Raw genomic sequence first — 57,671 nt, 5'->3', positions numbered from 1 at the left:
GAGTTTGATATCAGCGATGCGGTACACAGCGGGCAAAACCTGTTGTGCGTGCGGGTTATGCAGTGGGCAGATTCCACCTACATTGAGGATCAGGACATGTGGTGGACGGCGGGGATATTCCGCGACGTCTACCTGCTGGGAAAATCACTCACGCATGTCCGCGATTTCACGGTTAAAACCACCTTCGACGAGGCATACCGGGATGCCACCCTCTTCTGTCAGCTTGAGCTGGAAAACCTTGCAGCACGCCCTGGCTGTGTTCAACTGGATTATACCCTGTACGACGGCGAGACAGTGCTGCACAAGGGAACAACCGACAACCTGACCGTCAGCGAGCGTGCGGAAACCGCCTTCAGCATTGAGGTGAGGCAACCCCGCCAGTGGTCCGCTGAATCGCCGGATCTTTATCATCTGGTCATGACTTTAAAAGATAACCATGGCCAGACGCTGGAAATCATCCCGCAGCGCATCGGGTTTCGGGATATCAAGGTGAAAGACGGCCTGTTCTACGTTAACAACCGTTATCTGAAGCTGCACGGCGTCAATCGTCATGACAACGATCATCTGAGGGGCCGCGCGGTGGGGATGGATCGCGTGGAGCGCGACCTGATCCTGATGAAGCAGCACAATATCAACTCGGTACGTACCGCCCACTACCCGAACGACCCGCGCTTTTACGAGCTTTGCGACCTGTACGGCCTGTTTGTAATGGCTGAAACGGATGTGGAGTCTCACGGCTTCGCCAACGTCGGCGACCTGAGCCGCATTACGGACGATCCGGTGTGGGAGCCGGTCTACGTTGAGCGCATCGAACGCCATATTCACGCGCAGAAAAATCATCCGTCGATCATCATCTGGTCGCTCGGAAACGAGTCCGGCTACGGCTGTAACATCCGCGCGATGGCCCGTGCGGCAAAAGCGCTGGATGATACTCGCCTGCTTCACTACGAAGAAGATCGCGACGCCGAGGTGGTGGACATTATCTCCACCATGTATACCCGCGTACCGCTGATGAATCTGTTTGGCGAATACCCGCACGCCAAACCGCGCATTATCTGCGAATACGCCCATGCGATGGGCAACGGTCCCGGCGGGTTGACCGAGTATCAGAACGTGTTCGATCGGCACGACTGCATTCAGGGGCATTATGTCTGGGAGTGGTGCGACCACGGTATTCAGAAAACAGACGCCAGCGGCAATATCTGGTACGCCTATGGCGGCGACTTCGGTGATTACCCCAATAATTACAACTTCTGCCTCGACGGGCTGATCTACTCCGATCAAACGCCCGGGCAAGGTTTGCGTGAGTACAAGCAGGTGATCGCCCCGGTCAAACTGCGCTGGCAAAACGGTGAGCTGCACGTTGATAACCGCTTATGGTTCACCAGCCTGGATGATTACACCCTGCTCACGGAGGTGCGTGCGGAAGGTGAAACGCTGCACAGCGAGCCACTGAACATCACCGGGTTGGCCCCCAACAGCTCCCGCAGCGTCAGTCTGCACGTGCCGGAACTGGACGAGCGCGAAGCGTTCCTGACTGTACGTATCATCAAAAACAGTCCCACGCGCTACAGCGAGGCCGGGCACGAGATCGCGGTGTATCAGTTCCCGTTAAAAGACCGCACGGCACGCCCGACATCGTTTATCAACACCAGTGCCACTCCGCTGCGTCTGGAGGAAGATCGCCTGAGCTGCACCGTGACCGGGCATAACTTCCGCGCGAGCTTCTCTAAAGTATCGGGAAAACTCAGCGCCTGGCAGGTGAACGGTGAGGAATACCTTACCCGTGAGCCGAAGATTAACTTCTTCAAGCCCATGATTGATAACCATAAGCAGGAGTATGAAGGGCTGTGGCAGCCGTATCATTTCCAGATCATGCAGGAGCATCTGCGCGGTTTCGAGGTTGAGCCGCATAACGATGCGGTCATCGTCACCACCCGTACCCTGATTGCCCCGCCAGTGTTTGATTTTGGCATGCGCTGTACCTATCGCTGGCGCATCGCCGCCGACGGGCAAATCAACGTTGAGCTAAGCGGTGAGCGCTACGGCGAGTACCCGCACATCATTCCGTGCATCGGCTTTACGCTTGGCATCAACGGCGGTTTCGATCAGGTGAGCTACTACGGGCGAGGGCCGGGTGAAAACTATCCGGACAGCCAGCAGGCCAGCACCATCGACCTGTGGCACACCACGGTTGATAAGATGTTTGAAAATTATCCGTTCCCGCAAAACAACGGCAACCGTCAGCAGGTGCGCTGGGCCTCCCTCGCGGATCGTCATGGCAGCGGCGTGCTGGTCGTACCGCAACAGCCTCTCCACTTCAGCGCCTGGCACTACACGGCTGAGAATATTCACGCCGCACAGCACTGCAACGAACTGCGCCGCTGCGATGACATCACGCTTAATCTTGACCACCAGGTGCTTGGCTTAGGCTCCAATTCCTGGGGAAGTGAGGTACTGGAGAGCTGGCGCGTCTGGTTCAGTCCGTTCCGCTACGGCTTCACATTGCTCCCGCTCAATGGCGGCCGCATCGCCTCGATGGCGCTGGCACGCCAGCAATTCGGCACCGGTTTCTTCTCCATGGATTTGCACAGCGAGGCAGACAAATGATCGTTCTTGAGAGCCTGGAACAGTTTCAACAGCATTACCGCACGGGTCGCAAATGGCAGCGCTGCTCAGAAGCCATTAACAATATCGATAATATCTCGCCCGGCGTAGCCCATTCGATTGGCGATTCGCTGGCCTACCGTGTGACCAATGATGCCAGCACCGACGCGCTGTTTGTCGGGCATCGCCGCTATTTCGAGGTGCATTACTACCTTCAGGGCGCGCAGAAAATTGAATATGCCGCCAAAGATGCGCTTCAGACAGTGGAGTGTTACCGCGATGAGACCGATCGAGAATACCTGAAAGGCGTGGGTACCACCGAACAGGTGCGCGAGGGGCAGATCGTAATTTGTGAGAACCATGAGGCGTATCGCTTTATCAGCGAGGAGCCGGTCAAAAAAGTCATTCTCAATGTGACCATCGAAGACGGTTATTTCCATAACAAATAAAAAAACGAGCGGTGCCAATGAAGCACCGCTAGCCTCTTACCCGGAGAAACGTTATGTCTGAAACCACCAAACGCAATACCATCGGCAAATTCGGCCTGCTGTCGCTGACCTTTGCCGCCGTGTTTAGTTTTAACAACGTGATCAATAATAATATCGAACTCGGACTTGCCTCCGCGCCGATGTTCTTTTTAGCAACCCTGTTCTATTTTATCCCGTTCTGCTTAATTATCGCTGAGTTTGTTTCGTTGAATAAAAACTCAGAAGCTGGAGTTTATGCCTGGGTAAAAAGTTCATTCGGCGGGCGCTGGGCATTTATTACCGCTTATACATACTGGTTCGTGAATTTATTCTTCTTCACCTCGTTATTACCGCGCGTCATTGCCTATGCCTCTTATGCCTTTCTTGGCTATGAGTACATTCTCACACCATTTGCCACAACGGTGCTAAGTATGGTGCTGTTCGCCTTCTCAACGTGGGTCTCCACCAACGGGGCGAAGATGCTGGGGCCAATTACGTCTGTAACCTCCACGCTGATGCTGCTGCTGACGCTCTCTTACATTCTGCTGGCGGGCGCGGCGCTAATGGGTGGGGTGCAGCCCGCTGATCCGATTACCGTCGACGCGATGATCCCGCATTTTAACTGGGCATTCCTCGGCATTACCACCTGGATATTTATGGCTGCCGGGGGCGCGGAATCCGTCGCGGTGTACGTAAACGATGTGAAAGGCGGTTCGAAATCTTTCGTTAAAGTGATCATCCTGGCGGGGATCTTTACCGGCGTGCTGTACTCCATCTCCTCGGTACTGATCAACGTCTTTATCAGCAGCAAAGCGTTGAAGTTTACCGGGGGTTCGGTGCAGGTGTTCCACGGTCTGGCGGTGTGGTTTGGCCTGCCGGAAGTGTTGATGAACCGTTTCGTCGGTCTGGTTTCCTTTACCGCCATGTTCGGTTCCCTGCTGATGTGGACGGCGACGCCGGTCAAAATCTTTTTCTCGGAGATCCCGACCGGCATTTTTGGTCCGAAAACCGTGGCGCTGAACGAAAACGGCGTACCGGCGCGCGCGGCCTGGATCCAGTATTTGATTGTGATCCCACTGATGATTATCCCGACCATGGGCTCCAGTACCGCGCAGGAGCTGATGAACACCGTCATCAATATGACCGCCGCAGCCTCAATGTTACCGCCGCTGTTTATTATGCTGGCCTACCTCAACCTACGTCGTAAGCTCGATCACCTGCCGCGCGATTTCAGGATGGGTTCACGAACCACGGGTATAACCATAGTGTCGATGCTGATTGTTATTTTCGCCATTGGTTTTGTGGCATCCACTTTCCCTACCGGTGCCAATATTCTGACGATTATTTTCTATAACGTCGGTGGCATTGTTTTATTCCTCGGATTTGCCTGGTGGAAATACAGCAAATACGTAAACGGATTATCAAAAGAACAACAAAAAATTGAAGCATCACCTGCCTCGAATATTAACTGAAATAAAAGGCATGGATTTTATCTCATTGGGATGAGTTTATGAAAATTAAACAAAAAACATTTTGGGCACTCGCTGCCCTCTCTTTCTGCTGCCCTGCTATTGCCGCAGAAGATGCCCGGCCCGCTGAACATGACGATACCAAAACACCGGCAATAACCTCCCCGTCATTTCGTTTTTATGGCGAGATGGGCGTCGGTGGGTATATGGATTTAGAAGGTCAGGATAAACATAAATACAGCGACGGCACTTATATTGAGGGCGGTCTGGAGATAAAACAGGGGAACTGGTTCGGCCTGATTTACGGCGAAGGCTGGACCGTACAGGCGGATCATCAGGGCAACGCCTGGGTGCCCGATCACAGCTGGGGCGGGTTTGAAGGTGGGATTAACCGCTTCTACGGCGGTTACAAAACCGATAACAGCACCGAGATCATGCTCAGCCTGCGCCAGGACTCGTCTCTCGATGACCTGCAATGGTGGGGCGATTTTACGCCGGATCTGGGTTATGTGATCCCCAACACCCGCGACATCTTGTACGCACTAAAGGTGCAAAACCTCTCCGGCAACCTGCGCTATAGCGTCACCGCCACGCCAGCGGGTCACCATGACGAAAGCAAGGCCTGGCTGCACTTCGGCAAATACGATCGTTATGACGACAAATATACCTATCCGGCAATGGCGAATGGCTATATTCAGTACGACATCATGAAAGATGTCACCTGGATGAACGGTCTTGAAATTACCGACGGTACAGGCCAGCTCTTTTTAACAGGCGTTTTGACACCCAACCTGGCGGCACGCGCGTGGCATCATACCGGACGGGCAGATGGACAGAACGTCTCCGGCACGGAGAGCGGATTTATGGTCAGCGCCATGGTGGAAGCCCTGAAAGGCGTTTATCTCTCCACTGCTTACAGCTACGCGAAACATCGTCCGGACGATGCGGCTGAAAAAACTACCTCGTTTATGCAGTTCGGGATCTGGTACGAGTACGGCGGCGGGCGTTTTGCCACCGCTGCCGACAGCCGCTTCTATATGAAAAATGCCTCCGGCGACCCGAGCGATCAGGTCTTCCTGATGCAATACTTCTACTGGTAAAAAGGATCTACCACCATGAAATACGTCCTCACGCCGCTGGCCTGCGCGCTGGCGCTCAGTTTTTCGGCTCACGCCGCCACCGCAACTGACTTCAAAAACGTCATCAACCGTACCGGCGCGCCGCTCTTCATGCAGGATTTCGACTACGACGACCACCAGCGGTTTAATCCCTTTTTTGATATGGGTGCCTGGCATGGGCATTTGCTGCCGGACGGGCCGCAGACCCAGGGCGGATTTCCCGGCGTAGCGCTGCTCACCGAAGAGTACATCAACTTTATGGCGACGAATTTTGATCGCCTGTCCGTTTACCAGAACGGTAAAAAAGTGGATTTCACCCTTGAAGCCTACAGCCTCCCTGGCGCGTTGGTGCAGAAACTGAGCGCCAGGGATGTTCAGATCGTGATGACGCTGCGCTTTGCTTCTGCGCGTACTTCGCTGCTTGAAACCCGTATTACCAGCAAAACGCCGCTGGAGCTGGTGTGGGACGGCGAGCTGCTGGAAAAACTGGAGGCCAAAGAGGGCAAGCCGCGTTCGGATAAAACCATCGACAGCGCATATCCTGATTATCAGCGTAAAATTGTAGCCACGCGCGACGGCCTGAAGGTGACCTTCGGCAAGGTACGCTCCACCTGGGATCTGCTCACCTCCGGCAGTTCCGAATATCAGTTACACCGCTCTCTTCCTGCCGAGACCACCGTTGACGGACATCGCTTTACCAGCCGGGCACAGATTTCCGGCAGCACCACGCTGTACACTACCTACTCCCATCTGCTGAACGCCGATGACGTCGCGCGTGAACAGCCGCAGATCCGCGACATTCTGGCGCGTCCGGCCTACTTTATGGCCGCCTCGCAAGCGCGCTGGGAGAGGTATTTACAAAAAGGGTTAACCAACCCGCACGCGACACCAGAACAAACGCGCGTGGCGGTGAAAGCCATCGAGACGTTGAACGGTAACTGGCGTTCGCCAGGCGGCGCGGTGCGTTTTAACACGGTGACGCCCTCCGTAACCGGACGCTGGTTCTCCGGCAACCAGACCTGGCCGTGGGACACCTGGAAACAGGCATTTGCCATGGCGCATTTCAACCCGGAGATCGCCAAAGATAACATCCGCGCGGTCTTCTCCTGGCAGATCAAACCCGACGATCCGGTGCGCCCGCAGGATACCGGATTTGTGCCGGATTTAATCGCCTGGAACCTGAGCCCGGAACGAGGCGGCGACGGCGGTAACTGGAACGAGCGTAACACCAAGCCGAGCCTGGCGGCATGGTCGGTGATGGAGGTGTATAACACCACGCAGGATAAAGCCTGGCTTGCCGAGATGTATCCAAAACTGGTTGCCTATCACGACTGGTGGCTGCGTAACCGCGATCATAACGGCAACGGCGTGCCGGAGTACGGTGCGACGCGTGATAAGGCCCATAACACCGCTACCGGCGAGATGCTGTTCACGGTGAAAAAAGGTGATAAAGAAGAGTCGCTTTCCGGCCTGAATAACTACGCACGGATAATCGATAACGGCCAGTACGACGGCCTGGAGATCCCCGCGCAGGTGGCCGCCTCGTGGGAGTCCGGGCGCGATGATGCCGCCGTATTCGGATTTATCGATAAAGCGCAGCTGGATAAGTACGTTGAAAACGGCGGGAAACGCAGCGACTGGACGGTTAAATTTGCCGAAAACAGGAGTAAAAAAGGCGATCTGTTAGGGTATTCCTTATTACAGGAGTCCGTTGACCAGGCAAGCTATATGTACAGCGACAATCACTATCTGGCGCAGATGGCGAGCCTGCTGGGTAAAGAGCAGGAGGCCAGCCACTATCGCCAGTTGGCAGATAAGCTCGCAACCTATATCAATACCTGCATGTTCGATGCGAAAAGCGGGTTTTACTATGACATTCGTATCGAGGATAAGTCGCTGGCGAACGGCTGTGCGGGCAAACCTATCGTCGAGCGCGGTAAAGGGCCGGAAGGCTGGTCTCCGCTGTTTAACGGTGCCGCGACGCAGGAACATGCGGATGCCGTGGTCAAGGTGATGCTGGATCCGAAGGAGTTCAATACCTGGGTACCGCTCGGCACCGCCGCGCTGACAAACCCGGCGTTCGGCGCAGACATATACTGGCGCGGCCGGGTCTGGGTCGATCAGTTCTGGTTTGGACTAAAAGGCATGGAACGTTACGGCTATCGTGAGCAGGCGCAAACCCTCGCCGAAACCTTCTTTAAGCATGCGAAAGGGTTAACCTCGGACGGCCCGATTCAGGAGAACTATAACCCCCTGACCGGAGCACAGCAGGGCGCACCTAACTTCTCCTGGAGCGCGGCGCATTTGTATATGCTGTATAACGACTTTTTCCGTAAGAGCGATCGGTGATGCCCTCGTGCCCGGTGGCGGCTACGCCTTACCGGGCCTACGGTTCTAAAAAGTAGGCCGGGTAAGCGACAGCGCCACCCGGCAAAACCCTACCTTGTGATCCACAGCGTGGGCCAGGCATCTGGCCCATTCCAGTTATCACAGCTTGGCTCTTCCGCGTAGCGTACCAGGCGGAAGCGCTGGCCGTTAAAACGCCAGCGGGTCTGGATCCCACAGTCGCCAATCCCGCGTCCCAGCGCCAGCGTGGTCAGCTCGCGCGTTTTTTCGTCGAAGCTGGCATTCATCAGCTCCATGTCGCTACTCTGGCTGGAAGGGGTAAACGGCAGACGCAATCTCACGCTCCTGGCCGAAAATGGTTTTTTACGCGGCACCAGCCACGCCAGGTCGACGGTGTTGTACGCCCCCGCCTCACAGCTGATGATCATCAGCGCTTTGTCATCGGTCAGCGCGGTCACGCGCACTTCACGCCGGTTCGGATCGAGAGAGCACTGGCTGTGGTTCATGCGCCAGGTACCGTAATCCAGCAGATCGTTGAGTTCGTTATGCGTCAGCGGCGTTGGCGTGGGGTTCACCACCGCCACCTTTTTTAATGCCGGCGCAGGCGGCACGCTCAGCGGTGGACTATCCCCTTTTTTAATCCACGCCGTTTCACTTCCGACGCGTTTTTGCTGGGCATCGATAAACAGCAGCGCCGCTTTCAGACCGGCCAGAGAAATTGTCTGCTTCCCCCCGCGCAGGGTCAGCGCCTGCCCTTCCTGAATGGTTTTCAGAAACGTGGTGATGGTGGCCGTATCGTCTGTTTTAAGATGCCAGGGGGCTAACTGCCAGTGTTGCGACGTGAGTTTAAGCGGCACATTGTCGAGCAGCAGGCGCGGGGCGATGTCAGGCTCTTTCACCGGTGGCGCCGAAAGCCCGCCGAGATCGATGCGCAGGCTGGCGTCCGTTTTTGCCCCCGCACTGCGGCTCAGCGTCATGACCAGACCGCGATGCTCGCCGGTATTGCGCGCTACGCAGAAGTTCTGGTTATTGCAGGTCACCTGCCAGTCTGAAAAAGACTGCTGCGCAGGCGCAGCCCACACCAAAGGCGCGGGAAGCACGCAAATGAAGAAGAGAAGATAAACGCAGTAGCGCATGAACGGCACAGCCCCGGAAACGAATAGGTCAATCTGGGGCGTATCTTCGTGCCCTGGGCGGGCTGGCTCAATCGGATTTATCGGATAGATTTATCTGAAATACAACTTATCGCGCTTCCGCCGCCGCATTCATCAGCCCGCTGGTTTGCAGATACTGCAACAGGATCACCGCTTTACCGTCGCGGATCTCACCGCGTTTCACCATGTCGACAGCCTGAGCGAAAGGCATTTCCAGCACTTCAATGTCTTCATCGTCCACGCCGCCGCCCCGGTGCGTGCGCTGAGCATCGGTATATTCCGCAATGAAGAAGTGAACCAGCTCGGTAACCCCGCCAGGGGACATAAACAGCTCAAAGACTTTCTGCACCGCACCCACTTCAAAACCCGTCTCCTCAATGGCTTCTTTGCGGATACACACTTCCGGCTCATCGTCATCAAGCAGACCTGCACAGGTTTCAATCAGACGTCCGTCCGCGTTGCCATTGACCCATGTCGCGATGCGAAACTGGCGGATCAGCACCACGCTTTGCTTTTCACGGTTATACAGCAGGATGGTTGCACCATTGCCCCGGTCGTAGACTTCGCGTTTATGGCGAATGACGTCCCCGTTCTTACGGGTGAGATCGTAAGTGATGTTACGCAGGACAAAGTAATTTTCAGAAAGGATTTTGTCTTTAATAACGGTAATGTTCAGGGACATACGGGCTCCACGGCAAAATGAGTCTGTTTATACTACGCCGTGATGCCCGCTTTGTCGCCCGTCTGCATTAATGCAAGTTGCGCGGCGGCACGCCAAGCCAGTCCATGATCCCCTGCGCGGCATGGCGCCCTTCCGCCATCGCGGTGACCACCAGATCCGCACCGCGTACCGCATCACCGCCAGCAAAAATCTGCGGATTCGAGGTCTGGTAGCGATAACGGCTCTCCACGGAGGCCCTGATGCGCCCCCAGTCGTCGGTGTCGACGCCCTGCGCCTGAAGCCACGGCATGGCGTGCGGATTAAAACCAAACGCCATGATCACCGCATCCGCTGGCATGACAAACTCACTGCCCGCCACCGGGACAGGACGCCGCCGCCCCTGCGCATCCGGCTCGCCCAGCCTGGTGCGCAGCATCCGGATACCGTTAACCTTCCCGTCGGTATCCAGCGTGAGCTCAACCGGCTGGACATTAAATTCAAACGCTGCGCCCTCTTCTTTCGCGTTTTTAACCTCTTTCTTTGAGCCCGGCATGTTGGCCTCGTCCCGCCGATAGGCGCAGGTTACTTTCGCCGCGCCATGCCGCAGCGCGGTGCGCACGCAGTCCATCGCCGTATCGCCCCCGCCGAGCACCACCACGTTTAAACCCTGTGTGTCGATAAACGGTTCGTCTGCGGCAGGATCAAGGCCCATCACGTTCCGCGTGTTTGCCACTAAAAACGGCAGCGCGTCGTACACGCCCGGCGCGTCTTCGTGAGGGATACCCGCTTTCATGGAACGATAGGTCCCTACGCCGATGAACAGGGCATCGTAGTCGTTTTGCAGTTGGGCCATCGACACGTCTTTTCCCACCTCGCAGTTCAGCTCGAAGCGGATGCCCATCGCGCTGAATATCTCTCTGCGCCGCGCTAACAGGGATTTATCCAGCTTGAAGGCCGGAATACCAAAGGTCAGCAATCCGCCGATTTCCGGATGGCGGTCGTAGACCGTCACGCCGACGCCGCTGCGCACCAGCACGTCGGCGCAGGCCAGCCCTGCCGGACCGGCGCCGATGATGGCGACGCGCTTACCGACCGGCTTAACGTGGCTGACGTCCGGCGTCCAGCCCATCGCCAGCGCCCGATCCGAGATATACCGTTCGATATTACCGATGGTTACTGCCCCTGACGCATCCCGCAGGGTGCAGGCGCCTTCACATAATCGATCCTGTGGGCAGACGCGGCCGGTAATTTCCGGTAAACAGTTAGTCTGGTGAGAAAGCTCAGCCGCACCGACGATATCCCCCGCCCCGATCCGCTCAATCCACTGGGGAATGTGGTTATGCAGCGGGCAGGTCCACTCGCAAATGCTATGCTCGCCACATTTCAGGCACCGGGATGCCTCACGCTGCGCCTGTTCCGGGCGAAACGGCAGGTAGATCTCGTTAAAATGGTATGCGCGTGCTTCGGGGCTGAGCTTATCCGGCTCACCGCGCGCCGGGGTGTTTTGCATCTGTTGCCGTTTGGTTTGCGGAGGGGCTGACTGAACCGCCTCGCTGTGCCACGGCAGCGCGTCCAGCCTTGCGCTGCGCTGTCGGCGCTGCTTAACCAGCTTATCCAGTACGGCTGGGGTGGCGAGCGTAAGCACCTCCGCCGGGCAGTTTTCCACGCAGGCCGGGCCTTGCGGCCTTTCCAGGCAGAGGTCGCATTTGTGCGCCGAGGCCTTTACGCTGTCGTTTTGCAGCGGGGTGATCAGCATGTCCATCGTGCCAAACGGACAGGCCACCACGCAGGCTTTACAGCCAATGCATTTTTGTTGATTGACCTGTACGCTGTCGCTGTGTTGCGTGATGGCTCCGTTCGGGCAGCTTTGCGCGCAGGGCGCGTTTTCACAGTGGTGGCAGGTCACGGGGCTTTTTCGCAAGCCTGAGGTAAGGACCGTAATGCGGGGATGAAAATGGCGCTCGCTCAGCGCGTGCTGCTCCCCGTTGTGCGCCATCACACAGGCAACTTCGCAGGCGCGACAACCGATACACTGTTGAGCGTTGGCCATAATAAAACGATTCATAACAACACCTGTTTTTGGTTCAATAACCTTATTCTTTCTATTGTTATCGTATTTACCCACAGCGGCATGGCGACGCAATGTTCAAATGCCCAGGAAGCCGAACTATTTCCAGTGAACCTGTGGCAGATCAATTTAATTCAGGAAGCTGATGAGTGACCGTTAAACGCCCCGTATCGGGAAGCCTGGCTCGGGCTTTCTTTTCGATGATTGTCTTGTCCGTTCTGATCAGCGCCATTGCGCTGGTCACACTCGCCAGCAGCCAGCGCGACGCCGAGGCGATTAACATCGCCGGCTCGCTGCGTATGCAGAGCTACCGCCTGGGCTACGAAATGCAGCGCGCCGGCCCATCGCTGGCAGAGCACCGCGCGGTCTGGCAAAAAACGCTGAGAGCGCCTGCGTTGCAGAAGCTAAACCGCTGGTATGTGCCAGAGGACGTCAAACAGCGTTACCAGCAGTTGCACCTTGGCTGGCAGGAGATGGACACGCGCATCGCCAGCGGCGATACCGGGTGGTATCAGAACCACATTGAGGATTTCGTGGGCCGGATAGATTCCTTTGTGCTGGCGCTACAGCACTACACCGAACATAAAATTCAGCTGGTGATTTTCATGTCGCTGACGGGTGGCCTGGGCATCCTGCTGCTGGCGGTGGTGACCCTGCGGCGCATCCGCCGTCAGGTTGTGCTGCCGCTGAATAATCTGGTGGCGGCGAGCGAGCGTATCGAACAGGGGCAATTCGACACTCCCGCGCCGGATACTACGCTTCCCAACGAGCTGGGCCAGCTTTCCCGCGCCTTCAACCATATGTCGGCGGAATTACACACCCTGTACCGTTCACTTGAGCGCTCCGTTGCTGAAAAAACCCGCCACCTGAATGAAGCGCATCAGCAGCTCGAAATGCTGTTCAAATGCTCACAGGCGTTGAATACCGGGCAGATAGACAGCCACTGCTTCCGGCATATTTTGCAGATTGTGCATGACTATACGCAGATGAATTACCTGCAATTGCGCACCAGTGACGACTGGCAGCTTTACGAAGGACAGGAGTCCCCGGGCGAGAAAATGCACAATTTACCGGTGTTAATGCAGGACACCCTGTACGGCGAACTGCGCTGGCAAAGCGCGACCGGGGATGTTCCGCTGCCGCTCATGGAAAGCGTGGCGACGATGCTGGGCCGGGGGCTCTATTTCAATCAGGCGCAGAAACATTATCAGCAGCTGCTGCTGATGGAGGAGCGCGCCACCATCGCGCGCGAGCTGCATGATTCGCTGGCGCAGGTGCTCTCCTATTTGCGTATTCAGCTTACGCTGCTGAAGCATGCCGTGCCGGGCGACAATGCCCCGGCGCAGGCTATCATCACGGACTTCTCCCGCGAGCTGAATAACGCCTGGCATCAGCTACGCGAGCTGCTCACCACCTTCCGCCTGACGCTCAATCACGCCAATCTTCCTGCCGCGCTACAGGAGTCTCTCGACGGGTTGCAAAGCCAGACCCGCGCGAAGCTGGTGCTCGACTGCCGTCTCTCATCGCTGGCGCTGGACGCACAAAAACAGGTGCACCTCTTACAGATTGTGCGTGAGGCAGTGCTGAATGCGATTAAACATGCCGACGCGAGCGAGATTGTGGTCAGCTGCGTCACCACCGCGGACGGCACTCACACGGTCACGATCCGCGACAACGGCATTGGTATCGGCGACGCCAGCGAACCGCCGGGGCATTACGGGCTGAATATCATGCGCGAACGCGCGGGACGGCTCGGCGGGACATTACACTTTTCTCAGCCGCCACAGGGCGGGACACAGGTCAGCGTAACGTTCCAGACGCCTGCGGCCCAGGCTGAAAAATAGCGAGAAAGAAGGCGCGCTGAAAAAAGCGCATGATAATTTACATTATCTCCTTTATTTCTCCACGTTTGACCTGGGCCTTACCGCTAAAGTTAGGCGGGCAATAAACAATAATGACGTGCAGCAAAACGAGGTCACACTTTAATGGCGAATTTTTTCATCGATCGCCCCATTTTTGCCTGGGTGCTTGCAATCCTGTTGTGTCTGACGGGTGTCCTGGCGATTACGTCCCTTCCTGTTGAGCAATACCCTGACCTCGCGCCCCCCAACGTGCGTATCACGGCGAACTACCCTGGCGCCTCGGCACAGACGCTGGAAAATACCGTCACCCAGGTTATCGAGCAGAACATGACGGGTCTCGATAACCTGATGTACATGTCCTCACAGAGCAGCGCCACGGGCCAGGCGACGGTAACCCTGAGCTTTACGGCGGGCACGGATCCGGATGAAGCGGTGCAGCAGGTGCAAAACCAGCTGCAATCGGCCCTGCGTAAACTGCCTCAGGCGGTGCAGAACCAGGGGGTGACCGTGCGTAAAACCGGTGACACCAATATTTTGACCATCGCGTTTGTTTCAACCGATGGCTCAATGGATAAGCAGGACATAGCGGACTACGTCGCCAGTAATATTCAGGACCCGCTCAGCCGTATCAACGGCGTGGGTGATATCGACGCCTACGGCTCGCAGTACTCCATGCGTATCTGGCTGGATCCCAACAAGCTGAACAGCGTGCAGATGACCGCCAAAGATGTCACCGACGCTATCGAATCGCAGAACGCCCAGATTGCCGTGGGGCAGCTCGGCGGTACGCCGTCCGTGGACAACCAGGCGCTTAACGCCACCATCAACTCCCAGTCGCTGCTCCAGACACCTGAACAGTTCCGCAATATCACGCTACGCGTGAATCAGGACGGTTCGGAAGTGCGTCTGGGGGATGTCGCCACCGTGGAAATGGGGGCGGAAAAATATGACTACCTGAGCCGCTTCAACGGCAATGCCGCGTCCGGGCTGGGGGTGAAACTGGCCTCCGGCGCCAACGAAATGGCGACCGCGCAGCGGGTGCTAGAGCGTCTGGATGAGCTGTCGCATTTCTTCCCGCACGGACTGGAGTACAAAGTCGCCTACGAAACCACCTCGTTCGTAAAAGCCTCCATCGAAGATGTGGTGAAAACCCTGCTCGAAGCTATCGCGCTGGTGTTCCTCGTGATGTACCTGTTCCTGCAAAACTTCCGCGCTACGCTGATCCCCACGATTGCGGTGCCGGTGGTGCTGTTGGGTACCTTTGCGGTGCTGTATGCCTTCGGTTACAGCATCAACACTCTGACCATGTTCGCCATGGTGCTGGCCATCGGCCTGCTGGTGGATGATGCCATCGTGGTGGTGGAAAACGTTGAGCGCATCATGAGCGAGGAAGGGCTTTCGCCCCGCGAGGCCACGCGCAAATCGATGGGACAGATTCAGGGCGCGCTGGTCGGTATCGCCATGGTGCTGTCGGCGGTATTTATCCCGATGGCGTTTTTTGGCGGCACCACGGGCGCGATTTATCGCCAGTTCTCGATCACCATCGTCTCTGCAATGGTGCTCTCCGTACTGGTGGCGATGATCCTTACCCCTGCCCTGTGCGCGACGCTGCTGAAACCGCTGCATAAGGGCGAACACCACGGTCAAAAAGGCTTCTTCGGCTGGTTTAACCGCATGTTTAACCGCAATGCGGCGCGCTATGAAGCGGGCGTGGGTAAAGTACTGCACCGCAGCGTGCGCTGGATGGTGGTTTATGTCCTGCTGCTCGGCGGCATGGTCTTCCTGTTCCTGCGGCTGCCAACCTCGTTCCTGCCGCTGGAAGATCGCGGCATGTTTATCACCTCCGTACAGTTACCCAGCGGCTCGACCCAGCAGCAGACCCTGAAAGTGGTGCAGAAGGTTGAGAACTACTTCCATACTCAGGAGAAAGATAACGTGGTCTCCGTCTTCTCCACCGTCGGCTCTGGCCCTGGCGGTAACGGGCAGAACGTGGCGCGTATGTTTGTGCGCCTGAAAGACTGGGACCAGCGCGACAGCGATACCGGCTCCTCCTTTGCCATCATTGAGCGTGCAACCAAAGCGTTCAACAAAATCAAGGAAGCGCGCGTTTTCGCCAGCAGCCCGCCCGCCATCAGCGGCCTGGGCAGCTCAGCCGGGTTTGATATGGAGCTTCAGGATCACGCGGGCGCCGGGCATGACGCGTTGATGGCTGCTCGCGACAAGCTGCTGGAGCTGGCCGGGAAAGATCCGCAGCTTACCCGTGTTCGTCATAACGGTCTGGATGACAGCCCTCAGCTACAGGTGGATATTGACCAGCGTAAAGCGCAGGCGCTGGGCGTCTCCATCGACGACATTAACGACACCCTGCAAACGGCGTGGGGCTCAAGCTACGTGAATGACTTTATGGATCGCGGCCGCGTGAAGAAGGTCTACGTTCAGTCTGCCGCCAAATACCGCATGCTGCCGGACGATATCAACCGCTGGTATGTGCGCAATAACACCGGCGGCATGGTGCCGTTCTCGGCGTTTGCGACGTCACGCTGGGAGACCGGTTCACCGCGTCTGGAGCGTTACAACGGCTATTCGGCGCTGGAGATTGTCGGTGAAGCCGCGCCGGGCGTCAGTACCGGTACCGCAATGGATATAATGGAAAAACTGGTTCAGCAGTTACCGACCGGCTTTGGCCTGGAGTGGACGGCGATGTCCTACCAGGAACGGCTTTCCGGCGCTCAGGCGCCTGCCTTGTATGCCCTTTCGCTGCTGGTGGTGTTCCTCTGTCTGGCGGCGCTGTATGAAAGCTGGTCAGTGCCGTTCTCGGTGATGCTGGTGGTGCCTCTCGGGGTCATCGGAGCGCTGCTGGCAACCTGGATGCGCGGCCTGGAAAATGATGTCTATTTCCAGGTCGGACTCCTCACCGTAATCGGATTGTCGGCGAAAAACGCCATTCTGATCGTCGAATTTGCCAATGAGATGAATGCCAAAGGTCACGAACTGATGGCCGCCACGCTGCACGCCTGTCGTCAGCGCCTGCGTCCGATCCTGATGACTTCTCTGGCGTTTGTGTTTGGCGTCCTGCCGATGGCCACCAGCTCCGGCGCAGGCTCCAGCAGCCAGCACGCGGTGGGAACGGGCGTTATGGGGGGAATGATTTCGGCGACGATTCTGGCTATCTATTTCGTACCGCTGTTCTTTGTGCTGGTACGCCGTCGTTTCCCGCTGAAGGATAAGCCGGAATAACACGTTGAAATAAAAAAGGCGGCTTTACAGGCCGCCTTTTTATTGTGTGATTCTTTCACACTATGGTTATTTTAGTTAATTAAGTGCTCTTGCATTTCTTACCGGAAATTCATTTACGAAGCATGCCTTCGATAAAATCTTTCCAGTTCCCCAGTTCACGTTCAATCATAACAACCTCTCTTATTATTATGTGCATTCTACGAAAACGTATCATCATTGTGAAGCCACTTTAACCGATTGCTGTGATTGAACCCCGCTGTGCTGGTAGGTTTAGGATCACTATGAGCGTTGTCGGGTAAATTTTATGTGACCTACAGCAATATTTTGAAATAGTCGGGAAAATGACAGCATTTTTAATTTCCCCCTGAGTTTATTGGCAATTTAAACAGGGTGGACAACTATGCTTAAAAGATGAAAGACTATTCAGCTTACAGCTGTTCGTTGAATTATGGAGAATTGTAAATCCCGAAAAATTCCGAATGTGTTATATTCCACTTAAGGATATATCTTCGAAAATATTGAACATTTAACCCACAAAAGAACAAAAGGATTCACTATGGTTGTGATGTACGGCATTAAGAATTGCGACACGATTAAAAAAGCCCGCCGCTGGCTGGAAGCACACAACATCGACTATCGCTTCCACGATTACCGTGCCGACGGGCTTGACCCCGCGTTTCTCCATTCCGCCATCAACGAACTGGGATGGGAAGCGCTACTGAATACACGCGGGACCACCTGGCGAAAACTGGATGAATCTCTCCGGGCCACGATCAACGACGCCGACAGCGCAGCCAAACTGATGCTTGAAATGCCGGCAATCATCAAACGCCCATTGCTCTGCAAGCCAGGTCAGCCTATGCTGCTGGGTTTCAGTGAAACCCTTTATTCAGATTTATTCGTTGAGGTGTAGTCTATGTCATGCCCGGTCATTGAGCTGACTCAGCAGCTTATTCGCCGTCCTTCCCTTAGCCCGGACGACGCAGGTTGTCAGGCATTAATGATTGAGCGCCTGCGTGCCATCGGTTTTACCGTGGAGCACATGGATTTTGGCGATACGCAGAACTTCTGGGCATGGCGTGGTCAGGGAGAGACGCTGGCATTTGCCGGACATACTGACGTAGTTCCCGCAGGCGACGCAGACCGCTGGATCAACCCGCCTTTTGAGCCGACCATCCGCGACGGCATGCTTTTCGGACGCGGCGCTGCGGACATGAAAGGTTCTCTGGCTGCGATGGTCGTGGCGGCAGAGCGTTTCGTCGCCCAGCATCCGAACCATAAAAACCGTCTTGCGTTTTTGATTACCTCCGATGAAGAAGCCAGCGCCCACAACGGCACCGTGAAGGTCGTTGAGGCCCTGATGGCGCGCAATGAACGTCTGGACTACTGTCTGGTGGGCGAACCGTCCAGCACCGAAGTGGTGGGCGATGTGGTGAAAAATGGCCGCCGTGGATCCCTGACCTGTAATTTGACTATTCATGGCGTGCAGGGCCACGTTGCCTATCCGCACCTGGCGGATAACCCGGTACACCGCGCCGCGCCGATGCTGAACGAACTGGTAGGCATTGAATGGGATAAAGGCAACGAATTTTTCCCGCCAACCAGCATGCAGATAGCCAACATCAAGGCCGGCACCGGCAGCAACAACGTCATTCCCGGCGATCTCTTCGTCCAGTTTAACTTCCGCTTCAGCACCGAACTGACCGACGAGATGATCAAAGCGCGCGTGATTGCGCTGCTCGAGAAATATCAGCTGCGCTATACCCTCGACTGGTGGCTGTCTGGCCAGCCGTTCCTGACGCAGCGCGGTAAACTGGTGGATGCGGTGGTGAACGCCATTGCGCACTATAATGAAATTAAACCACAGCTGCTGACAACGGGCGGCACGTCTGACGGACGCTTTATCGCCCGCATGGGCGCACAGGTTGTCGAACTGGGTCCGGTTAACGCGACGATTCACAAAATCAATGAATGCGTGAACGCTGCCGATTTACAACTGCTGGCCCGCATGTATCAACGTATTATGGAGCAGCTCGTCGCCTGACGGGTGCTTAAAGAGGATTAGCGAATGGACTGGCTTTCAAAGTACTGGTGGATTCTGGTGTTGGTATTTCTGGTAGGCGTGCTGCTTAACGTGATTAAAGATCTCAAGCGCGTTGACCATAAAAAGTTCCTTGCCAACAAACCGGATCTTCCGCCGCACCGTGATTTTAACGACAAGTGGGACGATGAAGACGACTGGCCGAAGAAGGACCAGAAGAAGTGATCGCTCTGTTTCCCCTCTCCCTAAAGAGAGGGGGACACCTCACAAAAACTCGACGATATCATCGTCATTCGGCTTACCGCCGCTGAGCGCTTCATCAAAGTAATGTTTCGGTACGGTATAACGCAGATGATCGAGCGCGAACTGCATGCTGCGATCGTCAATGGCATGCCCCAGATCGTCTACGATATCCAGCGTCACATCTCCGCCCTCGCGCATCAGCGTCTCCTGGGCAGCAACCGCATGCGAAAGCTCAATTACCCGGTCTTCCCCCCCATGAATGAGATGGATCGTGGTCTGCGTGGTCGCGCTTTGCGGTAACGTCGCAAAACGCCCGTTAAAGGCAATCACGCGGGACACCAGTCCGGGCTGCGCTTTTACGCTTTCCAGCGACATGATTGAGCCCTGAGAGAAGCCAATCAGCGCAGTTGCGTCGGCGCCTACGCCACTCTGCTGCTGCCAGTAACGCACGGTATCGATAAAGGCTGGCATAGCGGCATCAATACGCGCCTGACGATTCTCCTCCGTCACGCCCTCGACGGAAAACCACTGCCGCCCGTCCGGACCGCACGGCTCCACGCCGCCGATGCTGACGATCAGCGCGTGTGGGAAAACGGGTGCAAACCAGCTGCCAATCTGTCCCATATTGACGGCATTGTCGCCCACGCCATGAAACAGAAGCAGTAGCTGTTTAGCAGGTGTATCCGGGCTTTGCACAACAAAATGGTCATGTTTCATGGCGATCTCCTTAATTGATAAGCAGGATTTTACGCCTCTGCGGGGTAATGACCATGCCACTTTACTGAAGAACTCATTGAAAAAATTGCCATTGCAAAATGTCGGCTTTCAGCTGCTGGCTACGGGAGTAATCAAGCCTTTCAAGCGCGTGAGCGGTTTCCTCGCGTAGCTTCGCCAGCAACGCTTTGCGCCCGAAATCGTGCATATTCCCTTCCATTTTCCCCCGCAGTGCCGGGAGCGGCATGTCCACGGCTAACAACAACCGCGTCAGCGCCGCAACCGAAGTTGAAAACGCCCGGTGAGCAAAGGCAAACCCCGCCAGCTCCAGCCAGTCGTCACTATTAAGGGTAGCTTCCCATGCATCCGTCACCGGGATCTTTTCGCCATTCCAGGCCGACAGGACGCGCATATCACGACATAACCGCTGATGCGCCTGTTCGCAGAGCTGATGCCCCGCCTCGCTCAGCGGCAGCAACGCCATCGCCGTATAGCACCCGCTGCTGGCTTCCCGGTGGCTGCCCATTCGCACCAGCACAAACCCGCACTGCCGCCAGAAACGCCACAGCTCGTCGGTATAGCCAAAGCTGACCGAGAGATAATCTTCTCCGCTGGCACTGCGGATCAGCCGCTGGCCGATGCCTTCCCGCTGGCGATGGGGATGAACCGCAATGCGGCTGACGCGTCGGCCTTTCAGCGTCGCCGCGAGCGGCGAGCCGCCGTGCGCTGCCAGCGACTGCGCCACCAGATTTCCACGCGGCCGACGAAAGCCCGCCCAGACTGCGCGGCTAAGTTCAGGGGGTAATCCCCCCTCCTCCACCAGCCAGAGCGCGCCCGCGATCTCCGCGCCCGCCTGAGCAACAGCAAAGTGCTGGCCGGGGGCGTCCATCATCCGGCGTAAATCGAGGGGTGACGTCCGGTAGTGCGCGGCACACAGCAGTTCATACACGCCTGCCCCGCGCGCCGGATCGCTCTCCCACATCCCGGGCTCCAGCGACGTTAAACGTACCTCGCCTTCCGGTTTGCGATCGATAAGCGCATCGTCGAACAGCAGCGCGTTCGCCACTATCCGCTCAAGGGGACATCCGGCAGCCCAGCGAACTGGCGTGGATAAGGTATAACGCCGCAGCCCGCTAAACCGGGCGCAGAACTTCAGCAGGAATCCCCTGCCCGTGCCTTCATAACCCTGCACCGTGGTGGTCAGCAACACGCGGGGAAAGCGCGACGCCAGCTTCTCCAGCAGCGGGCCGGGGATGGCGGCCGCCTCATCGACAATCAGCCAGTCAGCTTCTGTTGTGGAGGCCAGCAGCGCATCCGGGGCCATAAAGTGAAAATGTTCCCCGGCGAAACGCGCGATGACATCCGTCGCCCCTTTTGCCGGTGCCGTCACGACTGCACTCCCCTGAATGCCGTTGAGCAACATGCCCGCCAGGGCGGACTTTCCGCGTCCGCGCGGTGCCGTCACGGCGGCCACGCCCGCAGGCATGGTCAGAAGAGCGTCGAGGATCTCAGCTTGCTCGCGCTGCGGTTCACCGCTGGCAGGCTGCCAGGCGGGTAAATCTGACGTAACGGGAAGGCACAGAGGACGATGTTGATGCCAGACGATGGCATCTGAATCGGCGGCAAGCGTCCGGCAAAAGTGGTGAACAAAGTGCGGGGTGGCGATCGGCTCGGCGCTGTCGCTCCAGCGTAGAGAATCCGCGTCGGGCCTGTTAGCCCAGACGGAGAACGGCGGCACCAGCAGCATCAGAAGGCTTCCGGCGCGCAGGGTCCCGCTGAGGGCGGCGAAGGCCGAGACGTCAAACCCGCGACGCGCGTCAAAAACGGCGTGCAGGTATTCACGTCCCAGCAGGCCGCTGATGGTCTTAGAGGGGTTTTCCTCCAGCCACAGCCAGTCTCCTGGTAACGTATCGCGCAGAATGGTCGCCTGGCTCAACGTCCACGCTTCATCGCCGCTGAGCACCACCAGCCGGCGGTGCCCGGTACGCTGAAGCTGGTTGACCAGCTGTTCAAACCCCAACATCACATAGCTTTGCCGAAGGTATTACACTGCGACGGGTTGCCGCTGTCGAAGCCACGCTTAAACCAACTGTAGCGCTGCTCTGAGGTGCCATGGGTAAAGCTGTCCGGCACAACGCGCCCCTGGCTCTGCTGCTGCAAGCGATCGTCACCAATCGCCTGTGCGGCATTCAGGGCCTCTTCCAGATCGCCTGTTTCCAGCACGCCCTGCTGCTGCATGCTGTGTCCCCAGACGCCAGCGAAGCAGTCGGCCTGAAGCTCCATGCGTACGGACAGACGATTCACCTCCGCCTGAGAAGCATTCTGCTGCATCTGACGCACTTTAGGCTCAATGCCGAGGAGCTTCTGCACGTGGTGGCCGACTTCATGCGCGATCACGTAGCCCTGGGCAAAATCGCCGTCGGCGCCCAGCTTGCTTTTCATGTCGTCATAGAAGGAGAGATCGATATAGACGGTGCTGTCCGCCGGGCAGTAGAACGGCCCCATAACGGACTGCCCGGTGCCGCAGCCGGTGCGGGTTGCGCCCCGGTACATCACCAGTTTTGGCGGCTGATAAGTCCGCCCCATTTTCTCGAACTGCTGACCCCAGGTATCTTCGGTCGTCGCGAGAATAACGGAAGTAAATTTCGCCGCTTCATCTTCATTCGGGCTGATGGAGCGCTGAGAATACTGCTGCTGTTGCCCGGTTTCACCGGTCATCAAACCGGTCAGGTCGACGCCGTAGTAGCCCGCCACCAGCACGACGACCAGCAGAATAATGCCGCCCTTGCCGCTGGGTAACCGGAAACCTGGCCCGCCCATAGACGGACCACCGCCACCACTGCTGCGTCTGTCTTCTACGTTGTCACTTTCACGACGCCCTTGCCAGCGCATAAACACCTCGAACTATTCCATTTATAATAGCTATGATCGTAGGCGGTTAATGAAAGGATTACCATAGTAAACAAGGATAAGACGCCAAAGGATGCCAACATCCTTTGGCAAATGCGCAGTTTAGTCGAGCTTAACGCCTAAACGGTGAGCAACCGCTTCGTACGCTTCGACCACGCCACCCAGACTCTGGCGGAAACGGTCTTTGTCCATTTTATCCAGCGTCTCTTTGTCCCACAGGCGGCTGCCGTCCGGCGAGAATTCGTCGCCCAGCACCACTTCACCCTTGTACAGACCGAACTCCAGCTTGAAGTCGACCAGGATCAGGCCCGCGTCATCAAACAGCTTTTTCAGCACGTCATTGGCTTTGTAGGTCAGTTCCTGCATGCGCGCCAGGTTCTCTTTGCTTACCCAGCCGAAGGTTTCGCAGTAGGATTCGTTGACCATCGGGTCGTGCATGGCGTCGTTTTTCAGGAACAGATCGAACAGCGGTGGATTCAGTTCGATACCCTCTTCAATGCCCAGACGCTTCACCAGGGAGCCTGCGGCACGGTTACGGATCACGCACTCAACCGGCACCATATCCAGTTTTTTTACCAGACATTCCGTATCGGACAGCAACGCTTCCATCTGAGTCGGGATACCGGCTTCGGCCAGTTTGGTCATAATGAAGTGGTTGAACTTGTTGTTCACCATGCCCTTACGATCGAACTGCTCAATGCGTGCGCCGTCTCCTGCTGACGTATCATTGCGGAATTCGAGCACCAACAGGTCCGGGTTTTCCGTGCTGTATACGGTTTTCGCTTTGCCACGATACAACTCAGCTTGCTTCTGCATCTTCATTACTCCTGGTGTGATGATTTGTATTCAAAACTGGCCATATTATGCCACGCACACGTTTGCGTGGCACGAAAATAAAAAGGGCGGGATTAACCCGCCCTCGTATTTATTTGCTGAATGCGGCCTGGAAGGCAGCGACCAGCGCATCGTTCTGCGCCTGGGTCAGCGTGTGTCCTTTCGGATCGATAAATTGCAGGCTACTGCGGTTATCGAGGTCGCCAACCTGGATTTTGTAGTCACCGGAAGGCAGCTGTGGATCGCTTGCCCCCAGCTCCTGCCAGGCGCTATCAGACAGCGACTTATAGGTCGCTGTGATGCTGCCCGTTGAACGGGTGCTGTCGGTCACCTTCATGCCCACTTTTTCAAGCGTAGCTGGCAGACGCTGCCAGGTCTGGTTAAACGGCGCACGCACCACCAGCATTGGCAGGCCGGTATCGTCTGCACCGCTCTGCACGTCAAACGTTGAACCGTTACGGTTCTGCGCGGCGTTTGCGGCATCGGTGGCGTTCTTATCCAGACCCGCTGCAATCACGTTCAGCATTTCGGTGCTGTAGCGCTGCATGGCGGCCGGATCGGCAACAGGTTTACCCGCCTGCTCAAGATTCAACAGCTTAACGGTAACCGCCTGCTGATAACCCTGCGGCTTAACGGAGACTTGATAACGACCACGATACTGCTGGTCTTCATCGAGACGGTTCCACTCAATCCAGTCGGTGGTTAAGGTCTGGCTGGCGTCGTCGCGTTTATCAATCGTATAGTTTTTCGACTGAATGACGCTCACGACCTGCGGCCACAGCGTGGTACCGCGTGCGCTTTCCACCAGCAGAGAGGCGGTATCACCGGTGAACTGGGTACGCGCACCGCTCACCAGCGCCAGAGGCTGAGCTGGCGGACGAATATCGAGCGCTTTACCCACCAGGCCGCTGCCGTTCGTAACCGGAATATTATAATCACCGTTCTGGATCGGCAGGATCATGCCGGCAGGCGCGTGAAGTTCAGCAAGCGGCGGCGCATCCAGATAGGATTCATCACCGCTCACCTGGCGCTTGTAGCGCGAGTCTGAACTACAGGCAGCGAGGAGCATAACAAGCGAAACACCCGCAACCTTCGCCAGGCGCGACTTCTGTACTGAATAAGCCATCAAATCTCCCTAAACTTTACAGCAAACCGGCATGCTTCAGCGCGCCAGCGACAATTTCACGACCGTGGTCGGTAATCGGTGTCATTGGCAGACGCAGCGTGTCGGTTGCTACAAGCCCCAACTCCTTACATGCCCATTTCACGGGGATCGGATTGGGTTCGACAAATAATTTATTGTGCAACGGCATCAGACGCTGATTAATCACGCGAGCTTCATCAAAGTGACCGGCTGCGGCCAGTTTGCACATGTCAGCCATATCGCGCGCCGCCACGTTCGCCGTCACGGAAATCACGCCGTTACCGCCGAGCTGCATAAAGTCCAGCGCGGTCGCATCATCACCGCTCAACAGGATAAAGTCGTCTGAAACCAGCTCTTTGATCTGATGAACGCGGCTTAAGTTCCCTGTCGCCTCTTTAATCCCGATAATATTTTTTACTTTCGAGAGACGGCCAACGGTTTCCGGCAGCATATCGCAACCGGTACGGGACGGCACATTATACAGAATTTGTGGCAAGTCAGTATGTTCAGCGATGGCTTTGAAATGCTGGAACAAACCTTCCTGGGTAGGACGGTTGTAGTAAGGTGTCACCGTCAGACAGCCAACGATGCCGCTGTCGTTAAAACGCTGAGTCAGGCTAATCGCCTCTGCCGTTGCGTTTGCGCCCGTACCCGCGATGACCGGAATACGCCCGTCAGCCAGCTCAAGGGTCAGCATCACAACGTCGCCGTGCTCTTCGTGGCTCAGCGTTGCGGATTCACCGGTAGTCCCTACCGAAACGATCGCCGAGGTTCCGTTGGCGACATGGTAATCAATGAGCTTCTTCATGCTTGACCGGCAGACATTACCTTTTTCATCCATCGGTGTAACAATCGCGACAATACTTCCCGTGAACATGAGCCATCCTCTGTGCGAACAAGAGCCTCAATGTTACGTTTGGAACTGTAATAAAAGCAAGCGACCTGAGGCTCTCAGGCGGTTGTATGCATGTTTTTTTTATGCTTTCCTTAGGAAGACTTAACCACGCAAAGGAAGAACAGGTTTGACAACCTCATCACAACATTACCTGGTTATCACTGCGCTGGGTGCTGACAGGCCGGGTATCGTGAATACCATCACTCGCCACGTGAGCAGCTGCGGCTGCAACATCGAAGACAGCCGGCTGGCTATGCTTGGCGAAGAGTTCACGTTTATTATGCTGCTTTCCGGAACATGGAATGCCATTACCCTCATCGAATCTACCCTGCCGCTGAAAGGCGCAGAGCTGGATTTACTGATTGTGATGAAGCGCACCACCGCGCGTCCGCGTCCGGCTCTGCCTGCCACGGTCTGGGTACAGGTTGAAGTGCCTGATTCACCTCATCTGATTGAACGTTTTACGGCGCTGTTTGACAGCCATCAGATGAACATTGCCGAACTGGTTTCCCGCACGCAGCCGGGCGATGAGAACGCAATCCCGACGCTGTTTATACAAATTACCGCACACAGCCCTGCCTCGCAGGATGCGTCAAATATCGAGCAAGCGTTCAAAGCCCTCTGTACAGAATTACACGCGCAAGGCAGTATAAGCGTCGTCGATTATTCGCAGCACGAACAGGATGGAGTTGAGTAATGAACCCACTGAAAGCCGGTGATATCGCACCGAAATTTAGCTTACCGGATCAAGACGGCGAGCAAGTAAATTTGACCGACTTCCAGGGACAGCGTGTTCTGGTCTATTTCTACCCGAAAGCCATGACCCCGGGCTGTACCGTACAAGCCTGCGGTTTACGCGACAACATGGATGAGTTGAAAAAGGTCGGCGTGGAAGTGCTGGGCATCAGCACCGATAAGCCAGAGAAGCTGTCACGTTTTGCGGAAAAAGAGCTGCTGAACTTCACGCTGCTTTCCGATGAAGACCACCAGGTTTGCGAGCAGTTTGGCGTCTGGGGTGAGAAGTCCTTTATGGGCAAAACGTACGACGGTATTCACCGCATCAGCTTCCTGATTGGCGCTGACGGTAAAGTTGAGCACGTGTTTGATGATTTCAAAACCAGCAACCACCACGACGTGGTGTTGAACTGGCTGAAAGAGAGTGCCTGATAGTGAGTGTCGGGTGGCGCTGCGCCACCCGGCAAAACTACTTCTCTTCCACCGCCGGCACATCCGGCCACGCATGCACCACGGCTTTAATCAGCGTCGCCAGCGGAATGGCGAAGAACACGCCCCAGAATCCCCACAGCCCGCCGAAAATCACTACCGATAAGATAATCACCAGCGGATGCAGGTTAACTGCTTCGGAGAACAGCACCGGCACCAGCAGGTTCCCGTCCAGTCCCTGAATAATCAGGTATACGGCGAAACAGCTCCAGAACTCCGTACCCAGACCAAACTGGAACAGCGCCACACCGACTACCGGAATGGTCACCACAAACGCGCCGATATACGGGATCAGAACCGAGAATCCGACCAGCACCGCCAGCAGCAGCGAGTAGTTCAGTCCGAAGATCACGAAGCCAATCCAGGTCGCCACGCCCACCACAATCATCTCCAGCACTTTGCCGCGAATGTAGTTGGTGATCTGCTGGTTCATCTCCTGCCAGACCTGACCGGCGAGACCGCGATTGCGCGGCAGCACGCGGCGCACCGCGTTCAGCATCTGCTCTTTATCTTTGACCAGGAAGAACACCATTAGCGGCACGAGAACAAGGTAAACCGCCAGCGTCAGCAGGCCTACCAGCGAGGCCAGAGAGTATTTCACCACCGAGTCACCCATGGTCATGATGCGGGCGCGCATGTTTTCGGCCATCGCATCGATGATCCCGGCGTCCATCAGCGCAGGATAGCGGCGCGGCAGCGTGGCGGCAAAATCAGACAGTTTATTCAGCATGCCGGGCATATCGCGGATCAGGTAGATCCCCTGTTGCCAGGCGATGGGCATCACCACGAAGGACATCAGCAGCAGAATGCCGACAAACAGCACCAGAACAATGCTGGTCGCCCAGCGGCGGGAACAGCCGATATGTTCCAGACGAGCGGTGGGCCACTCCAGCAGATACGCCAGCACAATTGCCACCAGTAGCGGCGCCAGCAGGCCACTAAAGAAGAACAGGATACCGAATCCGGCAACCAGAATGACCAGCAAAGCAATGGCTTCCGGGTCGCTAAACCGACGCCGATACCACTGCATTAACATTTCGAGCATACAACCCTTCCCTGAATCGAATGGCGGGAGTGAGACGGTGAATTGTATCTAACTGTCACAAAAAAGACTTTCCTTTTTGTTTCACTGTCAGGTTTCGCAAAACCCTGATGAATGGGATTTTCTTCATCTCTTAACACGGCTACACTCGCAGAGCAGTGGAGATGAACGTTATGCGGGTTCATCGGTCAAATTAGCACATCCAACATACAGGACAGTGGTTATGTTCAGGCAGTTGAGAAAAACACTGGTTGCGACACTGATTGCCGCCGTGACGGTGGGTCAGGTGTTGCCCGCTTTCGCTGACTCGTCCGATTCATTGCCGGACATGGGCACCACGGCAGGAAGCACGCTCTCCATCGGGCAGGAGATGCAGATGGGTGATTATTACGTACGCCAGCTGCGCGGCAGTGCTCCGCTGATTAACGACCCATTGCTGGTGCAATACATTAACGGTCTGGGAATGCGTCTGGTGGCGCACGCCGACTCGGTAAAAACGCCCTTCCACTTCTATTTAATCAATAACGACGAAATCAACGCCTTCGCCTTCTTTGGCGGGAACGTGGTGCTGCATTCGGCGTTGTTCCGTTATTCCGATAACGAAAGCCAGCTGGCGTCCGTTATGGCGCACGAAATTTCGCACGTCACCCAGCGCCATCTGGCGCGTGCGATGGAAGATCAGAAGCGTAACGCCCCGCTAACCTGGGTGGGCGCGCTGGGCTCTATTCTGCTGGCGATGGCCAGCCCGCAGGCCGGGATGGCGGCGCTCACCGGGACGCTGGCGGGGACGCGTCAGGGGATGATCAGCTTTACCCAGCAGAATGAGCAGGAAGCAGACCGCATCGGCATTCAGGTTTTACAGCGTTCCGGCTTTGACCCGCAGGCCATGCCGAGCTTCCTGGAAAAGCTGCTCGACCAGGCACGCTACTCGTCGCGCCCGCCTGAAATTCTGTTGACCCACCCGCTGCCGGAAAGCCGCCTCTCGGATGCGCGTAACCGAGCCAACCAGATGCGTCCGGTCGTGGTGCAGTCTTCGCAGGATTTCTACATGGCCAAAGTGAGAACGCTTGGCATGTACAACTCCGGACGTAATCAGCTCACCAGCGATCTGCTGGACGCGCTGGCGAAAGGCAACGTGCGCGAGAAGAACGCGGCGCAGTATGGTCAGGCGCTCCAGGCGATGGAGGCCAGCAAATACGATGAAGCGCGAAAAGCGCTACAGCCGCTGCTGGCGGCGGCGCCTGACAATCCGTGGTATCTCGACCTCGCCACCGATATCGATCTGGGGCAGAAAAAAGCGACCGATGCGATTAATCGCCTGAAAGGGGCGAAAGATCTTCGTAATAATCCAGTATTGCAGCTTAACCTGGCGAACGCCTACCTACAGGGCGGCCAGCCCGGCGAGGCGGTGACCATTCTGAACCGCTACACCTTTAACAATAAAGATGACCAGAACGGCTGGGAGCTGCTCGCCCAGGCCCAGGGGCAACTGGGTAACCGCGATCAGGAGCTGGCCGCGCGTGCGGAAGGTCTGGCGCTGGCGGGTCGTCTCGATCAGGCCATTTCCCTGCTGAGCAGCGCCAGCTCGCAGGTGAAGCTTGGCAGCCTGCAACAGGCCCGCTACGATGCGCGAATCGACCAGCTGCGCGGCCTGCAACAACGCTTTAAGCCGTACGAGAAGATGTAATAAAGGAGAAGTCATGACAGACGCGGTAAAAATTTACCATAACCCTCGCTGCTCCAAGAGCCGAGACACCCTCAGCCTGCTGAAGTCTAACGGCATCGAACCGGAAGTGGTGCTGTACCTGGAGACGCCGCCGGACGCGCAGACTATCCGCCAGCTGCTGAAGATGCTGAACATGGGCAGCGCACGCGACCTGATGCGTCAGAAAGAAGATCTGTATAAGTCGCTCAATCTGAACGATACCAGTCTCACTGAAGATCGGCTGATTCAGGCGATGGTCGACAATCCAAAGCTGATTGAGCGCCCGATTGTAGTGGCAAATGGCAAGGCGCGTATCGGCCGTCCGCCGGAAGACGTGCTCGAGATCGTCTAATCGTTACGCCGCAGCGCTTCCAGAAACGCCTGCGGCGTACGCTCTCCCAGCTTTTTCTGCGCTTTTCCCCGGTTGTAAAACTCACACAATTGGATCAACAGCTCTCCCATCGGTTCACTGTTCACCCGCGGAATGATTTCGCGTAACGGCACGGTGACCTGAAGGGCGAGATAATACTGTGAATGCACTTTTACGGTGACGTTATGCTCCGGCAAGTTCACTTCTAGCCCAAAAGTCTCAACAGATTGAATATCAGCCGGACAGGCAGCCAGCACCTCGTTCGTCCAGCGGGTCAGCAACTGCGGCGATACGCCAGCATAAAGCCGGGCGTAACACCAGCCGCTGACGGGTTCACGCGCCCAGAGCAGGTGTTGCTCGCCACCGTCGTCCATATGCAGCGACAGCGGCTGATGATGCAGAAACAGCTTCTGCGGCATGATACCGGCCTTCAGCGCCTTTTTGCCCTGCAACGACGCCCCCTTTTGTTTTACTGAAGCTGGTTTGAGGTAGCGGTTCAGGGTCGCGCGGGAAACGGCGATCCCGAGTCCGTCATTCACCAGCAGCAGCAGATCGTCCAGCGGTGCCCCGGTGATATCCCGCAGGGCATTTATCAGTGTCGCCTGCTCTTGTCTCAGCGCTTTGTGTATCACTTTTGGCGTGGTGTGGTTATCCGAAACCTGGTCGCGGTTGCGCCAGCGCCTGACGGTGGTGACCGAGATCCCCAGCTCAACGGCAAGTTCCCTGTCGCTTTTATCTGACTGCTGAAGATAACGACGGATACGCGGTGTGGTGGTGGCGTTGGCATGCAGTTTGATTTCCATCGCGTCTCTCCGGAACTAATCTTATGAGATTTATATCAGAGCAGCGAATGCTTTGTGACCAATTTCACCTTTCGCTCGCCGCGCTTCACTGATAATCCACAGACATAACATAAACAACACCCCTCAATCTTGTACGGAGTTCACAATGAACAATGTTCTGGGATTTCTTGAAGCAAAACTGATGCCGCTGGCGGCGAAAACGGCCCAGCAGCGTCATCTTGGGGCCATTCGCGGCGCCTACGTGTCATTCATGCCGTTTATCATCGTCGGCTCTATTCTGCTGGTGATCTCCTCCTTCCCGAATCAGGCCTATCAGCAGTTTATGTCTCAGGCCTTTGGTGAGAGCTGGAGTGCAATTATAGAGATCCCGTTTAACGCGGTGTTCTCAACCATGTCGCTGTTTATCAGCTTCCTGGTGGCCTACCGCCTGGCTGAGCATTATGGTGAAGACCGCATCTCCTGCGGCATCCTGGCGCTGGTCGCGTTTCTGATCCTGACGCCTTTTATCAAAGTGGCGGAAAACGGCGGCATTACCGTGATGCCGGTAGAGTGGATTGGCAGCAAAGGGCTGTTCGTGGCGATGATCGGTTCCCTGCTGTGGACGGAACTGTTCTGCTGGCTGAAGCGCAAAAAGCTGGTCATCAAAATGCCGGACGGCGTGCCTCCGGCGGTGCAGGAGTCGTTCGCGGCCCTGATCCCGGCCCTGCTGGTGATGATTCTGGTGCTGCTTATCCGCATCATCTTTGAAAACACCCACTATCACACCATCCACCAGTTTATTTATGAAGTGGTTGCCACCCCGGTGCGCCACTACGGCACCTCTTATTTCGGGGCGCTGATGACCGTATTCAGCATCACCATTCTGTGGTCAGTGGGCATTAACTCCGGTTCGATGATCAACGGGATTATTCGCCCGCTGTGGATGGAGAACCAGACCGACAACATCGCCGCGATCCAGGCGGGAACGACGCCGCCGCACATCATCACCGAACAGTTTTTTGACATGATCTGGATGGGCGGCGCGGGCGCCACGCTGTCGCTGGTGATTGCGATGCTGATTTTCGCCCGCAGCAAAAACATGCGCGAAGTAGCGCGCCTCGGTGCGGGCGCGTCGGTGTTTAACATCAACGAACCGATCCTGTTTGGCCTGCCGGTGATCATGAACCCGATCATGCTCATCCCGTTCAATCTGGTGCCGCTGGTGCTGGTCACCGTGCAGTATGCGGCGATGAAAATTGGTGCGGTCGCCGTCACCACCGGGGTGTTTATCCCCTGGACGCTGCCGCCGGTTATCAGCGGCTTTATCGTCACCGGGCACCTGAGCGGCAGCGTGATGCAGCTGATCAACCTGCTGATTGGCGCCATGCTGTACCTGCCTTTCATGCGTATCCTGGATAAACAGTACCGCGCCGCGGAGCTGACTACCGCTACGCAAACCGACACCACCCTTGCAAAACAGGAGTAAAGCATGTGGGGAATTATCGCAACCTGGCGAATGGCGCTTGAAGGCGTCACGGAATCTGCGTCTGCGCTGGCTGCGGGCAAACCTGTCGCTCCGGCGGTGGTGGATGCCGTCGCCGCCGTCGAGGACTTTCCGTTTTATAAATCCGTCGGCTACGGCGGGCTGCCGACCGAGAACGGCGAGGTAGAGCTGGACGCGGCCTATATGGACGGCGACACGCTGGCGTTCGGCGCCGTGGGCAATCTGGTGGATATCGCCAACCCGGTACGCGTGGCGCACGCGCTCAGCCGCCAGCGCTATAACAGCCTGCTGGTCGGCCAGGGCGCGCGCGAATGGGCGCTGAGCCAGGGCTTTGCCGACAAAACCATGCTCACGGATCGCGCCATGCAACACTACCGTAAGCGCTGCCGCGAAACGCTGGATAAGGGGTTAAGCCCCTACGACGGACATGACACCGTCGGTATCATCGGCCTCGATAAACAGGGATCGATGAGCGTCGCCACTTCCACCAGCGGCCTGTTTATGAAAAAACGCGGTCGCCTCGGTGACTCACCCATCATCGGCTCCGGCTTTTACTGCGACAGCGAAACCGGCGCGGCCACCGCCACGGGCGTCGGTGAAGATCTGATGAAGGGCTGTACCAGCTACGAAATCGTTCGCCGGATGGCGCAAGGGATGACGCCGCAGCAGGCGGCGGATTCGGTGGTGTTCGAACTGGAAGACAAGCTGATGTCGCGCTTCGGTCGCGCGGGCGATCTCTCCGTGGTGTGCATGAACAGCAAAGGAGAATTTGGCGCCGCAACCAACATCAAAACCTTCTCGTTTGTGGTGGCGACGGCTCGCCAGCCCCTCACCGTTTTCCGTACTGAACGCCTGCGGGAGAAAACGCACTATCACGCGGTAGATGAGGAGTGGATGCAGGCCTATGCCGCGCGGATCCGCGCACCGATTGAGGAGTCATGATGATCACATACCAGTTTATCAACGCGCTTTCAGACGCGAAGCCGCAAAGCCATTTGATTGCGCGCGCTGACAGTTCCCTGTTACCGGATAGCGCTCTTATCGCTGAAATGCGCCAGCAGAGCACCGTCGCGGACGCGCGCTTTGGCTGCGCGCCGTTTGCCCGCATCACCCTGTTTCCGGATGCGCTCTGGCATGACGCCCTGACCGAAGGGTTGCTCACCGCCCTGCGACCGCTGCTTGCCGCCCCCGCCAGCGCCGAACTCGTGCTGGACGTGACGGATATTGACGATGTGGTGCTGGCGCAGGTACTGCGTTTTCTCTTTAATCAGGCGCACAGGCTCAGTGACCTGAAGCTGAAGAAGACGGACGTAGCGCTGCGTCTTACCTGCATCACTGCCCTCTGCCTGCCGGAACAGCAGGCGAAGCTGGAGACGACCTTCCGCCAGCAGCAGGCCATTGCGCTCGGCATGGTTGCGGCGCGACGTCTGGCGGATATGCCGTCCGACCGCTGCACGCCGCAGTTTGTGGTGGATGAGGCGCAAAAACTGTGTGCCGCCAGCCCTGCCCTGCGGTGTGACGTACTGGATGAAACGCAAATCGTTGAGCAAGGGCTTGGGTTGCTGCACGCCGTCGGCAAAGGGGCGACCTGCCCACCGCGCCTGCTGGCTATTCACTATAACGGCGTGTCTGATGGCCCGGTGCGCTGCTACGTGGGAAAAGGCATTACCTTTGACACCGGCGGCCTGTGGCTGAAGGAAGGCGCGGGCATGTACACCATGAAATATGACATGTGCGGCGCGGCTAACGTGCTCGGGCTGATGCTGACCGTTGCGGAGCTGAAATTACCCGTGCGCATCATGGGCGTGCTGGCGCTGGCGGAAAACGCCATCGGCCCCGACGCCATGCAGCCCGGCACGGTGGCGATGGCCTGCAACGGCACCACCGTTGAAATCAACAATACCGATGCCGAAGGCCGGCTGGTGCTGGCAGACGCTATCGCCTGGGCGAGTCAGCGCTATCCGCAGGCGCACTATATCATTGATATGGCGACCTTAACCGGAGCGGTGGTGAAAGCGCTGGGGTATGAGCTGAGCGGGCTGATGACCCAGGATGAACCGCTGCGCGCGGCGCTGACGCTGGCGGGTAAGCGCAGTGGTGACGAAGTATGGTCCCTGCCGCTGGACGCCCGGCTGAAAAAACAGACCGACAGCGCCATCGCCGACCTGTGCAACACGCCGATCAACAATGCGGCAATCAGCGCCTCGGCGGCGTGGTTGCTGCATCACTTCTGCCCGCCGACCATTCCGTGGGCCCATCTGGACATCAGCGGTACTGCACTGTGGCGTGAGAACGGCAGAAGCGTGGCATCGGGAAGACCGATTCCGCTGCTGGTGGAGCACTTGTTGGGGGATCTTTAGCCGGATGGCGGCTGCGCCTTACCCGGCCTACAAGGTATGACGGGTTTTCGTAGGCCCGGTAAGCGCAGCGCCACCGGGCAAAAAACTCAAAGCTTAAGAATATCTTTCACAAACGGAATGGTCAGCTTGCGCTGGGCGGTGATGGAGGCGCGATCGAGCTGATCGAGCGTATCAAACAGCGTGCGCATCTCCCGATCCAGACGCTTGAGCAGGAAGCGCCCTACGTCTTCCGGCAGTTCAAATCCGCGCAGTCTGGCGCGCAACTGAAGCGCCTGGAGTTTGTCTTCATCCGACAGCGGTTGCAGCTTGTAGATTTGCCCCCAGTCCAGACGAGACGCCAGATCCGGCAGCCCCAGATTGAGCTGACGCGGCGGACGATCGCCGGTGATCAGCAGCCGGGTTTTGCCCGACTCCAGAATGCGGTTGTAGAGGTTAAAGATCGCCATTTCCCACGGCTCATCACCCGCCACGCATTCGATATTATCGATGCAGACCAGGGAGAGATGTTCCATGCCCTCCAGCACCTCAGGCACAAACCAGGTGCGTTTATCCAGCGGCACATAGCCTACCGCGTCACCGCGCGCCGAAAGCTCCGCACAGGCGGCATGCAGCAGGTGGCTGCGTCCCGCGCCTTCGCGTGACCAGATATAGATGTATCCGCTGTGTTCCTGGCGCAGCACGTTTTGCAGTGCAGCCAGTAAAGAGGGGTTATCACCCGGCCAGAAACTCGCGAAAGTTTCGTCGTCAGGGAGATAAAGTGGCAGAGAGAGCTGTGCCGGTCCGTTCAGAAATACCTCAACCAGAGATCTTACATAAAATCGGAATGGAGTTTAACACGGAACCTGCAAGGAGAGAACCGGGCGATCCTTCGCCCGGCATGACGATCAATGTGGCGCTTTTTCGCTTTCGTCTGCGTCCAGCACCACCTCTTCCGGGCGGATCACTGAGATCAGCTTGAAAATCAGGCTCAGGCCGACGCCGACGATGGTCGCCAGCGCCATCCCCTTCAGCTCTGCCGCGCCGATGTGCACCTTCGCGCCGCTCACGCCGATAATCAGGATAACGGAAGTGAGGATCAGGTTCTGCGCCTTGCTGTAATCCACTTTGGATTCAATCAGCACGCGAATACCGGAGGCACCGATCACCCCGTACAGCAGCAGGGAAACGCCGCCCATCACCGGAACCGGGATAATCTGGATCGCCGCCGCCAGTTTGCCAACGCAGGAGAGCAGAATGGCGATGATCGCCGCGCCGCCGATAACCCAGGTGCTGTAGACGCGGGTGATCGCCATTACGCCGATATTCTCACCGTAAGTCGTGTTTGGCGTGGAGCCGAAGAAACCAGAGATGATGGTGGAGAAACCGTTGGCAAACATGGAGCGATGCAGGCCCGGGTCGCGGATCAGGTCGCGCTTCACGATGTTCGCCGTCACCACCAGGTGGCCGACGTGCTCAGCAATCACCACCAGCGCGGCAGGCAGAATAGTGAAAATGGCGAACCATTCAAAGCGCGGGGTGTAGAAGGTTGGCAGCGCGAACCAGTGCGCCTCGGCAATCGGGGTGGTATCCACAACGCCCATCACGAAGGAGAGCGCGTAACCCGCCAGCACGCCGATCAGGATCGGGATAATCGCCATAAAGCCGCGGAAGAGGACGGAACCGAAAACCGTCACGCCCAGCGTCACCAGCGAAATAATGATGGTTTTAGAATCCGGTGACTGACCGTCCGCAGGCAGCAGCCCGGCCATGTTCGCCGCCACGCCCGCCAGCTCCAGGCCGATGACGGCAACGATGGCCCCCATTGCCGCAGGCGGGAACATCACGTCCAGCCAGCCGGTACCGGCTTTCTTCACGATGAAGGAGACCAGGCAGAACAGCACGCCGCACATGATAAAGCCGCCCAGCGCGACCTCATAACCCAGCGGCAGCAACAGCAGAACCGGGGAGATAAACGCGAAGCTCGACCCGAGATAGGCCGGGATTTTGCCTTTACAGATGAAGAGGTAAAGTAGCGTACCGATGCCGTTAAACAGCAGCACGGTAGCCGGGTTAATGTGAAACAGGATTGGCACCAGCACGGTTGCGCCAAACATGGCGAACAGGTGCTGCAAACTAAGCGGGATTGTCTGTAAAAGCGGCGGTCTTTCACTCACCCCGATAGCACGGCGCGTCATAGTGTTTTCCTCTGAGTGTCATTGTTGGTTTTTATTCAAAAAAAAGCCGACTATCAAAGTCGGCTTCTTTATCGTTATTCGATTATTTAGTACCAAAAATCTTATCGCCGGCATCGCCGAGCCCCGGGATGATGTACCCGTGCTCGTTCAGTCCCTGGTCGACAGACGCGGTATAGAGTTCAACGTCCGGGTGCGCTTTTTCCAGCGCCGCGATACCTTCCGGCGCCGCAACCAGCACCAGCACTTTGATGCTGCTGCATCCCGCTTTTTTCAGCAGGTCGATGGTGGCGATCATCGAACCGCCGGTCGCCAGCATCGGGTCAACCACCAGCGCCATACGCTCGTCGATGTTAGAGACCAGCTTCTGGAAGTACGGGACCGGCTCAAGCGTCTCTTCGTTACGGTAGATCCCCACCACGCTGATACGCGCGCTTGGGACGTGCTCCAGCACGCCTTCCATCATGCCCAGACCCGCACGCAGGATTGGCACCACGGTAATTTTTTTACCTTTGATCTGCTCAACCTGTACCGGACCGTTCCAGCCTTCGATGGTCACTTTTTCCGTTTCCAGATCAGAGGTCGCTTCGTAGGTCAGCAGGCTACCCACTTCAGAAGCCAGTTCGCGAAAACGCTTCGTGCTGATGTCATGCTCACGCATCAGGCCCAACTTGTGTTTAACGAGTGGGTGTTTCACTTCCACAATCTTCATTCTCTTTCTCCTCTGAGGTGGCATCCGCAAAAAAATCGCGGGATTATACCGCTTTTTTCGGATTGCGCCATACCCATCTTGCTTGACGTACATCAATCAAAAACAAAAAAGCCGGAGGCTGGGCTCCGGCTTGGGTGCGGGATTCTGCCGGGTGGCGCTAACGCTTACCCGGCCTACACATCCCGTAGGCCCGGTAAGCGCAGCGCCACCGGGCAATTATAGCTGCTCTCCGTTGCTGGCAATCACCTGCTTATACCAGTCGAACGATTTCTTCTTGCTGCGGTTCAGCGTGCCGTTACCTTCGTTATCTTTATCGACAAAGATAAAGCCGTAGCGTTTTTTCATCTCGCCGGTGCCGGCAGAGACCAGGTCGATACAGCCCCACGGGGTATAGCCCATCAGGTCTACGCCATCCTCCACCACCGCTTTTTTCATCTCGCGGATATGCGCGGAAAGGTAGTCGATGCGGTACTGGTCGTTCACCGTGCCGTCGCTCTCCTGCACGTCGATCGCGCCAAAGCCGTTCTCAACGATAAACAGCGGCAGCTGGTAGTGATCCCAGAACCAGTTGAGGGAGTAGCGAAGCCCCACCGGGTCAATCTGCCAGCCCCAGTCCGATTTCTGCACGTACGGGTTAGAGACCAGGCTCTTGCTCTCGTCGTAGTCCAGCTGCGGGTTGTCCGCCGTCGCTTTGGTGGCGAAAGACATGTAGTAGCTGAACCCGATGTAATCCACGCAGCCCTGCGTCAGCGCCACTTTATCTTCTTCGGTGATATCCAGCGCGAAGCCGCGACGTTCAAAGTAGTTGAGCAGATGCTGCGGATACTTGCCGCGCACGTGAACGTCGGTGAACCAGTAGCGACGATGCATGGCGTTCATCGCCATCATCATATCGTCCGGGGCACAGGTCAGCGGATAGATGGGGCACATGGCAATCATGCAGCCGATTTGCAGCGACGGGTTGATCTCGCGCCCCGCCTTCACCGCCAGGGCACTGGCCACCAGCTCATAGTGCGCCGCCTGGAACATCACCGGCTCGCGATCTTCTCCCGGCGCATATTTCAGCCCGGAGTTGGTAAACGGCGCAAAGTCTTCGTGGAAGTTGGCCTGGTTGTTGATCTCGTTAAAGGTCATCCAGTACTTCACTTTATGCTGGTAGCGCTCAAAAACGACCTTCGCGAAGCGAACAAAGAAGTCGATCAGCTTACGGTTGCGCCAGCCGCCGTATTCCGTCACCAGGTGGAAAGGCATCTCGAAGTGGGAAAGCGTGATCACCGGCTCGATGCCGTGCTTCAGGCACTCGTCAAAAAGATCGTCATAGAATTTGAGTCCCGCTTCGTTCGGCTCCAGCTCGTCGCCTTTCGGGAAGATACGCGTCCAGGCGATGGAGGTGCGGAAGCATTTGAACCCCATCTCGGCAAAGAGTTTGATGTCTTCTTTATAGCGGTGATAGAAGTCGATGGCTTCGTGGTTTGGGTAATTTTTCCCCTCCAGCACGCCGTTGGTGATTTCACGCGGTACCCCGTGGGCGCCTGCCGTCATGACATCGGCAACGCTCACGCCCTTGCCGCCCTCTTTCCAGCCGCCTTCGAGCTGGTGCGCCGCAACGGCCCCACCCCACAGAAAACCTGCTTTAAATCCTGACATTCGCTATCCCTCATTCTGCGTTATTTTCTGCAAAAACAGTTACAGAAACCGGTTTCAGTTTGATGATGTGCAAAGGGGATAGCCGTTGCAAGCAGATCGCCGAAACCGGTTTCATTTTCGTGAACAGAGTCAAGTTTGTTGCCCTGGACAGCCCGCACAGAAAAAAGATCCTCGCGCCGAGAATAGGCTCGCAAACGTTTGCCTGGACTGTTAGAATTGCGCCGATTTTTCTTACTAGCTATGCAATCGCGTGGGGATTTAAGCCGTGACCAACAAAACTTCTCTCAGCTACAAAGATGCCGGTGTTGATATTGACGCAGGTAATGCGCTGGTTGACCGAATCAAAGGTGTGGTGAAAAAAACCCGCCGCCCGGAAGTGATGGGTGGCCTGGGTGGATTCGGCGCACTGTGCGCGCTGCCGCAAAAATATCGTGAACCTGTGCTGGTCTCGGGTACGGATGGTGTCGGTACAAAACTGCGCCTGGCGATGGATCTTAAGCGTCACGATACGATTGGTATCGATCTGGTGGCGATGTGCGTCAACGACCTGGTGGTACAGGGCGCCGAGCCGCTGTTCTTCCTCGATTACTACGCGACCGGCAAGCTGGACGTGGATACCGCAGCCAGCGTCATTAACGGTATCGCCGAAGGCTGCCTGCAATCCGGCTGTGCGCTGGTCGGCGGTGAAACCGCGGAAATGCCTGGCATGTATCACGGTGAAGATTATGACGTCGCAGGCTTCTGCGTCGGCGTGGTAGAAAAATCAGAAATTATCGACGGCAGCAAAGTGGCTGACGGCGATGTGCTGGTTGCGCTGGCCTCCAGCGGTCCGCACTCCAACGGCTACTCTCTGGTGCGTAAAATCCTCGAAGTGAGCGGTTGCGACCCGCTGACCACCGAGCTGGACGGCAAACCGCTGGCCGATCACCTGCTAGCCCCGACGCGCATCTACGTGAAAAACGTGCTGGAGCTGATTGAGAACGTTGACGTGCACGCCATCGCTCACCTCACCGGCGGCGGCTTCTGGGAAAACATTCCGCGCGTGCTGCCGGACAATACCCAGGCGGTGATCGACGCATCCTCATGGCAGTGGCCGTCCGTCTTCAACTGGCTGCAAACCGCAGGCAACGTGAGCTCTCACGAAATGTACCGCACCTTTAACTGCGGCGTGGGCATGGTTATCGCCCTGCCCGCCAGCGAAGCGGATAAAGCGGTTAAGCTGCTGACAGAAAAAGGTGAAAACGCGTGGAAAATCGGTACGATTAAAGCTTCCGATTCCGAACAGCGTGTGGTCATTGAATGAAAAACATCGTGGTGCTCATTTCCGGCAACGGAAGCAATTTGCAGGCAATCATAGACGCCTGCAAACAGAAGAAAATCAATGGCACCATTCGGGCAGTATTCAGCAACAAGGCCGATGCATTCGGCCTTGAGCGCGCGCGGGAAGCGAACATTCCTGCGCACGCGCTGGAAGCCAGCCAGTTCGCCGGGCGTGAAGCCTTTGACCGTGAGCTGGTGCAGGAGATTGACACCTACGCACCTGACGTGGTGGTGCTGGCGGGTTACATGCGTATCCTGAGCCCGGCATTTGTCGAACACTTCGCCGGACGACTGCTCAATATTCACCCTTCTCTTCTGCCGAAATATCCCGGCCTGCACACCCATCGTCAGGTGCTGGAAAACGGCGATGAGGAGCATGGTACCTCCGTGCATTTCGTCACCGACGAGCTGGACGGCGGTCCGGTCATTTTGCAGGCAAAAGTACCGGTCTTTGACGGCGACAACGAAGACGACGTGACCGAACGTGTGCAGACGCAGGAACACGCCATTTATCCGCTGGTGGTAAGCTGGTTTGTCGATGGACGTCTGGAGATGCGCAACGGCGCAGCCTGGCTGGACGGCGTGAAGTTGCCCCCGCAGGGTTATGCGGCTGAAGAGTAGTCTGTTTGAATTGCCCGGCGGCGCTTCGCTTGCACGGGCCTACGGTCCCGTAGGTCGTGGTAAGCGCAGCGCCACCCGCCCCCCCCTCCCCCAACCCTCTAAATTCCCCAACAAAAAAATAACTGTCATACTTTTCTGGCACTGTTGGACATATCGTGGAAATGCTCGCCATAATAAGGACGAGACGGATTTACCACGTCCTGTGATTGAACTGGAGTGTGAGCTGTAATGGGTCAGGAAAAGTTATACATCGAGAAAGAGCTAAGCTGGTTAGCATTCAACGAACGTGTACTTCAGGAAGCGGCCGATAAAAGCAACCCGCTGATTGAACGTATGCGTTTTTTAGGCATCTATTCCAACAATCTGGATGAGTTCTACAAGGTTCGCTTCGCCGAACTGAAACGCCGAATCATCATCAGCGAAGAACAGGGCTTAAACTCCCACTCGCGGCATCTGCTTGGAAAAATCCAGTCTCGCGTCATGAAAGCCGATCAGGAATTTGATGGCCTCTATAACGAGCTGCTGCTGGAAATGGCACGCAACCAAATCTTCCTGATCAACGAACGCCAGCTCTCCGCGAATCAGCAAAACTGGCTGCGCCACTATTTCAAACATTATCTGCGCCAGCACATTACCCCGATTCTGATCAACCGTGAAACCGATCTGGTGCAGTTCCTGAAAGATGATTACACCTATCTGGCGGTAGAAATCATTCGTGGTGAGACCATTAACTACGCGTTGCTGGAAATACCGTCTGATAAAGTCCCACGCTTTGTAAACCTGCCGCCGGAAACCCCGCGCCGGCGTAAGCCGATGATCCTGCTGGATAACATCCTGCGCTACTGCCTGGACGATATCTTCAAAGGCTTCTTCGATTACGACGCGCTCAACGCCTACTCGATGAAGATGACCCGTGACGCCGAGTACGATCTGGTGCATGAGATGGAGGCCAGCCTGATGGAGCTGATGTCTTCCAGCCTCAAGCAGCGCCTGACGGCGGAGCCGGTGCGGTTTGTCTATCAACGCGATATGCCGGACGCGATGGTGGAGATGCTGCGCGATAAGCTGACCATCTCCCGCTACGACTCCATTATCCCCGGTGGGCGTTACCACAACTTTAAAGATTTCATTGGCTTCCCGAACGTCGGCAAGGCCAATCTGGTGAACAAACCGCTGCCGCGCCTGCGCCATATCTGGTTCGATAAGTTCCGCAACGGGTTCGACGCCATCCGCGAACGGGATGTGCTGCTCTACTATCCGTATCACACCTTTGAACACGTGCTGGAATTGCTGCGTCAGGCCTCGTTCGATCCGAACGTGCTGGCGATCAAAATCAACATTTATCGCGTGGCGAAAGATTCCCGTATCATCGATGCGATGATCCACGCGGCGCACAACGGCAAGAAAGTGACCGTGGTGGTTGAGCTCCAGGCTCGCTTCGACGAGGAGGCCAACATCCACTGGGCGCGCCGACTGACGGAAGCGGGCGTACACGTCATCTTCTCCGCGCCAGGGCTGAAAATTCACGCCAAGCTGTTCCTGATCTCCCGTAAAGAGGGCGACGACGTGGTGCGCTACGCCCATATCGGTACCGGGAACTTTAACGAGAAAACCGCGAGAATCTACACCGACTATTCGCTGCTGACTGCCGATGCCCGCATCACCAACGAAGTGCGTCGGGTGTTCAACTTCATTGAGAACCCGTACCGCCCGGTGAGCTTCGATTATCTGCTGGTGTCACCGCAGAACTCACGGCGCCTGCTGTACGATATGATCGATAAAGAGATTGCCAATGCGCAGAACGGCTTGTCGTCCGGCATCACGCTGAAGCTCAACAATCTGGTGGACAAAGGGCTGGTGGACCGCCTGTATGCGGCCTCCAGCTCCGGCGTTCCGGTAAATCTGCTCATTCGCGGCATGTGCTCGCTCATTCCGGAACTGGAAGGCATCAGCGACAATATCCGCGTGATCAGCATTGTGGATCGCTATCTTGAACACGATCGCGTCTATATTTTCGATAACGCCGGTGATAAGCGCGTATACCTCTCGTCCGCCGACTGGATGACGCGTAACATTGATTACCGTATTGAAGTGGCGGCACCGCTGCTGGATCCTCGCCTTAAGCAGCGTATCCTGGACATTATCGAGATCCTGTTCAGCGATACGGTGAAAGCACGTTATATCGACAAAGAACTCAGTAATCGCTATGTACCGCGCGGCAATCGCCGTAAAGTGCGCTCGCAGCTGGCGATTTACGATTACATTAAATCACTTGAGCAATCCGATTAACCTATGCCAATAAACGATAATACCCCACGCCCGCAGGAGTTCGCCGCGGTCGATCTTGGCTCAAACAGTTTCCATATGGTCATCGCCCGCGAGGTGGATGGCGCGATGCAGATCATCGGTCGTCTGAAGCAGCGTGTGCATCTGGCCGATGGTCTCGACGCGCGTAACATGCTGAGTGAAGAGGCCATGGAGCGCGGGCTGAACTGCCTGTCGCTGTTCGCAGAACGTCTGCAAGGCTTTTCGCCGTCCAGCGTCTGCATCGTCGGGACGCATACGCTACGCCAGGCGCTGAACGCGCCGGAGTTTCTTAAGCGCGCGGAAAAGGTTATCCCCTACCCGATCGAGATCATCTCCGGTAACGAAGAAGCGCGCCTGATTTTTATGGGCGTGGAGCATACGCAGCCGGAAAAAGGCCGCAAGCTGGTGATTGATATCGGCGGTGGCTCCACGGAACTGGTGATTGGTGAAGACTTCGAGCCGCGTCTGGTGGAAAGCCGCCGTATGGGCTGCGTCAGCTTCGCGCAGATGTATTTCCCGGGCGGCGTCATCACCCGCGAAAACTTCCAGCGCGCGCGCATGGCCGCCGTACAAAAACTGGAAAATCTGGCCTGGCAATACCGTATTCAGGGCTGGAACGTGGCGCTGGGCGCGTCGGGGTCGATTAAAGCGGCCCATGAAGTGCTGCTGGCAATGGGTGAAAAAGACGGGTTTATTACGCCTGAGCGCCTGGTGAAACTCACCGAAGAGGTGCTTAAGCATAAGAGCTTCGACGCCCTGAGTTTGCCGGGTCTGTCCGACGAACGTAGAGCCGTGTTCGTACCGGGGCTGGCGATCCTCTGCGGCGTGTTTGACGCGCTGGCGATCAAAGAGCTGCGCCTCTCTGACGGCGCCCTGCGTGAAGGTGTGCTGTATGAGATGGAAGGCCGTTTCCGTCATCAGGATATTCGCAGCCGCACCGCGCAGAGCCTGGCCAACCAGTACAACATCGACCGCGAACAGGCGAAACGGGTGCTGGAAACCACGGTTCAGATGTACGAGCAGTGGGAGGAGCAGAATCCGAAGCTGGCGCATCCGCAGCTGGCCGCGCTGTTGAAATGGGCCGCCATGTTGCACGAGGTGGGGCTGAACATTAACCACAGCGGCATGCATCGCCATTCAGCCTATATTCTGCAAAACAGCGACCTGCCTGGCTTCAACCAGGAGCAGCAAACCATGATGGCGACGCTGGTGCGCTATCACCGCAAAGCCATCAAGCTCGACGATCTGCCGCGCTTTACGTTATTTAAGAAAAAGCAGTTCCTGCCACTCATTCAGCTGTTGCGCCTGGGCGTGTTGCTCAATAATCAGCGACAGGCGACCACCACGCCGCCGACGCTGAAGCTAAAAACGGATGACTATCACTGGACGCTGAGCTTCCCGCACGACTGGTTTAGCCAGAACGCGCTGGTGCTGCTGGATCTGGAAAAAGAGCAGCAGTACTGGGAAGCGGTCACCGGCTGGCTGTTGAAGATTGAAGAAGAGAGTTCTGAGGCGGCAGCGTAACGGCTCAGGCGCTCTCCTGAGAAGGCTGCGTGTTGAGCAACGTATCAAGCTCAGTCGGCAACCCAATCAAATAGCCCTGCACATAATCGATACCTAGCGCGTGCACCGCGCTACGTATCTCTTCCGTTTCCACATATTCCGCCACCACCAGCATTTTCTTCATCCGGGCCAGATGGCAAATGGAAGCCACAATCTGGTAATCCAGGCTGTTGCTGACAATATTGCGAATAAAACCGCCATCGATTTTGAGAATGTCTGCGTCCACGCTTTTTAACCGCGCATAGCTGGCGTAGCCCGTGCCAAAATCATCAATGGCGATCCGGATGCCCATTTTTTGTAATTTCCTGAGGGTCGACGCCGCCAGATCCGCATGACCAAAGGCGCTGCTTTCGGTCACTTCAAAGATCAGCTGCCACGCTTCAACGGCGTATTTGGCTAACAGGCGGCTCACTTCAAGCGGGAACTGCGCCCTGTAGGCGGTAGAAGGTGCGAGGTTGATCGCAAAGCGCTGGCCCGGCAAACGCTGGCGGTGCTGTGCCAGAAAACTCAACGTACGCTCCAGTACCCATAAATCAACACGCGACGATAAACCAAACTCCTGTGCAATGGGCAGGAACTGCTCGGGAAAGATCAGTGCCCCGTTATCATCACGCATTCGCAGCAGCACCTCGTGATAACAATCACCGCGCAGCCCGCGAACAGGCTGAACCAGCAGGGTAAAAGCGTCCTGCTCCAGCGCGGCCTGCAAACGACCCATCATCGCGACCTTATCTTTCAGGCTACGCTGCAAATGAACAGCCCCGCGCTGCTGAAGATTTTCCGGGTGGTTGGTAGAAAGGGAGAGATCGGCCACGATGCCCAGTTCCCCCAGCACCAGATAGAGATGATTGACGGGTGAGCGTACATAGCAATAGCTCACGCCGACCTGAGGCTGTACCGGCATACCATCCCAGATAAAAACAAACTGCTTGATATGCTCGTCCAGCGTTTCAATGCGCTGTTGATGCGACTCCGCCTCCAGACGCACCGCCATGTCATACCCGGTGAGGTGATAGACTCGCTCATTGGGCTGAAGGGTGCCGTTTATCCATTGCGCCAGCTGCTGTTTATACTGGATCCGCAGCATCACGCCGTAATTGCGTCCCAGCACCTCCAGCTCGGGCACGCGCAGTAAACAGAGCGCTGACCACGGATGACTGGCCAGCTCGCGCGACAGCGCCCGCAGGTTGGGCATATGCACCACCGGATCGAGAAAAGCCTGACTGCGGGAGCGAATATTGATGGCCCGCTGGCGTGTCGCCAGCATCGACATGTACGTCACAACGAAGGAAAAGACCAGATAGCTGGATGAGGTGATCGCCAGCTGAATGCCATAACCCTCTTGCACCGGAATGTAGTGATAAAAAAAGTGAATCGACACCAGCAGGACCGGCGTCCAGATGAGTGACATCAGCTTGTAGCCAAAGCGCATCGCCCCCCAGAGCATCACGGGCATCAGCAGGGACAAGGTGTAGTTGGTACTGAAAATGGAACTGTTTGCATTCATAGGCAGCAGCAGCATGACCAGCAACCCGCCCAGGGCTAAAAACCACACCACAAACTCAAAGGCCGTCACCTTTTTGTCTATTTGCGCGCGGAGCTGGGACATCAGTCCCTTGATATAGCGCGGATTACGTATCAGGCGGATCAGCAGGTAGCTTAGCGGCACGCCCGTCAGCCCGCTCACCAGCAGCCCCTGATAGTTAATAAGGGTCCGAATATTGAGGGGATTCAGTCCTGCGAGGCTCTGGCGGCTCTCATAGACGCCGAGATAGACCGCAAACTGAAACAGCAGCAGAAATAGCGTTGCCGGGCAAAACACCTGCCAGAAAATACGCTGCCCCATCAGGCGTATGTCACCGTAAGCGGTCATATTGCGCCGGGGCGCAAACACGCGATAACCGCCCCAACTGAGCACCAGAGGAACGATAAAATGCAGAATGCCGGCCATGGCTTCAAATAACCCAACGGAGGGGTAATAACGTAAAAACAGCGACACCACCACCCCGGGGAGGGCTTCCAGGCCAAAGAATAACATCAGCGTCAGCAAAAAGGAGAGCGGGAGATAATAGAGCGCAACGATACCGTCGCCCAACTGCGTTAAGGTATTAGCCACACTAAGCACCGGGAGTAACACGACGGGTAAAATAAGAGGAAGTGCCCACCAGCGGTCTTTATTTTGCTTCAGGATGTGGTGAATATTCATAGATGCTCGTTTACAACCCTTGCGCTCCAGAGGGTAAATGAAGACAGGCATCCAACCTGACGTACACGTTGCCTGGAAAATTCCTGGCAAGCACAGTGGAGGAGGGATTTTAAATATCAACGACGGGATGCGGTTGACCTAAATCAAATTAATTTATCTGAATAAACCTTTCTTACGTTTTTTTTGAATATTTTTCCTGTAATTATCAATGCGATAAATAAAAGCGTTGTTTTTAATAACATAAATTAATGTAAGCATTGACGCTATTTTACATTTCGCCGAATTGACCCTGACTTGCGGCTGTGCCTTAATAGCCGTATCGCCCAAAAGGGTATACTCAGGAAAAGAAAGTGAGTCAGGCTACGCGTATGCGAAAACGACATCGATTTAACACCCGGATGACCCGCATCATACTGCTTATCAGTTTCCTGTTTTTCTTTGGCCGCTTTGTTTATTCCTCCATTGGCGCCTGGTATCACCATCAGGACAAAATTCAGTCGCAGCAATCAGGTCTTGTGGTGGATTCGCCCGAGCGCTAAAGCGTGTTCGCTCCCGGAAGACAAACTGTATCGCACTGTATCCCGAGCGCTACGCTGACAAACCGGTACAAAACGCCCGCAAAAGCAAACATCCCCGATACATAAAAATGGTCTTCTGTATCCCTCGCCATAATAAACTGATGAGGAGAGACACAGATGATTCGTCGATATTTCCTGCTTCCTGTATTCGCGCTGACGTCCTTTGCTGGCGCAATGGCCGCACCGTTGGATGGTCTGAGCGCCGCTGATGTCAACGGTCCAGCCGCCGTCGCCCCGCCTGAACACCCCCAGCCGCCAGCAAAACTGATTGTCGATCCGCCGCTGGCGGGACCGCTAAGTAAAGGTGCGGTCTTTATTCAGTACCGTGTCGAAAACCTGCGCATTGAACCTGTATTTGGACCCGACGCGCTGAAAGTCACTCCGCGTATCGGCCATATTCACGTTGTGGTGGATGACGCGCCCTGGCACTGGGCTGATACCAGCGGCGAGCCGGTGATCCTGGTCGGGCTGCCCGCAGGAAAGCACAAGGTGACGATCGTCGTTGCCGACCCGACGCATAAACCCATCGACCATAAAACCGTTGAATTCACCGTGCCGCCACACGCCGCGATCCATCACTTTTAAGGAGCCTGTTATGAAAGCATTGTCTGTATTAACAGCGATGGTGCTGGCGGTTTCCACCAGCGCGCTGGCAGAGACGAAAGCCAGCGTGGTGCTGGTGCACGGGGCGTTTGCCGACGGCAGCAGCTGGAATAAGGTGATTACCCGGCTGCAAAAACACCATACCGAGGTCATTGCGGTACAACTTCCGCTCACGTCTCTGAAAGATGATGTCGCCGCCACGCAGCGTGCTATCGCCCGGGCTCATGGGGATGTGGTGCTGGTCGGTCACTCCTGGGGCGGGACGGTAATCAGCGAGGCGGGAAACAATGCCCGCGTGAAGTCACTGGTTTACGTTGCCGCTTTTGCGCCGGATTCCGGCCAGTCGACGGCAGATCTGGCAAATAGCTACCCTGCTCCGCCAGGGACCGCCAGCCTCGCTAAAACCACAGAGGGGTATTTATATCTGCCGACAAAAGCGGTCAGCGAGAATTTTGCCCCTGACGTGAAGGACGTTGAGCGCAGCGTGATTGCCACGACGCAGGGCCCCATTAAGGCCGATGCGTTTGGGGAGAAAATCGCGCATGCCGCCTGGCATGACAAACCGAGCTGGTATGTGGTCAGCAAAAATGACCGGATGATCAATCCTGAGCTAGAGCGCGCAATGGCGAAGAAAATCAACGCCAACACCACGGAGGTAGCGGCAAGCCATGTATCGATGGTCAGCCAGCCGGACGTCATTACCCGTACGATTGAACAGGCGTTATCGGGTCAACAGTGATAAAAAAGCCCGCATGATGAACGGTCCGACTTCGGGCCACGCCATCCTGCGGGCTTTATGCACTTCCGGCTCCTGCAACGGGGTTATGTGCGGTTTTGTCACAAACGCACCTTCCCCCTCGCTGAACCATCAGAAGCTGTACGTCACCTTCAAACTTCCCACAGGAGACGTTTTTCGCTGAACAATGGGGCTATCGCCAGCCTCTCCCGTCAGCTGCGTAACGCCAGCTGCGGCAAGCAGGCTCCAGCGGGAGGTAAGCTTATGGGTCCAGTCCAGGTTCAGCGAATACGCATATATTCCCGATCCGGCATCGTGTCGGGCAAAACCCGATGCGGCCGACTGGGCGGCATTCACCCCGTAGTAGGTTTGCACATACTTACTGGATCCCCAGCTACCGGTCAGCGCCAGCGTTAACGCATTTTTCGGAGATGTATAGAGCGGGCTGGCAATGCCGAAATGCACAGCTTCACCATTGTCTCTCTCAGAAACCGGGACCTCTGCCTGCAACTGCACGGTCAGCCAGTCAGTCACCCTGTATCCCAGCCCTGGCACAACGATAGCTGAGCCTTTAATGTCACCCATTCCTCGCAGGTCGTCGCTGCCGGAGGCGATCGAATCGCTGCTTACGTCGCGATCCTTACGTCCTGCGCGATAGCTCAGCGCTGCGTTGTAGTCCAGGTTACCAAAGCTGTTGCCGTAGCCGATCCCCCGCGTGGTGCTGACAAAAAAACCATTGGCCATCGCGTAATCAACCACCTGAGCCGCAGAGACCCGGCTCTTGTCCGAACCGGAATAGCGTGGCGCAACATCCACGCCGCCTCCCAGGGTTAACACGTTGCCCTGAGGCTGATCTGCCGCCAGGGTCGGGGTAGCCAGTAACGCCAGGACGGCCCCCGGCAAGATGCTTTTCATGCTGCGACCGATGCGTGAACGGGGGAAACTATTACGCAGTGTGATGTTTCTCATTAAAGAAGCCCTTTGGATTCAGATGATTGCGATACAAGCGGTGTTAAACGCCAGAGCGCTCATTCTGAATACTCACCCTAAGGTTCTTATGAGCCGTAAATGAAGAAATGCTGAAGCACGTGAAGGTTCTGTAAACCCTGAAGAATTCCTGTTACCGTTTTTTCTTCAGTTGTTCTTCATGCACTGTTGATACAGTTACCAATGTGAAAATTCTACTAATTGAAGACGACCTGGATCTCGGCAATGGCGTGCGTATCGCCCTTGCAGATCAAGGATTTGATGTCATATGGGTACGCCGCAAAGAGGATGCGCTGCATCAGCTTGGGATCTGCGTGCCGGAACTTATTTTGCTCGACCTGGGGCTGCCCGATGGCGATGGCATGAGCCTGATGACGCGCCTGCGTCAACAGCTTAAGGGCGTCCCCGTCATCATCCTGACGGCGCGAGGCACGCTACAGGACCGCCTGTGCGGGCTGGATGCAGGTGCAGACGATTATCTGGTCAAACCTTTTGTTCTCGCCGAACTGCTGGCGCGCGTGAGAGCCCTTGCGCGGCGCAGTTACGGTTTTGAAAATGAGGCAATAGAAATTCGCGGTTTGTCGCTTCATATTCCGACGCGTCGCGTAACGGTGAGCGCACGCCACGTTGAGCTGACGGCAAGCGAATATGCGCTGCTTGAAACGTTAATGCTGCGCGCCGATCGCGTGCTTACGCGACGGTATCTGGAAGAAAGGATATTTGGCACGAAAGAAAACCTCAGCAACGCGCTTGACGTGCATATGGGTAACCTGCGGCGAAAAATTGGCGATGGTTTTGTGCGAACGGTAAGAGGCGTTGGGTATGTCATTGATACCGTACCCGTTCAGAAGGCGGCAGGTTGATGCGTAATTTTTGGCACCACCTCCGGCTTCCCACGCTGGTCAGGCGAATGCTGGTCGCCCAGATGCTGCTGCTTACGTTGCTCTGGTGTCTCTTTTTAACCTTCATTTTGCTGGAAGACCTGCGTAGCCCTCCCATACTGACGGGCAGTGAGACTTACGAAACCCTGTTTTCCCTGGTAGAGAGCATGGACGATCGCCCGCAGGCGCGTGATGCCGTGCTGGCAGCGTTCAGCAAGGCGCTGCGGGAGGGGTACGGCGGCGGCGAAGATCCGGAGCTGTCCATCAACCTCATTGTTCGCAAGAATAACGAGATTATTTTTTCTTCGGATGGTGCGCCGACGGGGGTAAAAAATAGCCGTCTGGGGGTCATGCAGCATGTCCAGAGTGAGGACCATACATGGACGAGCCGTACCCTCAAATCCGCGCACTCCGACGTGGAAGTCACCCTTTTTACCCCTGCCGGTAGCTGGAATTTCTTTATCTATCTGAACTCGCGCGGCTACTACGTCATGCCGCTGATGATATGCATCCCTTTTCTTCTGTTCCCCGCGTGGCTGTCCATCCGCATCGCGATGCGCCCCTGGAACAAGGTGGTGAATGAAATTTCATTGCGCACGCCGGACGATCTCTCGCCTTTAAAAGCCGTCCCCAGACACAGGGAGCTTCGCCAGACAGTCGACGCGATTAATGACTTTCTGGCCAGGGTGCGGGAAAGCGCCGAAAGGGAAAGAATGTTTATTGCCGATGCCGCACACGAACTGCGTACGCCTCTGGCCGCGATGCGGATCAACGTCGAGGCGTTGCAGTCCTGGGTCATCAGCGAAAGCCAGCAGGAGCTGCTTGCGGGCATTGTTCGCAGCAATAGCCGTGCTGCGCGTCTCGTCAATCAGCTTCTGCTGATGATGCACAGCGAAGCGCACATCAGCACGGTGATGTCGCCTGTGCCACTGACGACGCTTATTCAGGAGCGAATGGCTGCCCTGGAACCGCTGGCGTCCGGGCGCAGAATTGAGTTTGAATTCATCGCCGATGATGAAATCCATATCACAGGCATTCGGGAACGTCTGGTATCGCTGATCGACAATTTAATTGAGAATGCCGTGAAGTACAGCCCTGAGGGTGGACGCATTGAGGTACAACTGCAATCGCGTGATAAGTCCGCTCAGCTGCGCGTCTCAGACGCGGGTCCCGGCATTCCGGTTGAATTGCGGGAGCGTGTGTTCGACAGGTTCTTCCGCGATCCTAATCAGACCCAAAGCGGGAGTGGACTGGGGCTTGCTATCGTTAAAGCCGTTACGCAGCAACACAACGGCAGGGTCAATCTGAGTAAGTCAGCCGAAGGCGGTCTTATGGTGACCGTTGATTTCCCGAATCCGGCGTTCGCATGAACGTAAACGCGGCGCTACACGTCCTGACATGTGTCAGCGCAGCGTTACTTCACGTATGCCGCAGATTGCTTCATTAAAATTACCGTATTTGTTATATTGTTACTTACTGATTATTCACCTCTGCGGTGCCAAAAAGAACAAGATTCACCGCAACCCAGGACAGAAAAATGTTAGATTACCGCTTCCCGACAGCTTTGCAGATGGTTCTCAGCGTAGCGATGGCGGAGCAATCGGGTGAACGTTCGACGAGTGCAATCCTGGCTTACGGCCTGGAAGCGAATCCGAGCTTTATCCGCAAATTAATGGTTCCTCTCGCCCGCGACGGCATTATCGTCTCCACGCTTGGCCGCAACGGCTCTATTCACCTTGGCCGCCCGGCGGAAGAGATTACCCTGCGTGATATCTACCTTTCCGTCACTGAAGATAAAAAGCTGTGGGCGTCCCGTCCTGACGTCCCGGCCCGCTGCGTGGTCAGCGCCAACGCCTGCTGGTACTTCAAATCAATCGCTGATGAAGCGGAGCAGGCTTCGTTAGCGGTTTTAGCGCGCCATACCGTCGCCAGCGCGCTGGAAGAGGTGAAAAAAGCCGATACCAGCGGGTGCGATCCGGTGCCGGAACTCTGCACACAGCATAAAAAAGCGCCCTAATCCTGACAGACTGCGAAAAAAAAGCCGCCTTCATTGTGAAAGCGGCTTTTTGCTATCTGCTACGTCCTACGCAGGCAACACCTCTCTTTCCGCTTTACCGCGCGTCACGAACTTACGCAGCGTCACGTAAAAGACCGGCGTCAGGAACAGACCAAACAGCGTCACGCCCAGCATCCCGGCGAACACGGTGATCCCGGTGACGCCGCGCACTTCTGCCCCTGCCCCGTGACCAAGGATCAGTGGAATGGTCCCGGCAATAAAGGCGATAGAGGTCATTACAATCGGGCGTAAACGCAGGCGGCACGCTTCCAGCGCGGCCTCCATAATGCCTTTGCCCTGAATTTCCAGCTCGCGGGCAAACTCCACGATAAGAATCGCGTTTTTACAGGCCAGCCCCATCAGTACCACCAGCCCTACCTGCACGAAGACGTTGTTATCGCCCCCGGTCAGCCAGACGCCGAACAGCGCGGAGAGCATCGTCATCGGCACGATGAGGATCACCGCCAGCGGCAGCGTCCAGCTTTCATACAGCGCCGCCAGCACCAGGAACGCCAGCAGCACCGCGACCGGGAAGACGATCAGCGCCGTGTTGCCCTGGGTGGCCTGCTGGAAGCTCAGGTCCGTCCATTCAATATTCATCCCGTTCGGCAGGATCTGCTTAGACATACCGTCCAGCTGCGTCATCGCCTGCGCGGAAGAGAGCACGCGCGGGTCGGCATCGCCAATCAGATCCGCCGCCGGGTAGCCGTTGTAGCGGATCACCGGGTCCGGACCGTAGGTGGTCGTGATTTTCACCATACTGCCAATCGGCACCATTTCACCCTGGCTATTACGGGTGCGTAAATTCGCGATATCTTCCACGCTGTCGCGGAACTGCCCGTCGGCCTGTGCCATTACGCGCCAGGTGCGACCGAACTGGTTGAAGTCATTCACATAAGACGAGCCCAGATAGGTTTGCAGCGTCCCGAAGAGATCGGTGAGCGACACGCCCTGCGCTTTCGCCTTATCACGGTCAACCTGTACATCCAGCTGCGGAACGTTTGCCTGGTAGGTTGAGATAGGGAAATGCATCCCCGGCGTCTGCATAATCGCCCCGGACATGGTGTTCACCGCGTTTTGCAGCGCGCCATAGCCCAGACCAGCACGATCCTGAATGTACAGCGAATAGCCCGATCCCTGGCCCAGACCTAAAATCGGCGGCGGCAGAATCGAGAAGCCAAAGCCCTGCTGGATTTGCGCGATTTTCGCGTTGATCTCCGCGTTTATTTCCGCCGCAGTATGTTTACGCTGGTCGAAAGGCTTCAGGCCAAAGAAGACCGTCCCGGTGTTCGGCGTATTGGTGAACTGGAGCGCATTCAGGCCAGGAAACGCGACCGCATAATCCACGCCTTCGGTATTCATCCCGATTTCGCTCATTTTGCGGATCACCGCATCGGTGCGCGCCAGCGACGAGCCTTCCGGCATTTTCACGCCGCCGATCAGGTACAGCTTATCCTGCGTCGGAATAAACCCGCCGGGAACGGCTTTAAACATCACGCCCGCAGCGCAAAGCAGCAGCAAATAAACCACGAACACTGCCCCGCGTCGGCCGAGCGTTTTGCCCACTAGCCCCTGATAGCCAGTCGAGCTGCGGTGGAAAAAGCGGTTAAACGGACGGAAAATCCAGCCGAACAGACGATCGATAAGCCGGGTCGGGAAATCTTTCGGGGCGCCATGCGGCTTCAACAGCAGCGCGGCCAGCGCTGGCGAGAGCGTCAGCGAGTTGATCGCGGAAATCACCGTGGAAATGGCTATCGTTACCGCAAACTGCTTGTAGAACTGACCGGTCACGCCGGAGAGGAACGCCATCGGAACGAATACCGCACACAGCACCAGCGCAATGGCAATAATCGGTCCGGACACTTCACGCATCGCCTGATGCGCTGCCGCAAGTGGGGCGAGCCCCTCTTCGATATTTCGTTCGACGTTTTCCACCACCACGATGGCATCGTCCACCACGATACCAATCGCCAGCACCAGCCCGAACAGGCTCAGAGTATTCAGCGAAAAGCCCAGCAGGTAGAGAATACTGAACGTGCCCACTACCGATACCGGCACCGCAATCAGCGGGATTATCGACGCGCGCCAGGTTTGGAGGAACAGGATCACCACCAGCACGACCAGCACCACCGCTTCCAGCAGCGTTTGCACCACAGCGCGGATCGAGTCGCGTACAAACACCGTCGGGTCGTAAGGCGCCGCCCATTTCATATCGTCCGGGAATCGTGTGGACAGTTCGTCCATTTTGGCGCGTACCGCGTTAGACAGATCGATGGCGTTTGCCCCCGGCGACTGGAAGATACCAATCCCGACCGCGTCTTTATTGTTCAACTGGGAGCGCAGCGCGTAGCTGCCGGACCCCATCTCGACACGCGCCACGTCGCGCAGTCGGACGACCGTACCATCCTGCGTGGTTTTCAGGACAATGTTGCCGAACTCGTCTTCGGTATGCAGGCGGCCCTGGGCGTTAATGGAGATCAGGAAATCGCTCTCTTTCGGCAGCGGCTCGGCGCCAAGCTGCCCGGCGGACACCTGCACGTTCTGCTCCTGCATCGCCGTGACCACGTCCGAAGCGGTCAGCCCGCGGGCCGCGACCTTGTTCGGGTCCAGCCAGACGCGCATCGCGTATTCACCCGAGCCGAAAATCTGAATCTGCCCCACGCCGGGCAGACGCGCCAGCTCGTCCTTCACCTTCAGCGTGGCGTAGTTACGCATATACAGTGAATCGTACTTACCGCCAGGCGAAAACAGATGCACCACCAGCGTCAGCGTTGGCGACTGTTTCTGAGTCGTGATGCCCAGACGCCGCACGTCTTCCGGCAGACGCGCTTCGGCCTGCGCGACGCGGTTTTGCACCTGAACCTGCGCCTGATCCGGGTCGGTGCCCGGACGGAAGGTGACGGTAGTCACCAGCACGCCGTCGGAACCCGCGACGGATTTCATGTACATCATGTTCTCAACGCCGTTGATCGCCTCTTCCAGCGGCGTTGCCACGGTCTCGGCAATCACTTTCGGGTTGGCGCCCGGGTACTCGGCGCGCACCTGCACGCTTGGCGGCACGACGTCAGGGTATTCGCTCACCGGCAGCAGCGGGATGGCGATTAATCCTGTGATAAAAATCAGAATCGACAGTACGGCGGCAAAAATCGGCCTGTCGATGAAAAAACGGGAAAAGTCCATGGATTGGATTCTCAGGTAAGGGATCAGTTGAGGGCGGCGCTGGCGGTCATGGCAACGGTTTTCGCGTTAACCGGCATACCCGGCATAAACACTTTTTGTAAACCATCGACGATGACTTTATCCCCGGGATTCAGCCCCTGCTGTACGATACGTAAACCGTCGGCCAGACGCCCGGGCGTAATGTCGCGGCGCTGCGCTTTCCCGTCTTTATCCACGATATAGACATATTTACGATCCTGATCGGTCAGCACCGCCTTATCGTCAACAAGCGTGGCTTTAAATTCCGCACTGCCCGGCAGACGCACGCGGGCAAAGAGTCCAGGCGTGAACTGACGCTGTGAGTTATCCAGCAGCGCGCGCATGCGGATCGTTCCGGTACCCGGCGTGAGCTGGTTATCCAGGAAATCCACTTTGCCCTGATGGGGATAGCCCTCCTCGCCCGTCAGGCCAATCTCCACCGGCAGCGCCGCATGATCGCCGGACACCCGCTGCCCGCTGCGGGCCAGGTTCTGATAGTGAAGGTAGGTTGACTCGTCCACGTCGAAGTAGACATAAACCGTTTTCTGCGAGACCAGGGTGGTGAGCACGCTGGCGCTGTCGCCCGCCGTCACCAGGTTACCGCTGGTGATCAGCGCCCGGCTGGCGCGACCGTCGATAGGCGCGGTCACTTTGGTGAAGTCGAGGTTAAGTTGCGCAGCGTCTACCGCCGCCTGCGCGGCGCGAATATCGGCCTGCGCCTGGGTAGCGGCGGAACGGCGCTGCTCCCACTCTTCGCGGGACACCACGTTGGTATTGACTAATTTATCGGTACGGTTAGCCTCGCTTCGCGCCAGACTGGCCTGCGTTTTGGCTCTCGCCAGGTTCGCCTGCGCCTGTTCCAGCGCGGCGCGATAGGTTCGGTCATCAATCGTGAACAGCACCTCGCCCTTTTTCACCTCCTGGCCGTCGGTGTAATTCACTTTCTCAATGTAGCCGGAGACGCGCGGACGCAGCTGAACGCTTTCCACCGCTTCAATGCGACCGTTAAAGCTGTCCCACTGGCTAATGGATTTCACCACCACGTCAGCAGCGCTGACAACGGGCGCTTGCGGCGCGGCATTTTGCGCGACGCTGTCATCGCACCCGACGAGAAGCGCGGAGAGTAAAACCACCCCCATCGCGCTCAGATGAAAGTTACCCCAGGTTTTTTGCAGGCTCATTATTTTTATTCCGGTTATTGTAGCCGCCGGGCAAGACGCAGCGGGAGGCGCCGCGCCACTTCCTTTGTCCGGTAGCTGGCTGAAGGCCATTTGTGTCGTTCATCGCCACAAAACTGTAACAGTTGCGAATACACTATCGCGGCGATT

The 57,671-nt window shown here is 56.6% G+C and carries 47 protein-coding genes (1 of these 47 only partly in view); 27 read left to right on the top strand and 20 right to left on the bottom strand.

The features are described from left to right. The 5 genes in view from ebgA to ygjK are tightly spaced (at most 53 nt apart) and all read left to right on the top strand, a layout consistent with a single transcriptional unit that may run on beyond the window. On the top strand, window positions 1-2,610 hold the 3' portion of the coding sequence (gene ebgA / locus ACOTY5_RS16405) for a beta-galactosidase subunit alpha (protein WP_045141734.1). The gene continues 474 nt to the left of window position 1, outside the view; 2,610 of the gene's 3,084 nt are visible here — the last part of the coding sequence; the start codon falls outside the window, past its left edge; it ends in the stop codon at window positions 2,608-2,610. After that, on the top strand, window positions 2,607-3,056 hold the full coding sequence (locus ACOTY5_RS16400; protein WP_015572213.1) for a beta-galactosidase subunit beta: 450 nt from the start codon (window positions 2,607-2,609) through the stop codon (window positions 3,054-3,056). Before ebgA ends, ACOTY5_RS16400 begins: the two co-directional genes overlap by 4 nt. A 53-nt stretch (window positions 3,057-3,109) precedes the next feature. Further along, on the top strand, window positions 3,110-4,546 hold the full coding sequence (locus ACOTY5_RS16395; RefSeq protein ID WP_421631975.1) for an amino acid permease: 1,437 nt from the start codon (window positions 3,110-3,112) through the stop codon (window positions 4,544-4,546). A 38-nt stretch (window positions 4,547-4,584) separates the two neighbouring features. Further along, on the top strand, window positions 4,585-5,643 hold the full coding sequence (ygjJ, locus tag ACOTY5_RS16390) for a protein YgjJ (protein ID WP_017692955.1): 1,059 nt from the start codon (window positions 4,585-4,587) through the stop codon (window positions 5,641-5,643). A gap of 15 nt (window positions 5,644-5,658) precedes the next feature. Beyond that, entirely contained in the window at window positions 5,659-8,010 is a 2,352-nt protein-coding gene (gene ygjK / locus ACOTY5_RS16385) for an alpha-glucosidase (RefSeq protein WP_045141736.1), read from the top strand. 89 nt (window positions 8,011-8,099) lie between these two features. Here ygjK and ACOTY5_RS16380 read toward each other — a convergent pair whose 3' ends face one another. The 3 genes from ACOTY5_RS16380 to aegA form a co-directional block, all read right to left on the bottom strand. Then, on the bottom strand, window positions 8,100-9,143 hold the full coding sequence (locus ACOTY5_RS16380) for a DUF1176 domain-containing protein (RefSeq protein ID WP_045141737.1): 1,044 nt from the start codon (window positions 9,141-9,143) through the stop codon (window positions 8,100-8,102). A gap of 106 nt (window positions 9,144-9,249) precedes the next feature. Further along, entirely contained in the window at window positions 9,250-9,843 is a 594-nt protein-coding gene (gene nudK / locus ACOTY5_RS16375) for a GDP-mannose pyrophosphatase NudK (RefSeq protein WP_017692952.1), read from the bottom strand. A 67-nt stretch (window positions 9,844-9,910) separates the two neighbouring features. Then, window positions 9,911-11,887: a formate-dependent uric acid utilization protein AegA gene (gene aegA, locus ACOTY5_RS16370; protein WP_072044146.1), complete on the bottom strand. Its 1,977-nt coding sequence runs from the start codon at window positions 11,885-11,887 to the stop codon at window positions 9,911-9,913. A 152-nt stretch (window positions 11,888-12,039) separates the two neighbouring features. On the opposite strand from aegA, the gene narQ reads away from it, so the two are divergent. Next, window positions 12,040-13,734 (top strand): nitrate/nitrite two-component system sensor histidine kinase NarQ, encoded by a 1,695-nt coding sequence (gene narQ, locus ACOTY5_RS16365; protein WP_062934020.1) that lies wholly within the window; start codon window positions 12,040-12,042, stop codon window positions 13,732-13,734. A gap of 141 nt (window positions 13,735-13,875) precedes the next feature. Beyond that, window positions 13,876-16,989: a multidrug efflux RND transporter permease AcrD gene (gene acrD, locus ACOTY5_RS16360; RefSeq protein ID WP_017383494.1), complete on the top strand. Its 3,114-nt coding sequence runs from the start codon at window positions 13,876-13,878 to the stop codon at window positions 16,987-16,989. Window positions 16,990-17,098: 109 nt separating this feature from the next. Here acrD and ypfM read toward each other — a convergent pair whose 3' ends face one another. After that, entirely contained in the window at window positions 17,099-17,158 is a 60-nt protein-coding gene (gene ypfM, locus ACOTY5_RS16355; RefSeq protein WP_015572204.1) for a protein YpfM, read from the bottom strand. Window positions 17,159-17,545: 387 nt separating this feature from the next. Here ypfM and ACOTY5_RS16350 point away from each other — a divergent pair, with 387 nt between their 5' ends. Genes ACOTY5_RS16350 through ACOTY5_RS16340 form a run of 3 tightly spaced genes read left to right on the top strand, consistent with a single transcriptional unit; the run spans window position 17,546 to window position 19,255 of the window. Then, complete coding sequence (locus tag ACOTY5_RS16350; protein WP_015572203.1) at window positions 17,546-17,902, top strand: ArsC family reductase; 357 nt, start codon at window positions 17,546-17,548, stop codon at window positions 17,900-17,902. 3 nt (window positions 17,903-17,905) lie between these two features. Beyond that, window positions 17,906-19,033, top strand: a complete 1,128-nt coding sequence (dapE, locus tag ACOTY5_RS16345; RefSeq protein ID WP_017383496.1) for a succinyl-diaminopimelate desuccinylase — start codon at window positions 17,906-17,908, stop codon at window positions 19,031-19,033. A gap of 24 nt (window positions 19,034-19,057) precedes the next feature. Then, a complete protein-coding gene (locus tag ACOTY5_RS16340; RefSeq protein ID WP_000383991.1) occupies window positions 19,058-19,255 on the top strand; it encodes a YpfN family protein in 198 nt (65 codons plus the stop codon). Window positions 19,256-19,294: 39 nt separating this feature from the next. On the opposite strand, the gene ypfH is transcribed toward ACOTY5_RS16340, so the two are convergent. The 6 genes from ypfH to dapA all read right to left on the bottom strand — a co-directional run bounded on the left by ypfH (window position 19,295) and on the right by dapA (window position 25,752). Then, window positions 19,295-19,990 carry an esterase gene (gene ypfH, locus ACOTY5_RS16335; RefSeq protein WP_045141741.1) on the bottom strand — a complete coding sequence of 232 codons (696 nt, stop codon included), beginning with the start codon at window positions 19,988-19,990 and terminating at the stop codon, window positions 19,295-19,297. Window positions 19,991-20,063: 73 nt separating this feature from the next. Next, a complete protein-coding gene (locus ACOTY5_RS16330) occupies window positions 20,064-22,010 on the bottom strand; it encodes a tRNA(Met) cytidine acetyltransferase TmcA (protein ID WP_045141742.1) in 1,947 nt (648 codons plus the stop codon). Next, the gene (locus tag ACOTY5_RS16325; protein ID WP_001303362.1) at window positions 22,010-22,879 is read right to left on the bottom strand and encodes a neutral zinc metallopeptidase; all 870 of its coding nucleotides are present in this window, start codon (window positions 22,877-22,879) and stop codon (window positions 22,010-22,012) included. Before ACOTY5_RS16325 ends, ACOTY5_RS16330 begins: the two co-directional genes overlap by 1 nt. 120 nt (window positions 22,880-22,999) lie before the next feature. Beyond that, window positions 23,000-23,713 (bottom strand): phosphoribosylaminoimidazolesuccinocarboxamide synthase, encoded by a 714-nt coding sequence (gene purC, locus ACOTY5_RS16320; protein ID WP_001171626.1) that lies wholly within the window; start codon window positions 23,711-23,713, stop codon window positions 23,000-23,002. A 109-nt stretch (window positions 23,714-23,822) separates the two neighbouring features. After that, entirely contained in the window at window positions 23,823-24,857 is a 1,035-nt protein-coding gene (bamC, locus tag ACOTY5_RS16315) for an outer membrane protein assembly factor BamC (RefSeq protein ID WP_045141744.1), read from the bottom strand. Between the two features lie 16 nt (window positions 24,858-24,873). After that, a complete protein-coding gene (dapA, locus tag ACOTY5_RS16310) occupies window positions 24,874-25,752 on the bottom strand; it encodes a 4-hydroxy-tetrahydrodipicolinate synthase (protein WP_045141745.1) in 879 nt (292 codons plus the stop codon). 145 nt (window positions 25,753-25,897) lie between these two features. Between dapA and ACOTY5_RS16305 the strand changes: the two genes are divergently transcribed. Together ACOTY5_RS16305 and bcp are read left to right on the top strand one after the other, a co-directional pair. Then, window positions 25,898-26,467 (top strand): glycine cleavage system transcriptional repressor, encoded by a 570-nt coding sequence (locus tag ACOTY5_RS16305; RefSeq protein WP_000213743.1) that lies wholly within the window; start codon window positions 25,898-25,900, stop codon window positions 26,465-26,467. Next, window positions 26,467-26,937, top strand: coding sequence for a thioredoxin-dependent thiol peroxidase (gene bcp, locus ACOTY5_RS16300; RefSeq protein WP_045141746.1), 471 nt, complete (start codon window positions 26,467-26,469; stop codon window positions 26,935-26,937). The genes ACOTY5_RS16305 and bcp overlap by 1 nt, the downstream gene beginning before the upstream one ends. 37 nt (window positions 26,938-26,974) lie before the next feature. On the opposite strand, the gene ACOTY5_RS16295 is transcribed toward bcp, so the two are convergent. Continuing rightward, complete coding sequence (locus tag ACOTY5_RS16295; RefSeq protein ID WP_003860546.1) at window positions 26,975-28,039, bottom strand: AI-2E family transporter; 1,065 nt, start codon at window positions 28,037-28,039, stop codon at window positions 26,975-26,977. Window positions 28,040-28,259: 220 nt separating this feature from the next. On the opposite strand from ACOTY5_RS16295, the gene bepA reads away from it, so the two are divergent. Beyond that, window positions 28,260-29,723: a beta-barrel assembly-enhancing protease gene (bepA, locus tag ACOTY5_RS16290; RefSeq protein WP_015572197.1), complete on the top strand. Its 1,464-nt coding sequence runs from the start codon at window positions 28,260-28,262 to the stop codon at window positions 29,721-29,723. A gap of 13 nt (window positions 29,724-29,736) precedes the next feature. Beyond that, the gene (gene arsC / locus ACOTY5_RS16285) at window positions 29,737-30,093 is read left to right on the top strand and encodes an arsenate reductase (glutaredoxin) (RefSeq protein ID WP_017383503.1); all 357 of its coding nucleotides are present in this window, start codon (window positions 29,737-29,739) and stop codon (window positions 30,091-30,093) included. On the opposite strand, the gene ACOTY5_RS16280 is transcribed toward arsC, so the two are convergent. Further along, the gene (locus ACOTY5_RS16280) at window positions 30,090-30,914 is read right to left on the bottom strand and encodes a homeodomain-like domain protein (protein ID WP_045141747.1); all 825 of its coding nucleotides are present in this window, start codon (window positions 30,912-30,914) and stop codon (window positions 30,090-30,092) included. The two genes, arsC and ACOTY5_RS16280, sit on opposite strands and share 4 nt — an antisense overlap. Before the next feature lie 145 nt (window positions 30,915-31,059). Between ACOTY5_RS16280 and celB the strand changes: the two genes are divergently transcribed. Genes celB through ACOTY5_RS16265 form a run of 3 tightly spaced genes read left to right on the top strand, consistent with a single transcriptional unit; the run spans window position 31,060 to window position 34,757 of the window. Further along, the gene (gene celB / locus ACOTY5_RS16275) at window positions 31,060-32,379 is read left to right on the top strand and encodes a PTS cellobiose transporter subunit IIC (protein ID WP_032619279.1); all 1,320 of its coding nucleotides are present in this window, start codon (window positions 31,060-31,062) and stop codon (window positions 32,377-32,379) included. 3 nt (window positions 32,380-32,382) lie between these two features. Then, entirely contained in the window at window positions 32,383-33,339 is a 957-nt protein-coding gene (locus ACOTY5_RS16270) for a N(4)-(beta-N-acetylglucosaminyl)-L-asparaginase (RefSeq protein ID WP_017383506.1), read from the top strand. After that, window positions 33,339-34,757 carry a leucyl aminopeptidase family protein gene (locus tag ACOTY5_RS16265; RefSeq protein ID WP_045141748.1) on the top strand — a complete coding sequence of 473 codons (1,419 nt, stop codon included), beginning with the start codon at window positions 33,339-33,341 and terminating at the stop codon, window positions 34,755-34,757. Before ACOTY5_RS16270 ends, ACOTY5_RS16265 begins: the two co-directional genes overlap by 1 nt. An 86-nt stretch (window positions 34,758-34,843) precedes the next feature. Here the strand turns inward: ACOTY5_RS16265 and ACOTY5_RS16260 are convergent, their stop codons facing one another. The 4 genes from ACOTY5_RS16260 to ACOTY5_RS16245 form a co-directional block, all read right to left on the bottom strand. Continuing rightward, window positions 34,844-35,545, bottom strand: a complete 702-nt coding sequence (locus ACOTY5_RS16260) for a DnaA inactivator Hda (RefSeq protein WP_211482948.1) — start codon at window positions 35,543-35,545, stop codon at window positions 34,844-34,846. A 96-nt stretch (window positions 35,546-35,641) separates the two neighbouring features. Further along, entirely contained in the window at window positions 35,642-36,931 is a 1,290-nt protein-coding gene (gene uraA, locus ACOTY5_RS16255; RefSeq protein WP_017692944.1) for a uracil permease, read from the bottom strand. 82 nt (window positions 36,932-37,013) lie between these two features. After that, window positions 37,014-37,640 carry a uracil phosphoribosyltransferase gene (gene upp, locus ACOTY5_RS16250; protein ID WP_003860560.1) on the bottom strand — a complete coding sequence of 209 codons (627 nt, stop codon included), beginning with the start codon at window positions 37,638-37,640 and terminating at the stop codon, window positions 37,014-37,016. Window positions 37,641-37,856: 216 nt separating this feature from the next. Beyond that, window positions 37,857-39,287 (bottom strand): 6-phospho-beta-glucosidase, encoded by a 1,431-nt coding sequence (locus ACOTY5_RS16245; RefSeq protein WP_023295128.1) that lies wholly within the window; start codon window positions 39,285-39,287, stop codon window positions 37,857-37,859. Window positions 39,288-39,552: 265 nt separating this feature from the next. On the opposite strand from ACOTY5_RS16245, the gene purM reads away from it, so the two are divergent. The 4 genes from purM (at window position 39,553) to ppx (ending at window position 45,059) form a co-directional block, all read left to right on the top strand. After that, window positions 39,553-40,590 carry a phosphoribosylformylglycinamidine cyclo-ligase gene (gene purM, locus ACOTY5_RS16240; protein WP_017383509.1) on the top strand — a complete coding sequence of 346 codons (1,038 nt, stop codon included), beginning with the start codon at window positions 39,553-39,555 and terminating at the stop codon, window positions 40,588-40,590. Next, window positions 40,587-41,228, top strand: a complete 642-nt coding sequence (purN, locus tag ACOTY5_RS16235) for a phosphoribosylglycinamide formyltransferase (RefSeq protein ID WP_045141749.1) — start codon at window positions 40,587-40,589, stop codon at window positions 41,226-41,228. Before purM ends, purN begins: the two co-directional genes overlap by 4 nt. A 228-nt stretch (window positions 41,229-41,456) precedes the next feature. After that, window positions 41,457-43,517 carry a polyphosphate kinase 1 gene (ppk1, locus tag ACOTY5_RS16230; RefSeq protein ID WP_017692942.1) on the top strand — a complete coding sequence of 687 codons (2,061 nt, stop codon included), beginning with the start codon at window positions 41,457-41,459 and terminating at the stop codon, window positions 43,515-43,517. Window positions 43,518-43,520: 3 nt separating this feature from the next. Continuing rightward, window positions 43,521-45,059, top strand: a complete 1,539-nt coding sequence (gene ppx / locus ACOTY5_RS16225; RefSeq protein ID WP_062934019.1) for an exopolyphosphatase — start codon at window positions 43,521-43,523, stop codon at window positions 45,057-45,059. 4 nt (window positions 45,060-45,063) lie between these two features. Here ppx and ACOTY5_RS16220 read toward each other — a convergent pair whose 3' ends face one another. Continuing rightward, on the bottom strand, window positions 45,064-47,304 hold the full coding sequence (locus tag ACOTY5_RS16220; protein ID WP_421631974.1) for an EAL domain-containing protein: 2,241 nt from the start codon (window positions 47,302-47,304) through the stop codon (window positions 45,064-45,066). A gap of 368 nt (window positions 47,305-47,672) precedes the next feature. Here ACOTY5_RS16220 and ACOTY5_RS16215 point away from each other — a divergent pair, with 368 nt between their 5' ends. From ACOTY5_RS16215 to ACOTY5_RS16205, 3 genes are all read left to right on the top strand, one after another. After that, window positions 47,673-47,843 carry a YfgG family protein gene (locus ACOTY5_RS16215; RefSeq protein ID WP_017383512.1) on the top strand — a complete coding sequence of 57 codons (171 nt, stop codon included), beginning with the start codon at window positions 47,673-47,675 and terminating at the stop codon, window positions 47,841-47,843. Between the two features lie 156 nt (window positions 47,844-47,999). Next, on the top strand, window positions 48,000-48,467 hold the full coding sequence (locus ACOTY5_RS16210) for a DUF6130 family protein (protein ID WP_045142502.1): 468 nt from the start codon (window positions 48,000-48,002) through the stop codon (window positions 48,465-48,467). 10 nt (window positions 48,468-48,477) lie between these two features. Then, window positions 48,478-49,224 (top strand): alpha/beta fold hydrolase, encoded by a 747-nt coding sequence (locus ACOTY5_RS16205; RefSeq protein WP_017383514.1) that lies wholly within the window; start codon window positions 48,478-48,480, stop codon window positions 49,222-49,224. Between the two features lie 129 nt (window positions 49,225-49,353). On the opposite strand, the gene ACOTY5_RS16200 is transcribed toward ACOTY5_RS16205, so the two are convergent. Further along, window positions 49,354-50,190 (bottom strand): MipA/OmpV family protein, encoded by an 837-nt coding sequence (locus tag ACOTY5_RS16200; protein WP_045142501.1) that lies wholly within the window; start codon window positions 50,188-50,190, stop codon window positions 49,354-49,356. A gap of 203 nt (window positions 50,191-50,393) precedes the next feature. On the opposite strand from ACOTY5_RS16200, the gene ACOTY5_RS16195 reads away from it, so the two are divergent. The 3 genes from ACOTY5_RS16195 (at window position 50,394) to ACOTY5_RS16185 (ending at window position 53,106) form a co-directional block, all read left to right on the top strand. After that, on the top strand, window positions 50,394-51,071 hold the full coding sequence (locus tag ACOTY5_RS16195; protein ID WP_017383516.1) for a response regulator: 678 nt from the start codon (window positions 50,394-50,396) through the stop codon (window positions 51,069-51,071). Continuing rightward, window positions 51,071-52,459 (top strand): sensor histidine kinase, encoded by a 1,389-nt coding sequence (locus ACOTY5_RS16190; protein WP_045142500.1) that lies wholly within the window; start codon window positions 51,071-51,073, stop codon window positions 52,457-52,459. The genes ACOTY5_RS16195 and ACOTY5_RS16190 overlap by 1 nt, the downstream gene beginning before the upstream one ends. 167 nt (window positions 52,460-52,626) lie before the next feature. Further along, window positions 52,627-53,106 carry an RrF2 family transcriptional regulator gene (locus ACOTY5_RS16185; RefSeq protein WP_003860591.1) on the top strand — a complete coding sequence of 160 codons (480 nt, stop codon included), beginning with the start codon at window positions 52,627-52,629 and terminating at the stop codon, window positions 53,104-53,106. 66 nt (window positions 53,107-53,172) lie between these two features. Here the strand turns inward: ACOTY5_RS16185 and oqxB are convergent, their stop codons facing one another. Both oqxB and ACOTY5_RS16175 read right to left on the bottom strand, forming a co-directional pair. Beyond that, entirely contained in the window at window positions 53,173-56,325 is a 3,153-nt protein-coding gene (gene oqxB / locus ACOTY5_RS16180; protein ID WP_017692935.1) for a multidrug efflux RND transporter permease subunit OqxB, read from the bottom strand. Between the two features lie 23 nt (window positions 56,326-56,348). After that, window positions 56,349-57,524, bottom strand: a complete 1,176-nt coding sequence (locus tag ACOTY5_RS16175; RefSeq protein ID WP_023295135.1) for an efflux RND transporter periplasmic adaptor subunit — start codon at window positions 57,522-57,524, stop codon at window positions 56,349-56,351. Between the last annotated feature and the right edge of the window lie 147 nt (window positions 57,525-57,671).

Source organism: Enterobacter cloacae complex sp. SHL018, from assembly GCF_049237905.1.
GTDB lineage: Bacteria > Pseudomonadota > Gammaproteobacteria > Enterobacterales > Enterobacteriaceae > Enterobacter > Enterobacter hormaechei_C.
This window is presented reverse-complemented; position numbering and strand designations above follow the sequence as displayed.

Coding starts and splice junctions, on each gene's coding strand:
- aegA (WP_072044146.1), bottom strand. CDS start 11,887: ATGAATCGTTTTATTATGGCCAACGCTCAACAGTGTATCGGTTGTCGC.
- upp (WP_003860560.1), bottom strand. CDS start 37,640: ATGAAGATTGTGGAAGTGAAACACCCACTCGTTAAACACAAGTTGGGC.
- ACOTY5_RS16245 (WP_023295128.1), bottom strand. CDS start 39,287: ATGTCAGGATTTAAAGCAGGTTTTCTGTGGGGTGGGGCCGTTGCGGCG.
- ygjK (WP_045141736.1), top strand. CDS start 5,659: ATGAAATACGTCCTCACGCCGCTGGCCTGCGCGCTGGCGCTCAGTTTT.
- ACOTY5_RS16380 (WP_045141737.1), bottom strand. CDS start 9,143: ATGCGCTACTGCGTTTATCTTCTCTTCTTCATTTGCGTGCTTCCCGCG.
- ACOTY5_RS16330 (WP_045141742.1), bottom strand. CDS start 22,010: ATGTTGGGGTTTGAACAGCTGGTCAACCAGCTTCAGCGTACCGGGCAC.
- ACOTY5_RS16205 (WP_017383514.1), top strand. CDS start 48,478: ATGAAAGCATTGTCTGTATTAACAGCGATGGTGCTGGCGGTTTCCACC.
- ACOTY5_RS16210 (WP_045142502.1), top strand. CDS start 48,000: ATGATTCGTCGATATTTCCTGCTTCCTGTATTCGCGCTGACGTCCTTT.
- nudK (WP_017692952.1), bottom strand. CDS start 9,843: ATGTCCCTGAACATTACCGTTATTAAAGACAAAATCCTTTCTGAAAAT.
- ypfH (WP_045141741.1), bottom strand. CDS start 19,990: ATGAAACATGACCATTTTGTTGTGCAAAGCCCGGATACACCTGCTAAA.
- ACOTY5_RS16265 (WP_045141748.1), top strand. CDS start 33,339: ATGATCACATACCAGTTTATCAACGCGCTTTCAGACGCGAAGCCGCAA.
- ACOTY5_RS16215 (WP_017383512.1), top strand. CDS start 47,673: ATGCGAAAACGACATCGATTTAACACCCGGATGACCCGCATCATACTG.
- ACOTY5_RS16185 (WP_003860591.1), top strand. CDS start 52,627: ATGTTAGATTACCGCTTCCCGACAGCTTTGCAGATGGTTCTCAGCGTA.
- ACOTY5_RS16220 (WP_421631974.1), bottom strand. CDS start 47,304: ATGAATATTCACCACATCCTGAAGCAAAATAAAGACCGCTGGTGGGCA.
- celB (WP_032619279.1), top strand. CDS start 31,060: ATGAACAATGTTCTGGGATTTCTTGAAGCAAAACTGATGCCGCTGGCG.
- dapA (WP_045141745.1), bottom strand. CDS start 25,752: ATGTTCACGGGAAGTATTGTCGCGATTGTTACACCGATGGATGAAAAA.
- ACOTY5_RS16340 (WP_000383991.1), top strand. CDS start 19,058: ATGGACTGGCTTTCAAAGTACTGGTGGATTCTGGTGTTGGTATTTCTG.
- ACOTY5_RS16325 (WP_001303362.1), bottom strand. CDS start 22,879: ATGCGCTGGCAAGGGCGTCGTGAAAGTGACAACGTAGAAGACAGACGC.
- ACOTY5_RS16190 (WP_045142500.1), top strand. CDS start 51,071: ATGCGTAATTTTTGGCACCACCTCCGGCTTCCCACGCTGGTCAGGCGA.
- purC (WP_001171626.1), bottom strand. CDS start 23,713: ATGCAGAAGCAAGCTGAGTTGTATCGTGGCAAAGCGAAAACCGTATAC.
- ACOTY5_RS16280 (WP_045141747.1), bottom strand. CDS start 30,914: ATGGAAATCAAACTGCATGCCAACGCCACCACCACACCGCGTATCCGT.
- uraA (WP_017692944.1), bottom strand. CDS start 36,931: ATGACGCGCCGTGCTATCGGGGTGAGTGAAAGACCGCCGCTTTTACAG.
- ACOTY5_RS16200 (WP_045142501.1), bottom strand. CDS start 50,190: ATGAGAAACATCACACTGCGTAATAGTTTCCCCCGTTCACGCATCGGT.
- ACOTY5_RS16400 (WP_015572213.1), top strand. CDS start 2,607: ATGATCGTTCTTGAGAGCCTGGAACAGTTTCAACAGCATTACCGCACG.
- ACOTY5_RS16175 (WP_023295135.1), bottom strand. CDS start 57,524: ATGAGCCTGCAAAAAACCTGGGGTAACTTTCATCTGAGCGCGATGGGG.
- dapE (WP_017383496.1), top strand. CDS start 17,906: ATGTCATGCCCGGTCATTGAGCTGACTCAGCAGCTTATTCGCCGTCCT.
- bcp (WP_045141746.1), top strand. CDS start 26,467: ATGAACCCACTGAAAGCCGGTGATATCGCACCGAAATTTAGCTTACCG.
- acrD (WP_017383494.1), top strand. CDS start 13,876: ATGGCGAATTTTTTCATCGATCGCCCCATTTTTGCCTGGGTGCTTGCA.
- ppk1 (WP_017692942.1), top strand. CDS start 41,457: ATGGGTCAGGAAAAGTTATACATCGAGAAAGAGCTAAGCTGGTTAGCA.
- purN (WP_045141749.1), top strand. CDS start 40,587: ATGAAAAACATCGTGGTGCTCATTTCCGGCAACGGAAGCAATTTGCAG.
- ACOTY5_RS16270 (WP_017383506.1), top strand. CDS start 32,383: ATGTGGGGAATTATCGCAACCTGGCGAATGGCGCTTGAAGGCGTCACG.
- ygjJ (WP_017692955.1), top strand. CDS start 4,585: ATGAAAATTAAACAAAAAACATTTTGGGCACTCGCTGCCCTCTCTTTC.
- bamC (WP_045141744.1), bottom strand. CDS start 24,857: ATGGCTTATTCAGTACAGAAGTCGCGCCTGGCGAAGGTTGCGGGTGTT.
- arsC (WP_017383503.1), top strand. CDS start 29,737: ATGACAGACGCGGTAAAAATTTACCATAACCCTCGCTGCTCCAAGAGC.
- ACOTY5_RS16350 (WP_015572203.1), top strand. CDS start 17,546: ATGGTTGTGATGTACGGCATTAAGAATTGCGACACGATTAAAAAAGCC.
- ppx (WP_062934019.1), top strand. CDS start 43,521: ATGCCAATAAACGATAATACCCCACGCCCGCAGGAGTTCGCCGCGGTC.
- oqxB (WP_017692935.1), bottom strand. CDS start 56,325: ATGGACTTTTCCCGTTTTTTCATCGACAGGCCGATTTTTGCCGCCGTA.
- bepA (WP_015572197.1), top strand. CDS start 28,260: ATGTTCAGGCAGTTGAGAAAAACACTGGTTGCGACACTGATTGCCGCC.
- ACOTY5_RS16295 (WP_003860546.1), bottom strand. CDS start 28,039: ATGCTCGAAATGTTAATGCAGTGGTATCGGCGTCGGTTTAGCGACCCG.
- ACOTY5_RS16395 (WP_421631975.1), top strand. CDS start 3,110: ATGTCTGAAACCACCAAACGCAATACCATCGGCAAATTCGGCCTGCTG.